We start from the raw sequence: 55562 nt of genomic DNA on the forward strand, positions 1-55562 counted from the left end.
ACGCCCTACGAAAAAACACACCAGCCACAAGCCCTGAAAGGGCGGAACTGTATACAATTATGCCCTTTCAGGGCGCAAATTCAGATTGCCGTTTTTACGTAGGGCGTTGCCCTACGCTATATAATTAAGCCCTTTCAGGGCACTCCGCAAAATTATCATTTAGCTTATTCTTGAATCTGTTAAAACTGAAATTATGAAAAAGATATTGTTTGTCTGCCTTGGAAATATCTGCCGTAGCTCTACGGCTGAAGGCGTGATGCTTCATTTGATAAAAGAAGCGGGATTGGAAAAAGAGTTTGTGATAGATTCCGCCGGAATCTTGTCTTATCATCAGGGCGAACTGCCGGACAGCCGGATGCGTGCTCACGCGGCTCGTCGCGGTTATCAACTGGTGCATCGTTCGCGCCCCGTCCGTATAGAAGATTTCTATCATTTTGATTTGATAATCGGTATGGACGACCGGAATATAGATGATCTGAAAGACAAAGCACCTTCTCCCGAAGAATGGAAAAAGATTCATCGCATGACAGAGTACTGCACCCGTATTCCTGCAGATCATGTCCCCGACCCCTATTATGGAGGGGCTGAAGGATTTGAATATGTACTCGATGTGTTGGAAGACGCTTGTGCCGGCCTGCTTACTTCTTTAACTCCGGATAGCTGATCCGGGTATGATAAGCAATCTTTAGTTTTTCCTTGAATACAGCTTTCACAGTTGCTATATCCTTGAAAGTGATAGGACATTCTTTAAAGTAACCTTCAGTAACCTGTGAGTCGATAATCTTGTCGACCAGGTTGCTGATTGTTTCTTCCGTATATTCCGGAAGACTGCGCGAGGCAGCTTCCACAGCATCCGCCATCATCAGGATAGCCTGCTCTTTGGTAAACGGATTCGGTCCGGGATAAGTGAACAATTCTTCATTCGGCTCTTCGTCCGGATGCTCGTTCTTCCAGGAAATATAGAAATATTTTGTTTTTCCCCGTCCGTGATGGGTGCTGATAAAATCTTTGACCGCTTTAGGCAGATTGTGTTTATCCGCCAGTTTCAATCCATCCGTCACATGGCTGATAACGACCTGTGCACTTTGTTCGTAATTCAAATTCTTATGCGGATTAACCCCTCCCGACTGATTCTCCGTAAAGAAAGCCGGATTTTCCATCTTCCCGATATCGTGATACAAAGCCCCCGTACGTACTAACTGGCTTTTTGCTCCAATGCGGATAGCGGCTTCTGCTGCCAGATTAGCCACCTGCATGGAATGTTGGAAGGTTCCGGGAACCGTTTCAGACATCTGCCGCAAAAGATCGTTATTGATATTCGAAAGTTCCACCAAAGTAACATTGGAAGTAAATCCGAAAGTCTTTTCCAATAAGAATAATAAAGGATAAGTGAATAATAACAGGATTCCGTTAATGATAAAGTAAGTATACATACGTATGTTCAACTTCGAGAAGTCGGTGGAAAGACCATTCTCCGTCATCAGTTCGAAAGCAAAATAAATGGCTGCATAAGTCAGTATCACTAATAAGGCCGTTCGGAAAAGCTGGGATCTCTGCGATAGTTCCCTTAGGCTGAATATCGCCACTAATCCCGCTGCCAACTGCGTCAGAATAAACTCATGAGGGAAGCGCAAGGAGATGGAGCATATCAATATAGTGATGACATGCGTCAGAAAAGCGGTTCTCGAATCAAGAAAGACACGGATGATAATCGGCAGCATCGCGTAGGGGATGATGTACACATTAAATATATTATGTGTCACCATGAAAGCCGTTATGACGCTGTAGAACACAATCAGGGTGAATAGTAACGACAGACTGCCTTTCCGTTGATAATAGTCTTTCCGGAATAAATCGAGATAAAGCATGAAACAAAGCATCAGCATACCCACAAACAGAACCTGACCTCCGAGAATCAAACGGTTTTGTCCCATAGACTCGTTGCGTTTGATGGATTCTTTGCGCAATGATTCGAGGATATTATAGGTATGCGGACTAACGATCTCTCCACGGTCGATAATCTTCTGCCCGCTGACTACCAGTCCGTTTGCCCAGGAATAATTATTTAATATCTCCTCTTTGGCGGCCTGGGTGCGCTCCTCGTCAAAAGTGAGGTTGGGAGTAATGTATTCGTTCAGCGCGCATTGCCTTAATACTTCCCGGTTGAAATGGGTCGAGTCTGCTGTCAGCAGGTGTTCATACGCTTTCTTTACCGTGTAAATGTTTTCGGTAGCCTGCGGGTTGGCAAGTTTATCGTCAATCACCATGACGGATGAAGTGCTGTCTTTTTGAAGCTGTTGTATATTCTCTGTCGATACGATACCTGCCTGATAGATTTCTTTTAAGGTACGCTCGATATACCGTAAATAATCAATGGAAGGAAGAATACCTTTCAGATTGGTATGATAATTCTCTTTCAACTTGGCGATTGCGTCTTTCTCGATGTTTTTATCCAATTGGTAATAAGGCTGGAAGAAAGCCATCAGACTGTCCTGCTCTCTTTTTACTACCGCATCCTCTTTATAAATAGGAAAGTCGAAAGTAGCGATCAGCTGCCCATATTTCCAGGGCTTATTGATGTCAAACTGGTAATTGAATTTTCCGTCACGTGGCAGGAAATAGACAATCAGCGTCACAGTGCCCACAAATAGCAGTGATTTATATAGTAAATCTCTCCATGAAAAACTTTTTTTCTTCTTCAAATGTTCCATATCCACTGAAATTTTTGCGAAAAGTACAAAAAAAAACAATAGTGTGGAAAAAAAGGTTTAATTTTGCCACGATTTACCTATACTAACCCAAATTATGGCAGAAAGAAAAGTAAGAGTTCGTTTTGCTCCAAGTCCTACGGGAGCACTGCACATCGGTGGTGTGCGTACAGCTTTGTATAATTATCTATTTGCGCGTCAACACGGCGGAGACTTGATATTTCGTATTGAAGATACTGATTCTAACCGGTTCGTTCCGGGAGCGGAAGAGTATATACTCGAATCTTTTAAGTGGTTGGGTATCCACTTTGATGAAGGAGTGAGCTTCGGTGGCGAATGTGGTCCGTACCGCCAGTCGGAGCGCCGCGAAATCTACAAGAAATATGTGCAGGTTTTGCTGGAAAATGGAAAAGCATACATCGCTTTTGATACTCCGGAGGAACTGGACGCTAAGCGTGCCGAAATTGCTAACTTCCAATATGACGCATCTACTCGCGGAATGATGCGCAACTCATTAACCATGCCGAAGGAAGAAGTGGATGCACTGATTGCTGAAGGCAAACAATACGTCGTTCGTTTCAAAATCGAACCGAATGAAGATGTACATGTGAATGACCTGATTCGTGGCGAAGTAATTATCAACTCATCCATTCTGGATGATAAAGTGCTTTATAAATCGGCTGATGAACTGCCGACTTACCATCTGGCAAATATCGTGGACGACCATTTGATGGGAGTTTCCCACGTGATTCGTGGTGAAGAATGGCTGCCTTCCGCTCCTTTGCATGTGTTGTTGTACCGTGCTTTCGGCTGGGAAGATACAATGCCGGAATTTGCCCACCTGCCTTTATTGCTGAAACCGGAAGGTAATGGAAAATTAAGTAAACGTGACGGTGACCGTCTCGGATTCCCTGTATTCCCACTGGAATGGCACGATCCGAAATCGGGAGAAATCTCTTCAGGTTATCGTGAATCGGGGTATCTGCCGGAAGCAGTGATTAATTTCCTTGCTTTATTGGGATGGAACCCGGGCAATGACCAGGAAGTGATGTCAATGGACGAATTGATTAAATTGTTTGATCTTCACCGTTGCAGCAAGTCGGGTGCCAAGTTCGACTATAAAAAGGGAATATGGTTCAACCATCAATATATACAGCAGAAACCTAACGAAGAAATTGCGGAACTGTTCTTGCCTTTCCTGAAAGAACATGGCGTAGAAGCTCCTTTCGAAAAGGTGGTGACTGTGGTTGGTATGATGAAAGATCGGGTAAGTTTCATTAAAGAACTGTGGGACGTATGTAGCTTCTTCTTCGTTGCTCCTACCGAATATGATGAAAAGACGGTGAAGAAACGTTGGAAAGAAGACTCTGCAAAATGTATGACCGAATTGGCAGAAGTGATTGCCGGCATTGAAGACTTTAGTATTGAAGGACAGGAAAAAGTCGTTATGGACTGGATTGCGGAGAAAGGTTATCATACAGGTAATATCATGAATGCTTTCCGTCTGACATTAGTGGGTGAAGGAAAAGGCCCGCACATGTTCGATATTTCCTGGGTATTGGGCAAAGAGGAGACGATAGCTCGCATGAAACGTGCGGTAGAGGTTTTGAAGTAATCGACACAGTACTATGCTTTACGACCTGGCAATAGTCATTTATGACTTTATCGTCCATTTGGCTGCTCCGTTTAGCCGTAAGCCCCGAAAGATGATGAAAGGGCATTGGGTAGTGTATGAACTCCTGCGGCAGCAAGTGGAGAAAGGGGAACAGTATATTTGGTTTCACGCTGCTTCACTGGGAGAGTTTGAACAAGGGCGTCCTCTGATAGAAATGATTCGTGCGAAGTATCCTAACTATAAGATATTGCTGACATTTTTCTCTCCTTCCGGTTACGAGGTGCGTAAGCATTACCGGGGGGCGGATATTGTCTGCTATCTGCCGTTTGATAAACCGCGGAATGTGAAAAAGTTCCTGGATATTGCAAATCCTTGCATGGCGTTCTTTATCAAATATGAGTTTTGGAAGAATTATCTGGATGAGCTTCACAAACGCCGTATTCCGGTATATAGTGTATCGTCTATCTTCCGTCGCGAACAAATATTCTTTAAATGGTACGGTGGAACTTATCGCAATGTATTGAAAGATTTCGATCATCTGTTTGTTCAGAATGAGGCATCCAAACGTTACTTGTCGAAAATTGGTATCAGCCGTGTGACAGTAGTGGGAGATACCCGTTTTGACCGCGTGTTGCAAATCCGTGAGGAGGCTAAAGAACTCCCGTTGGTAGAGAAATTTAAAGGAACCAATTCCTTTACTTTTGTTGCCGGAAGCTCATGGGGACCTGACGAAGATTTATTCCTCGAATATTTCAATAACCATCCGGAAATGAAACTGATTATTGCTCCGCATGTGATCGACGAGAATCACCTGGTTGAAATCATCAGTAAATTGAAACGTCCGTATGTGCGCTATACCCGTGCTGACGAAAGGAATGTATTGAAAGCGGATTGTCTCATAATAGACTGCTTCGGACTGCTGTCCTCTATTTACCGTTATGGCGAAATTGCTTATATCGGTGGTGGTTTCGGAGTCGGTATTCATAACACATTGGAAGCGGCTGTATATGGTATTCCGGTGATTTTCGGACCGAAGTATCAGAAATTTATGGAAGCCGTTCAATTGATCGAAGCAAAAGGCGCTTATTCCATCAAAGATTATGATGAACTGAAAACTTTGCTGGATCGTTTCCTGACGGATGAATTGTTCTTGCGTGAAACCGGAACAAATGCAGGTTATTATGTGACTAGTAATGCCGGAGCTACAGAAAAGATTATGCACATGATTAATTTTTGATTAGAGGAAATAGTGTCGAAAAGAGATGAATCCAATGAATTCGCTTTTTGTAAAAAAACGGCTTTATAAAAAATCTTATAAAAACAGCGGGATGTTCTTTCATTAGAATGTCCCGCTGTTTTTATTAACTTGTTAGAGTCTGCTATTTATCTTCCTTATACCATTGCGAATACATCAAATAATTGTGAGCAATCTTCTGATTCAGTTCTTTGGCTTGTTCAGGATCTACCTTTTTAATGAATTTCGCGGGTACCCCTCCCCAAATGCTTCCCGGCTCAATGATGGTATTGCTTAATACCAGAGAACCGGCGGCAACGATTGCTCCTTCGCCAACTACGACGTGATCTAGGACGGTTGACCCCATGCCCACCAAGGCGTAATCTTTGATGGTTGCCCCATGAATGGTAACATTATGCCCTACGGATACATGATCGCCAATTTCAATAGTCGATTTTTGATATAATGTATGCAAGACACTTCCATCCTGAATGTTGACACCATTGCCGATTCGTATGGAGTTGACGTCACCTCTTAATACCGTATTAAACCAAATGCTACAATCATTTCCTATTTTTACATCTCCTATAATAGTTGCATTATCTGCGAGGAAGCAGTTTTCCCCGATTTCGGGAGTAAAACCTCGTACTGATTTAATTAAAGCCATATAATATTTGTTTCTAATAAAGTTTTTTATTTAATGCAGTTCTATGTTGTACGACACCCGGGTGTCGTGATGGCTGAGACCCGGGTCTCAGTATGCTTGACACCCGGGTGTCAGACAAGTTCTTTTTAAAGGGAAGCAGTTGCCTCTTGTAACCAAACTTTTTCTTCTTCGTTAAGATCCGGTGACAACTTCTCGTAGACAGTCTGATGGTAATTGTTTAACCATTCAATTTCTTCATTTGTCAGCATCTCCTTGATGATCCCTTTTTTGCAGATTGGGCATAAAGTGATAGTTTCAAACTTAAGATATTCTCCAAACATTCCCTCTCCATCTTTGCAAACCAACGTCAGGTTCTCCGTACGTATCCCGTGACTGCCTGCTTTATAAACACCAGGCTCATTGGAAGTAACCATGCCGGGCTGCAAAATGACAGGATTCTCATTCATACGAATGCTTTGCGGACCTTCGTGTACACTCAGGAAATGTCCGACGCCATGTCCTGTGCCATGAAGAAAATTCATTCTGTAGTTCCAGATAGGCATACGAGCTAGTACATCGAGCTGGGCTCCACGGGTTCCGGTAGGGAATTTGGCCATAGCCAACGCGATGTGTCCTTTTAATATAAGGGTATAATCCGTTTTTTCTTCCTCTGTAAGTTCGCCTAAGGCAATGGTTCGGGTGATGTCAGTGGTTCCGTCCAGATATTGGGCTCCTGAATCTAAGAGTAAGAACCCTCTGGGCTGAAGAGTCACGTCACTTTCCGGGGTAGCCGAATAATGTACGATTGCCCCATGTTCTTTATACCCTGCAATCGTGTCGAAACTTTCCCCCATGTAGAGAGGCTGTGCAGCCCTAAACTCATGCAATTTTTTATCTATACTTAATTCTGTCTCTTTTCCGGTAGATACGGATTCTTCCAGCCATTTGAGGAATTTGACGAGTGCTACTCCATCCCGTCGCATGGCAGCGTGGATGCCGGCGATCTCCTGCTCATTGCGAATCGCTTTTAATAATGCGACGGGCGACTCGCCACGAAGAATAGAACATTGCGGATTAATAGATGAATAGATAGAATAATTCGTTTTCCGTGGGTCAATCAAAATGTTTTTTCCTGGAAAAGAATTCAGGAATGTCTCTACCTCATCATACTTCTGTATTCCAATCTGCCGTTCCTTTAGATAAGTCTCTACCTCTGCCGTCACTTTCTCCGGTGAAATAAAATAAGTCACTTCATCCTGTGTGATTAACAGGTAACTTACTATGACCGGATTGCAATGTACATCGTTTCCTCGCAAATTGAGAGTCCATGCGATCTCGTCGAGCGCGGATATGAATAAAGCATAGACACCTTTCTTTTTCAACTCCGTACGGATGGCGGATATTTTCTCTTCACAGCTTTTTCCTGCATATTTGATATCATAAATAAAGGCAGGAGAATCAGGCATGGCGGGCCGGTCTTTCCAAATGCTACTCAATGGATCTCCAAATATGTCAACCTGTAACTGATGTGCCGCCAGTTCTTCTTTCATCTGTTCGACCTGTTGCACAGAAAACATTTTCCCGTCGATACTTACAGATTCTCCAGGTTTTAAGTGTTGGCAGAGAAATTCTGTAATACTGGGAGTCTCCGGCAACATCTCTTTATATAAGGTAATGCCGCTGCCCTCCAATTCCTTCGTAGCTTGCAGAAAATAACGCGAGTCGGTCCATAATCCTGCTTTATCCATCAGGATAACCGCTGTTCCGGCAGAACCAGTAAAACCGGAAATCCACTCCCGTGACATCCAGTGGGGAGCCACATATTCACTAAGATGAGGGTCGGTGCTGGGAATAATGAACGCTTTGATAGAATTGGGATGAAAGGTCATGCGCAGTGCATGCACTCGCTCTTTTATGCTCTGTTTCATACTTTATTATATTATTATAGACATGTAAGTGTTTCAAAGGTACTAACTTTCTGCATTTAATAACTTGTTTATGAATAGTTTTTGAGAAATATTTGCCGAAAGTTTTGTGAATAAAGAAAGTATGTGTAATTTTGCGGCGCAATTTGACTGCGGAATTTTTTAATCATAACATATTAATAGTAACAAAATGATTGTAGTACCTGTAAAAGAAGGCGAAAACATTGAAAAAGCGCTGAAGAAGTTCAAAAGAAAATTTGAAAAGACTGGCATTGTAAAAGAGTTGAGAAGCAGACAACAGTTTGATAAACCGTCTGTAACTAAAAGACTTAAGAAAGAACGCGCAGTTTACGTACAACAACTTCAGCAAGTAGAAGATTAATAATTCGTAATTTCCTTTGAATTATTGAATTCTTTTCATACATTCGTTGCACGATTTTAGATGTAGCGATATTATGTTGATAGAATCTTTTCTTGATTATCTCCAGTATGAGCGGAACTATTCTGAAAAAACCGTTCTTGCGTACGGTGAAGATATAAAGCAACTGCAGGAGTTTGCTCAGGAAGAGTATGGAAAATTTAATCCGTTAGAGGTCGAGGCGGAGCTGATTCGTGAATGGATTGTTTCATTGATGGATAAAGGGTATACCTCAACTTCTGTAAATCGTAAGCTAAGTTCGCTCCGAACGTTTTACAAGTATCTCTTGAGGCAGGGAGAAACGACTATAGATCCTTTGCGTAAAATAAAAGGACCTAAAAACAAAAAACCGTTGCCTGTGTTCTTAAAAGAGAACGAAATGAATCGGTTATTGGATGAAACGGATTTTGGCGAAGGATTTAAAGGCTGTCGGGATCGGTTGATTATTGAAATGTTTTATGCTACCGGCATGAGGCTTTCGGAATTGATAGGTCTGGATAATAAGGATGTGGATTTTTCGGCTTCTCTTCTGAAAGTGACCGGGAAAAGAAACAAGCAACGGCTGATTCCGTTCGGTGACGAACTGCAGGAGTTGATGCTTGAATATATTAATGTAAGAAACGAAACGATTCCGGAAAGGTCGGAAGCTTTCTTTATTAGAGAGAATGGTGAACGGCTTTACAAGAATCTAGTCTATAATTTAGTGAAACGGAACCTGTCAAAGGTGGCGACGTTGAAGAAAAAGAGCCCTCACGTGTTGAGGCATACTTTTGCTACCACAATGCTGAACAATGAAGCAGAACTGGGAGCGGTAAAAGAACTTTTGGGTCACGAGAGCATAACAACTACCGAGATCTACACACATGCCACATTTGAAGAACTTAAAAAAGTGTATAAACAAGCTCATCCAAGAGCTTAAAAAAAGGAGGTAAGTATGGATGTTAGAATTCAATCAATTCACTTTGATGCGTCAGAGCAATTGCAGGCATTTATTCAGAAGAAAGTGTCCAAGTTGGAAAAATATTACGAAGATATAAAGAAAGTAGAGGTGTCATTAAAGGTAGTTAAACCAGAGGTTGCTGAAAACAAGGAAGCGGGCATTAAAATATTGATCCCAAATGGAGAGTTTTATGCAAGCAAAGTATGCGATACATTTGAAGAAGCAATTGATTTAGATGTGGAAGCACTCGGAAAACAGCTGGTTAAATACAAGGAAAAGCAACGTAGCAAATAAAAAAATCCCAAATATTTTGCGGGAAAGAAATAAATAACTAAATTTGCAGCCGTTTCGCTCGCGTTAGAACGTGACGGTTGCATTTTTTAGTAAGTTTGCCTCTTTAGCTCAGTTGGCCAGAGCACGTGATTTGTAATCTCGGGGTCGTTGGTTCGAATCCGACAAGAGGCTCAAAAAGAAACCGAAGAACAAAGATAGAACATCTGTCTTTATCATATTGTTTGAAAATAGTTCTTTTATTTCTTGATTTGAAAAGGGCAAATACCAGAGTGGCCAAATGGGGCAGACTGTAAATCTGCTGGCTTACGCCTTCGGTGGTTCGAATCCATCTTTGCCCACAATCAGAGTGACAACTTTGGCAAGAATGCGGAAGTAGCTCAGTTGATAGAGCATTAGCCTTCCAAGCTGAGGGTCGCGGGTTTGAGCCCCGTCTTCCGCTCTCTTTTCTTGCTGTTATAGCTCAGTGGTAGAGCACTTCCTTGGTAAGGAAGAGGTCCCGGGTTCAAATCCCGGTAACAGCTCATAAAGGATGTAAATGCTGATTATTAATCAAATAAATAACAAGTAAAGCTATGGCTAAAGAGAAATTTGAACGTACCAAACCGCACGTAAACATTGGTACAATCGGTCACGTAGACCACGGTAAGACAACGTTGACAGCTGCTATCACTACTGTGTTGGCAAAGAAAGGTCTTTCAGAATTGCGTTCTTTCGATTCTATCGACAACGCTCCTGAAGAAAAAGAAAGAGGTATTACTATCAATACTTCTCACGTTGAATATCAAACAGCTAACCGTCACTATGCACACGTAGACTGTCCGGGTCACGCCGACTACGTAAAGAACATGGTAACTGGTGCTGCTCAGATGGACGGTGCTATCATCGTTTGTGCTGCAACTGATGGTCCGATGCCTCAAACTCGCGAACACATCCTGTTGGCTCGTCAGGTAAACGTACCTCGTCTGGTTGTATTCTTGAACAAGTGCGATATGGTAGACGACGAAGAAATGTTGGAACTCGTTGAAATGGAAATGAGAGAACTTCTTTCATTCTATGATTTCGATGGTGACAATACTCCTATCATCCGTGGTTCTGCTCTTGGCGCATTGAACGGTGTTGAAAAATGGGAAGACAAAGTTATGGAACTGATGGATGCAGTTGATAACTGGATTCCACTGCCTCCGCGCGATGTTGATAAACCATTCTTGATGCCGGTTGAAGACGTGTTCTCTATCACAGGTCGTGGTACTGTAGCAACAGGTCGTATCGAAACTGGTGTTATCCACGTTGGTGATGAAATCGAAATCCTTGGTTTAGGTGAAGATAAGAAATCAGTTGTAACTGGTGTTGAAATGTTCCGTAAACTGTTGGATCAAGGTGAAGCTGGTGACAACGTAGGTCTTTTGCTTCGTGGTATTGACAAGAACGAAATCAAACGTGGTATGGTTCTTTGTAAACCAGGTCAGATTAAACCGCACTCTAAATTCAAAGCTGAGGTTTATATCTTGAAGAAAGAAGAAGGTGGTCGTCACACTCCGTTCCACAACAAATACCGTCCTCAGTTCTACTTGCGTACTATGGACTGTACAGGTGAAATCACTTTGCCGGAAGGAACAGAAATGGTAATGCCGGGTGATAACGTAACTATTACAGTTGAGTTGATCTACCCAGTAGCATTGAACCCGGGTCTTCGTTTCGCTATCCGCGAAGGTGGACGTACGGTAGGTGCTGGTCAGATTACTGAAATTATCGACTAATACACAATAATTAATCAGTTCCCGGTTTTCCATCGGGAACTGATTATGTACACACGGGAGTAGCTCAGTTGGTAGAGCACCGGTCTCCAAAACCGGGTGTCGGGAGTTCGAGCCTCTCCTCCCGTGCTAATATTATTGAAATGAAAAAGGTAATAGCTTATATTAAAGAATCTTACGACGAACTTGTACATAAAGTATCGTGGCCTACGTATTCTGAACTTGCTAACAGTGCAGTAGTTGTTTTATATGCTTCCCTGCTTATTGCATTGGTAGTATGGGGTATGGATGTCTGTTTCCAGAACTTCATGGAAAAAATCGTTTATCCACATTAAAAAATTAGGAATTGAAAATGGCTGAGATTGAAAAGAAATGGTACGTTCTACGTGCTATTAGCGGTAAAGAAGCTAAGGTAAAGGAATATCTTGAAGCTGATCTTAAGAACAGCGACCTTGGTGAATATGTATCTCAGGTATTGATTCCTACTGAAAAAGTTTACCAGGTTCGCAATGGTAAAAAAATTGTGAAGGAAAGAAGTTATCTTCCTGGCTACGTTTTAGTGGAGGCTGCTTTGGTTGGTGAGGTCGCTCATCACCTGCGCAATACTCCGAATGTGATAGGCTTTTTAGGCGGCTCCGAAAAACCGGTGCCTCTCAGACAATCAGAAGTGAATCGTATACTTGGTACAGTGGACGAACTGCAGGAAACGGGTGAAGAACTCAATATTCCGTACGTAGTGGGAGAAACTGTAAAAGTTACTTTTGGACCTTTCAGCGGATTCAGTGGCATCATTGAAGAAGTGAATAGTGAAAAAAAGAAACTAAAGGTCATGGTGAAGATATTCGGGCGCAAAACGCCGCTTGAATTGGGCTTTATGCAAGTGGAAAAGGAATAACGCGGAATTGTTACGCTGTTGTTGTTCTTCGTTTAATGTTTATATATAAATCAATAAAAAAATGGCTAAAGAAGTTGCTGGACTAATCAAGTTACAGATTAAAGGAGGCGCTGCAAATCCATCACCTCCCGTTGGACCTGCTTTGGGTTCTAAGGGTATCAATATCATGGAATTTTGCAAGCAATTCAATGCCAGAACCCAAGACAAAGCAGGTAAGATTTTACCTGTTATCATTACTTACTACGCAGATAAGTCTTTCGATTTTGTAATCAAGACTCCTCCCGTTGCTATTCAATTACTTGAAGTAGCTAAGGTAAAGAGTGGTTCTGCTGAGCCTAACCGTAAGAAAGTTGCCGAGCTTACTTGGGAACAGGTTCGTACGATTGCTCAGGACAAAATGGTTGACTTAAACTGTTTTACTGTGGAAGCTGCCATGAGAATGGTTGCAGGTACAGCTAGAAGTATGGGTATCGCTGTAAAAGGGGAGTTCCCGGTTAATAATTAATAAACTTCAATTGTAATGGGTAAACTGACAAAAAATCAAAAGTTAGCTGCAGAAAAGATTGAAGCAGGGAAAGCATACTCACTGAAAGAAGCTGCATCTTTGGTAAAAGAAATCACTTTTACTAAGTTTGATGCTTCACTGGATATTGATGTACGTTTAGGTGTTGATCCACGTAAAGCTAACCAGATGGTGAGAGGTGTTGTTTCACTTCCTCATGGTACTGGTAAAGAAGTACGTGTATTGGTACTTTGTACACCGGATGCTGAAGCTGCTGCAAAAGAAGCTGGTGCTGACTACGTTGGTCTTGACGAATATATTGAAAAGATCAAAGGTGGATGGACTGATATTGATGTAATCATCACTATGCCATCTATCATGGGTAAAATTGGTGCGCTCGGTCGTGTACTCGGTCCTCGTGGATTGATGCCGAACCCTAAGAGTGGTACTGTAACTATGGATGTTGCTAAGGCTGTAAAAGAAGTAAAACAAGGTAAGATTGACTTTAAAGTTGATAAGAGCGGTATCGTTCACACTTCTATCGGTAAGGTATCATTCAGTCCTGATCAGATTCGCGACAACGCGAAAGAGTTCATCTCTACTCTGAACAAACTGAAACCGACCGCAGCAAAGGGTACATATATTAAGAGTATTTATCTTTCTAGTACAATGAGTGCGGGTATTAAAATCGACCCGAAATCAGTGGATGAAATCTAATAAAACAGAGAAATAATGAGAAAGGAAGATAAAAGTACGATTATAGAGCAAATTGCTGCTACAGTAAAGGAATATGGTCACTTCTACTTGGTAGACGTTACAGCTATGAACGCTGCTGCTACCAGTGCATTGAGAAGAGATTGTTTTAAATCAGACATCAAATTGATGTTGGTTAAAAACACGCTGCTTCACAAAGCACTTGAAAGCTTGGAAGAAGACTTCTCACCTCTTTACGGTTCTTTGAAAGGTACTACTGCTGTTATGTTTAGCAATACTGCAAACGTTCCTGCTAAGTTAATCAAAGACAAAGCGAAAGACGGTATTCCCGGACTGAAAGCTGCATATGCAGAAGAAAGCTTCTACATTGGTGCTGATCAATTGGATGCTCTCGTTTCAATCAAGAGTAAGAATGAAGTTATCGCCGATATCGTTGCCCTGTTGCAATCTCCGGCCAAGAATGTTATTTCTGCTCTTCAATCAGGTGGTAACACCCTTCACGGAGTTCTCAAGACTCTTGGTGAACGTCCCGAATAATTTTCAAAAATCAACAAAGTATTTAAACAATTAAAATCATACAAAAAATGGCAGATTTGAAAGCTTTTGCAGAACAATTAGTTAACTTGACAGTAAAAGAAGTTAATGAACTTGCAACTATCCTTAAAGAAGAATACGGTATTGAACCTGCTGCTGCAGCTGTAGCTGTTGCTGCTGGTCCTGCAGCTGGTGCTGCTGCCGCAGAAGAAAAAACTTCTTTCGACGTAGTATTGAAGAGCGCTGGTGCAGCTAAACTTCAAGTAGTTAAGGCCGTTAAGGAAGCTTGTGGTCTTGGTTTGAAAGAAGCTAAAGACTTGGTAGACGGTGCTCCTAGCACAGTAAAAGAAGGTTTGGCTAAAGACGAAGCAGAATCATTGAAGAAAACATTGGAAGAAGCTGGAGCTGAAGTTGAACTTAAATAACATTGGCCTGGTAATCAGGTAATTCGGTTAGGAATCCTTCACAAGAGGATTCTTAACCTTTTTGTGTATATATTTCAAATTAAGTTCTCCAAATTCATTGACAGATGTCTTCAAATACTGTAAATCAAAGAGTTAATTTTGCTTCGACTAAGAATCCGCTAGAATACCCGGATTTCCTGGAAGTACAATTGAAGTCATTCCAAGACTTTCTACAATTAGATACCCCACCTGAAAAGCGTAAGAATGAGGGATTGTATAAAGTATTTGCTGAAAACTTCCCTATTGCCGATACAAGAAACAATTTTGTTCTTGAGTTTCTGGACTATTATATTGATCCGCCGCGTTATACCATTGATGATTGTATAGAGCGTGGGCTTACTTATAGTGTTCCCTTAAAAGCGAAACTTAAGCTTTACTGTACGGACCCCGATCATGAGGATTTTGATACAGTGATTCAGGACGTATTCCTCGGCCCGATTCCTTATATGACTGATAAGGCTACTTTCGTCATTAACGGTGCCGAACGCGTAGTTGTGTCACAGCTTCACCGTTCTCCGGGTGTGTTCTTCGGTCAGAGTGTACATGCCAATGGTACGAAACTTTATTCGGCTCGTATTATTCCGTTTAAGGGTTCGTGGATTGAGTTTGCTACTGACATCAATAATGTGATGTACGCATACATCGACCGTAAGAAGAAATTGCCGGTGACTACATTGTTGCGTGCAATTGGCTTCGAGAATGACAAAGATATTCTTGAGATTTTCGATCTTGCAGAAGATGTGAAGGTAAACAAGACAAATCTGAAGAAGGTGTTAGGCCGTAAACTGGCTGCACGTGTCTTGAAAACATGGATTGAAGATTTCGTTGATGAAGATACCGGTGAAGTGGTTTCTATTGAACGTAACGAAGTTATTATCGACCGTGAAACCGTACTGGAAGAGGAGCATATTGATGAAATTTTGGAGTCGGGAGTTCAGAACATCCTTTTGCATAAGGATGAACCGAATCAGTCCGATTTCTCTATCATATATAATACGTTGCAGAAGGACCCGAGTAACTCGGAAAAAGAAGCTGTGTTGTATATCTACCGTCAGTTGCGTAATGCCGATCCGGCTGATGACGCAAGTGCAAGGGAGGTTATCAACAACTTGTTCTTCTCAGAAAAACGATATGACCTTGGTGACGTAGGCCGTTACAGAATCAACAAAAAGTTGAATCTGACGACTGATATGGACGTGCGTGTCCTCACGAAGGAAGATATTATTGAAATCATCAAATATCTGATTGAGTTGATTAACTCAAAAGCAGATGTGGATGATATTGACCACTTGAGTAACCGTCGTGTACGTACTGTTGGTGAACAGCTTTCTAATCAGTTTGCTGTGGGGCTGGCTCGTATGTCTCGTACGATTCGTGAACGTATGAACGTTCGTGACAATGAAGTGTTTACTCCGATTGATTTGATTAATGCGAAGACTATTTCTTCAGTAATCAACTCATTCTTCGGAACGAACGCGTTGTCGCAGTTCATGGACCAGACAAACCCGCTGGCTGAAATTACGCACAAACGTCGTATGTCTGCCCTTGGTCCTGGTGGTCTTTCCCGTGAACGTGCCGGATTTGAGGTTCGTGACGTTCACTATACACACTATGGTCGTCTTTGTCCGATTGAGACTCCTGAAGGTCCGAACATCGGTTTGATTTCTTCATTGTGTGTATTTGCTAAGATTAATGAGCTAGGATTCATTGAAACCCCCTACCGCAAGGTGGAAAATGGGAAAGTGGATCTTTCTGATAACGGTCTGATTTATCTGACTGCTGAAGAAGAGGAAGAAAAGGTTATTGCGCAGGGAAATGCTCCGTTGAATGACGATGGTACATTCGTACTTAATAGAGTTAAGTCTCGTCAAGATGCAGATTTCCCGGTTGTTGAACCATCTGAAGTTGACTTGATGGACGTTGCTCCTCAGCAGATTGCATCTATTGCAGCTTCTTTGATTCCATTCTTGGAACATGATGATGCTAACCGTGCATTGATGGGATCGAACATGATGCGCCAGGCGGTTCCTTTGTTGAGAAGTGAAGCTCCAATCGTAGGTACAGGTATCGAACGTCAGCTGGTAAGAGACTCTCGTACCCAGATTACCGCAGAAGGCGATGGTGTGGTTGACTATGTGGATGCTACTACTATCCGTATTTTGTATGACCGTACGGAAGACGAAGAATTTGTAAGTTTCGAACCTGCTTTGAAGGAATATAGAATACCTAAGTTCCGTAAGACTAACCAGAACATGACGATTGACTTGCGTCCGATTTGTGACAAGGGCCAGCGTGTGAAGAAAGGTGATATCTTGACTGAAGGTTATTCTACTGAAAAGGGTGAATTGGCATTGGGTAAGAACCTGTTGGTAGCTTATATGCCTTGGAAGGGTTACAACTATGAGGATGCTATCGTATTGAACGAACGTGTGGTACGCGAAGACTTGTTGACTTCAGTTCACGTAGAGGAATATTCTCTGGAAGTTCGTGAAACAAAACGTGGTATGGAAGAGTTGACTTCTGATATCCCGAATGTAAGTGAAGAAGCTACCAAAGACTTGGATGAAAACGGTATCGTAAGAATCGGTGCTCGTATTGAGCCGGGTGATATCATGATTGGTAAGATTACGCCGAAGGGTGAATCTGATCCTTCTCCGGAAGAAAAACTGCTTCGGGCTATCTTCGGTGATAAGGCAGGTGACGTGAAAGATGCTTCTTTGAAAGCTTCTCCTTCTTTGAAAGGTGTGGTGATTGATAAGAAACTTTTCTCACGTGTGATTAAGAATCGTAGCTCTAAACTGGCCGATAAAGCATTGTTGCCTAAGATTGATGATGAATTTGAATCTAAGGTAGCTGACTTGAAACGTATCCTGGTTAAGAAACTGATGACTTTGACTGAAGGTAAGGTTTCTCAAGGTGTGAAAGACTATTTGGGTGCGGAAGTTATAGCGAAAGGTTCTAAGTTCAGTGCTTCTGATTTTGATTCACTTGACTTTACTTCTATTCAATTGAGCAACTGGACAAGTGACGATCATATTAACGGTATGATTCGTGATCTGGTGATGAATTTCATTAAGAAATATAAAGAGCTGGATGCTGAATTGAAACGTAAGAAGTTTGCTATTACAATTGGTGATGAACTTCCTGCTGGTATTATCCAGATGGCAAAAGTATATATTGCTAAGAAACGTAAGATTGGTGTGGGTGATAAGATGGCTGGTCGCCACGGTAACAAAGGTATTGTATCCCGTGTTGTTCGTCAGGAAGATATGCCGTTCTTGGCTGATGGTACTCCGGTTGACATCGTGTTGAATCCGTTGGGTGTGCCTTCTCGTATGAACATTGGTCAGATTTTTGAAGCTGTACTCGGACGTGCCGGAAAAACGTTGGGCGTGAAATTCGCGACTCCTATTTTCGACGGTGCTACCATGGAAGATCTGGATCAGTGGACAGACAAGGCAGGATTGCCTCGCTACTGTAAGACTTATCTTTGTGATGGTGGTACAGGTGAGCAATTTGACCAGGCAGCTACTGTGGGCGTAACTTACATGTTGAAGTTGGGTCACATGGTTGAAGACAAGATGCATGCTCGTTCTATCGGTCCGTACTCATTGATTACTCAGCAACCTCTTGGTGGTAAAGCTCAATTCGGTGGTCAGCGTTTCGGAGAAATGGAGGTTTGGGCACTCGAAGGTTTCGGTGCTGCCCATATCTTGCAGGAAATCCTGACTATCAAATCTGATGACGTGGTAGGACGTTCGAAGGCTTATGAAGCAATTGTGAAAGGTGAACCGATGCCACAACCTGGTATTCCGGAATCCTTGAACGTATTGTTGCACGAGTTGAGAGGTTTAGGTTTGAGTATCAACCTAGAATAAAATAATGAAAGAATGTGAGATGTCAATGTACCGATGAAGGTTTGTTGGCATCCGCACTTTTTTCAATTTCCAATGATTCAATTATCAAATCTCAATTATATAGAGTATGGCTTTTAGAAAAGAAAATAAGACGAAAAGTAATTTCTCGAAGATCTCAATTGGTCTGGCTTCTCCGGAAGAAATCCTTGAGAATTCGAGTGGTGAAGTTTTGAAGCCTGAAACCATTAATTACCGTACGTACAAACCCGAACGTGACGGTTTGTTCTGCGAGCGCATTTTTGGTCCTATCAAGGATTATGAATGTCATTGCGGTAAATACAAGCGTATCCGTTATAAAGGTATCGTCTGCGACCGTTGTGGGGTGGAAGTTACTGAAAAGAAAGTGCGCCGTGAACGTATGGGACATATCCAGCTGGTTGTGCCGGTGGCTCACATCTGGTATTTCCGTTCGCTTCCTAATAAAATCGGTTATTTGCTCGGATTGCCGACAAAGAAACTGGATTCGATTATATACTACGAACGTTATGTTGTTATTCAGCCGGGTGTGAAAGCTGAAGATGGCGTAGCTGAATATGATTTGCTTTCTGAAGAAGAATATCTGGATATTCTGGATACGCTTCCGAAAGACAATCAGTATCTTGAAGATAATGATCCGAATAAATTTGTTGCAAAGATGGGAGCCGAAGCTATTTATGATTTGCTGGCTCGTTTGGATCTGGATGCTTTGTCTTACGAACTGCGTCACCGCGCCGGAAACGATGCGTCTCAGCAACGTAAGAATGAAGCTTTGAAACGTCTTCAGGTAGTAGAATCGTTCCGCGCATCACGTGGACGTAACAAACCGGAATGGATGATCGTACGTATCGTACCGGTTATTCCGCCCGAACTTCGTCCGTTGGTTCCGCTGGATGGTGGCCGTTTTGCTACATCTGACTTGAACGACCTTTATCGTCGTGTGATTATCCGTAACAACCGTTTGAAACGACTGATTGAAATCAAGGCTCCGGAAGTAATCTTGCGTAATGAAAAACGTATGCTTCAGGAATCTGTCGATTCTTTGTTTGATAACTCACGTAAGTCAAGTGCTGTGAAGACAGACGCCAACCGTCCGTTGAAGTCATTGTCTGACAGTTTGAAAGGTAAACAGGGACGCTTCCGTCAGAACTTGCTGGGTAAACGTGTTGACTACTCTGCTCGTTCCGTAATCGTTGTTGGTCCGGAATTAAAGATGGGTGAATGCGGTATTCCTAAATTGATGGCTGCCGAATTATACAAGCCGTTTATTATTCGCAAGCTCATCGAACGTGGTATCGTTAAGACTGTTAAGTCTGCAAAGAAAATCGTAGACCGCAAAGAGCCGGTGATTTGGGATATCTTGGAACATGTAATGAAGGGACACCCGGTACTGTTGAACCGTGCTCCGACCTTGCACCGTTTGGGTATTCAGGCTTTCCAGCCTAAAATGATCGAAGGTAAAGCTATTCAGTTGCACCCGTTGGCATGTACGGCATTCAACGCCGACTTTGACGGTGACCAGATGGCTGTTCACTTGCCTTTGAGTAATGAAGCAATTCTTGAAGCACAAATGTTGATGCTTCAATCACATAATATCTTGAATCCGGCAAACGGTGCGCCTATTACTGTACCTGCACAGGATATGGTTCTTGGTTTGTACTATATTACTAAGTTGCGTGCCGGTGCAAAAGGTGAAGGTTTGACATTCTACGGACCGGAAGAAGCGTTGATCGCTTACAATGAAGGTAAGGTAGATATTCATGCTCCGGTGAAGGTTATCGTGAAAGACGTTGATGAAAATGGTAACATTGTAGACGTAATGCGCGAAACTTCAGTAGGACGTGTGATTGTGAATGAAATCGTTCCACCTGAAGCTGGTTATATCAATACAATTATCTCTAAGAAATCTCTTCGTGATATTATTAGTGATGTAATTAAGGTATGTGGTGTGGCTAAGGCTGCCGACTTCCTGGATGGAATCAAGAATTTAGGTTATCAGATGGCGTTCAAGGGTGGTTTGTCATTCAACTTGGGTGATATTATCATTCCGAAGGAAAAAGAAACTTTGGTACAGAAAGGTTACGACGAAGTTGAACAAGTCGTAAACAACTATAACATGGGTTTCATTACCAATAACGAACGTTACAATCAGGTAATTGATATTTGGACACATGTGAACTCCGAGTTGTCTAATATCCTGATGAAGACTATTTCTTCGGACGATCAGGGTTTCAACTCTGTATATATGATGCTTGACTCTGGTGCCCGTGGTTCTAAAGAGCAGATTCGTCAGTTGTCAGGTATGCGTGGTTTGATGGCAAAACCGCAGAAAGCAGGTGCTGAAGGTGGTCAGATCATCGAGAACCCGATTTTGTCGAACTTTAAAGAAGGACTTTCGGTGTTGGAGTACTTTATCTCTACCCACGGTGCTCGTAAAGGTTTGGCGGATACCGCTTTGAAGACTGCCGATGCTGGTTATTTGACTCGTCGTCTGGTGGACGTATCACACGATGTGATTATTACAGAAGAAGACTGCGGTACACTCCGCGGATTGGTTTGTACGGACCTTAAGAATAACGATGAGGTTATTGCTACTCTGTACGAACGTATCTTAGGCCGTGTTTCCGTACATGATATTATTCATCCTACCACAGGTGAATTGCTTGTTGCCGGTGGTGAAGAAATCACAGAAGAAGTAGCCAAGAAGATTCAGGAGTCTCCGATCGAGAGTGTTGAAATCCGTTCGGTATTGACTTGTGAAGCTAAGAAGGGTGTTTGTGCTAAATGTTACGGACGTAACCTGGCAACGAGCCGCATGGTTCAGAAGGGTGAAGCTGTTGGTGTAATCGCTGCTCAGTCTATTGGTGAGCCGGGTACACAGTTGACATTGCGTACATTCCACGCCGGTGGTACTGCTGCAAATATTGCAGCTAACGCCAGTATCGTTGCTAAAAATAATGCACGTCTTGAATTTGAAGAGTTGCGTACAGTAGATATCGTTGACGAGATGGGTGAATCTGCAAAAGTGGTAGTAGGTCGTTTGGCCGAAGTGCGTTTTGTGGATGTGAATACCGGTATCGTTCTTTCTACTCATAACGTACCTTATGGTTCAACACTGTATGTAAGCGACGGCGACTTGGTAGAAAAAGGCAAACTGATTGCTAAGTGGGACCCGTTCAATGCTGTTATTATCACAGAAGCAACCGGTAAGATCGAATTTGAGGGCGTGATTGAAAACGTTACTTATAAGGTTGAATCGGATGAAGCAACAGGTCTTCGTGAAATTATTATTATTGAATCCAAGGATAAAACCAAAGTTCCTACCGCTCATATCTTAACAGAGGACGGTGATTTGATCCGTACTTATAACTTACCGGTAGGTGGTCACGTTATCATCGAGAATGGTCAGAAGGTAAAAGCCGGTGAAGTAATCGTGAAGATTCCGCGTGCCGTAGGTAAGGCGGGTGATATCACGGGTGGTCTTCCTCGTGTTACTGAATTGTTTGAAGCTCGTAACCCGTCAAATCCGGCTGTCGTTTCTGAAATCGACGGTGAGGTGACAATGGGTAAGATCAAACGTGGTAACCGTGAAATCATCGTAACTTCCAAGACGGGTGAGGTTAAGAAGTATCTGGTTGCACTGTCTAAGCAGATTCTGGTACAGGAAAATGACTATGTACGTGCTGGTACTCCGTTGTCTGACGGTGCTACTACTCCGGCAGATATCTTGGCAATCAAGGGTCCTACAGCTGTACAGGAATATATCGTGAATGAAGTTCAGGATGTATACCGCTTGCAGGGTGTGAAGATCAATGATAAGCACTTTGAGATTATCGTTCGTCAGATGATGCGCAAAGTACAAATTGATGAACCGGGAGATACTCGCTTCCTCGAACAGCAAGTCGTAGACAAACTGGAATTCATGGAAGAAAATGATCGTATCTGGGGCAAGAAAGTCGTAGTGGATGCTGGTGATTCTCAAAATATGCAAGCTGGACAGATTGTAACTGCCCGCAAGTTGCGTGATGAGAATAGTATGTTGAAACGTCGTGACTTGAAGCCGGTTGAAGTTCGTGACGCTGTTGCTGCTACCTCTACTCAGATCCTTCAAGGTATCACGCGTGCTGCTTTGCAAACATCAAGCTTTATGTCGGCTGCTTCCTTCCAGGAAACAACGAAAGTATTGAATGAAGCTGCTATCAATGGTAAGATCGATAAGCTTGAAGGTATGAAGGAAAATGTGATCTGTGGTCACTTGATTCCTGCCGGTACCGGACAGCGCGAGTTCGAAAAGCTCATCGTTGGATCAAAAGAAGAGTATGACCGTATCTTGGCTAACAAGAAAACAGTACTTGACTACAATGAAGTAGAATAAATACAATTCAATTGACTATATGAAAAGGAGCAGTTGCCTGATTGGGCAATTGCTCCTTTTTTTATTTCTTTTTTACTCGCGTGTATTATCATTAGTTTCAGGAAAAATGTGTTATTTTGCAGGATAACTTTTTAATCATATTAAATATGGAAGAACAAAATAACAACGGACAATTACAGATTGAATTGAGAGAAGAGGTTGCACAGGGAACTTATGCAAATCTTGCTATTATTACTCATTCGAGTTCTGAATTCATCCTTGACTTCGTGCGCGTAATGCCGGGCATACCGAAGGCTGGTGTGCAATCTCGTATTATTGTGGCTCCGGAGCACGCAAAACGCCTGCTGCGGGCATTAGAAGATAATATAGCAAAGTATGAGCGCGTATTCGGTCCGATTCGTACTTCGGATGAACCCCCTATTTCTCCTTTGACGGGTGTAAAAGGCGAAGCGTGAGGATGATATAAAAACATTAAAAAAGAAAAAAAAGTTGTAGCGCATTGAATATTCAAATATTATTCGTATTTTTGCAGCCCAAAATGTATAGTTACGAAATTAATATAACAATAATATAAATCAAAAAACAATTAAAATGCCTACAATTCAGCAATTAGTAAGAAAAGGACGCGAAGTGCTGGTGGAGAAAAGTAAATCTCCAGCCTTGGATTCATGTCCTCAAAGACGTGGCGTTTGCGTGAGAGTATACACTACTACTCCGAAGAAGCCGAACTCTGCAATGCGTAAAGTAGCTCGTGTACGTTTGACTAACCAAAAAGAGGTGAACTCATACATTCCGGGAGAAGGACACAACTTGCAGGAACACTCAATCGTTTTGGTACGTGGTGGTCGTGTAAAAGACCTTCCGGGTGTGCGTTATCACATTGTACGTGGTACACTTGATACAGCAGGTGTTGCTGGTCGTACTCAAAGACGTTCTAAATATGGTGCTAAGCGTCCGAAACCAGGACAAGCTGCTGCTCCTGCTAAGGGTAAGAAAAAATAAGGATTAAGACCTAATTAAAATTAAAGTAATAACTTACGTTTTAGTTTGTTGGAAATGCTAAAGGTTGAGTAAATTCTCCGGAGGGAGAGTTGAAGAAGTCAAGAAGTAGACAACCAAGAACAAAAACATTATTTTTCAAACAAATGAGAAAAGCAAAACCAAAAAAACGCCTGATTCTTCCGGATCCTGTGTTTAATGACCAAAAGGTTTCCAAGTTCGTGAACCACTTGATGTATGATGGAAAGAAAAATACATCTTATGAAATCTTTTATGCCGCTTTGGAAACAGTGAAAGCAAAACTTCCTAACGAAGAAAAATCAGCTCTCGAAATCTGGAAAAAGGCTTTGGATAATGTAACTCCGCAAGTGGAAGTAAAGTCTCGCCGTGTAGGTGGTGCTACTTTCCAAGTTCCTACTGAAATCCGTCCGGATCGTAAAGAATCAATCTCTATGAAGAATTTGATTCTGTTTGCTCGCAAAAGAGGTGGTAAATCAATGGCTGACAAGTTGGCTGCTGAAATTATGGATGCCTTCAATGAACAAGGCGGTGCATACAAACGTAAAGAAGATATGCACAGAATGGCAGAAGCTAACCGTGCATTTGCTCATTTTAGATTCTAATACTGTAAGAAACCTAATATAAACTTAAAGTAAAGGAATTAGAAGATGGCTAAACATGATTTACATTTAACTCGTAATATCGGTATCATGGCTCACATTGATGCCGGAAAAACAACTACTTCTGAACGTATCCTGTTCTACACTGGATTGACTCACAAAATTGGTGAAGTTCATGATGGTGCTGCTACTATGGACTGGATGGAACAGGAGCAAGAACGTGGTATCACTATTACATCCGCTGCTACAACAACAAGGTGGAAATATGCTGGTGATACTTATAAAATTAACTTGATTGACACTCCGGGACACGTTGACTTTACCGCAGAGGTAGAACGTTCATTGCGTATCCTTGATGGGGCTGTAGCTGCTTACTGTGCTGTTGGTGGTGTTGAGCCTCAATCAGAAACTGTATGGCGTCAGGCTGATAAATATAACGTTCCTCGTATTGCTTATGTTAATAAGATGGACCGTTCTGGTGCTGACTTCTTTGAAGTAGTTCGTCAGATGAAGGATGTTCTTGGAGCTAATCCGTGTCCGATTGTTGTTCCTATCGGTGCTGAAGAATCTTTCAAAGGTCTTGTTGACCTTATCAAAATGAAAGCTATCTATTGGCATGATGAAACAATGGGGGCTGACTACAGTATTGAGGAAATCCCTGCAGAACTTATCGATGAAGCTAACGAGTGGAGAGATAAGATGCTTGAAAAAGTAGCAGAATTTGATGATGCTTTGATGGAGAAATATTTCGATGATCCTTCTACTATTACTGAAGAAGAAGTATTGAGAGCTCTTCGTAATGCAACAGTTCAGATGGCTGTAGTTCCTATGCTTTGCGGATCTTCTTTTAAGAACAAAGGTGTTCAGACATTGCTTGATTATGTTTGTGCTTTCTTGCCTTCTCCACTTGATACAGAGAACGTAATAGGTACAAATCCTAATACGGGAGCTGAAGAGGATCGTAAACCAAGTGATGATGAAAAAACATCTGCTTTGGCGTTTAAGATCGCAACTGACCCATATGTAGGTCGTTTGACTTTCTTCCGTGTTTATTCTGGTAAAATTGAAGCAGGTTCTTATATCTACAACTCTCGTTCTGGTAAGAAAGAACGCGTTTCTCGTCTGTTCCAGATGCACTCCAACAAACAGAACCCGGTTGAAGTAATCGGTGCTGGTGATATTGGTGCAGGTGTAGGCTTTAAAGATATTCGTACTGGGGATACTTTGTGTGATGAAACAGCTCCGATAGTACTTGAGTCTATGGACTTTCCGGAACCGGTTATTGGTATCGCTGTAGAACCTAAGACTCAGAAAGATATGGATAAACTGTCTAACGGTTTGGCTAAATTGGCTGAAGAAGACCCGACATTTACTGTGAAAACAGACGAACAGACAGGTCAGACAGTTATTTCTGGTATGGGTGAGCTTCACTTGGATATTATCATTGACCGTTTGAAACGTGAATTCAAGGTAGAATGTAATCAAGGTAAGCCTCAGGTTAACTATAAGGAAGCTATCACGAAGACAGTTGACTTGCGTGAAGTGTACAAGAAGCAGTCTGGTGGACGTGGTAAGTTTGCTGATATCATTGTGAACATTGGTCCGGCTGATGCGGATTTCACTTTAGGTGGTTTGCAGTTTGTTGATGAAGTGAAGGGTGGTAATATTCCTAAGGAATTTATCCCAGCAGTTCAGAAAGGCTTTACAAATGCTATGAAGAGTGGTGTTTTGGCAGGCTACCCATTGGATTCATTGAAAGTGACTTTGGTTGATGGTTCATTCCACCCGGTTGACTCTGACCAGTTGTCATTTGAAATCTGTGCAATGCAGGCTTATAAAAATGCATGTGCTAAGGCAGGTCCTGTTTTGATGGAACCTATCATGAAACTGGAAGTTGTAACTCCGGAAGAAAACATGGGTGATGTTATCGGTGACTTGAACAAACGTCGTGGACAGGTTGAAGGTATGGAATCTAGCCGCTCTGGCGCTCGTATCGTGAAAGCGATGGTTCCACTGGCGGAAATGTTTGGTTACGTAACAGCTTTACGTACTATTACTTCTGGTCGTGCAACCTCGTCAATGACCTACTCTCATCACGCTCAGCTTTCTTCTTCTATTGCTAAGGCTGTATTGGAAGAAGTAAAAGGACGCGCTGATTTACTCTAAAATATCTAAAGTAGCAGGCTAGCGAATGACTCTTAGCCTGCCGCTTTATCTTATTATAAATGTATTAATTAAAAAAAATAATGAGTCAGAAAATTAGAATTAAATTGAAATCTTACGACCACAACTTGGTTGACAAGTCAGCTGAGAAAATTGTAAGAACTGTAAAAGCTACAGGTGCTATCGTTAGCGGTCCAATACCTCTGCCTACGCACAAACGTATCTTTACTGTGAACCGTTCGACTTTCGTAAATAAAAAGTCTCGTGAGCAATTTGAACTCTCTTCTTATAAGAGATTAATCGACATCTATAGCTCAACAGCTAAGACAGTAGATGCTTTGATGAAGTTGGAATTGCCAAGTGGTGTGGAAGTAGAAATTAAAGTTTGATAATTAAAAATTAGTGAAATGCCAGGATTATTAGGAAAAAAAATCGGAATGACATCCGTTTTCAGTGCCGATGGTAAAAATGTACCATGCACTGTTATCGAAGCAGGTCCTTGTGTTGTTACTCAAGTTAAAACTGTAGAAAAAGATGGCTATGCAGCTGTTCAGTTGGGTTTCCAGGACAAAAAGGAAAAACATACAACTAAACCGTTGATGGGACATTTTAAAAGAGCAGGAGTAACACCGAAGAGACACTTGGCTGAGTTCAAAGAATTTGAAACAGAGTTGAATTTGGGTGATACCATTACTGTAGAAATGTTTAACGACGCTAGCTTTGTTGACGTTGTTGGTACTTCTAAGGGTAAGGGTTTTCAGGGTGTAGTAAAAAGACATGGTTTTGGTGGTGTGGGTCAAGCTACTCACGGTCAGCATAATCGCGCTCGTAAACCGGGTTCTATCGGTGCTTGTTCTTACCCTGCAAAAGTATTCAAAGGAATGCGCATGGGTGGACAACTTGGTGGTGACAGAGTCACTGTACAAAACTTGCAGGTATTAAAAGTAATCGCGGATCATAACCTTCTTTTGGTTAAAGGTTCTATCCCGGGTTGCAAAGGTTCAATCGTATTAATTGAGAAATAATGGAAGTTAACGTATATAACATTAAAGGTGAAGACACTGGGAGAAAGGTTTCGTTAAACGAATCTATCTTCGGAATTGAGCCCAACGACCACGCTATTTATTTGGACGTAAAACAATTTATGGCTAATCAGCGTCAGGGTACTCATAAGTCAAAAGAAAGAAGTGAAATCAGTGGTTCAACTCGTAAGATCGGTCGTCAGAAAGGTGGCGGTGGAGCACGTCGTGGTGATATGAACTCGCCTGTTCTTGTAGGTGGTGCTCGTGTTTTCGGTCCGAAACCAAGAGACTACTTCTTCAAATTGAATAAAAAAGTTAAGACATTGGCTCGTAAGTCAGCTTTGTCTTATAAAGCTCAAAACGATGCAATCATTGTCGTTGAGGATTTCACATTTGAAGCTCCTAAGACAAAAGATTTCGTTGCAATGACAAAAAATCTTAAAGTTTCCGATAAAAAGCTACTTGTAATTTTACCGGAAGCAAATAAAAACGTATATTTGTCAGCTCGTAACATCGAGGGTGCTAATGTGCAGACTATCTCAGGATTAAATACTTACAGAGTATTGAATGCTGGGGTTGTTGTGCTTACAGAAAACTCTCTGAAGGCTATTGACAATATCTTAATTTAAAAAGGAGGCTTAAATAATGGGAATTATTATTAAACCGTTGGTAACAGAGAAAATGACTGCAATCACAGATAAGCTGAATCGTTTCGGCTTTGTTGTACGTCCTGAAGCTAACAAACTGGAAATTAAGAAGGAAATTGAAGCTCTTTATAATGTTACTGTAGTTGATGTGAATACTGTGAAGTATGCTGGCAAGAATAAGAGCCGTTATACCAAAGCAGGTATCATCAATGGTCGTACGAATGCTTTCAAAAAAGCAATCGTGACATTGAAAGAAGGAGATACTATTGATTTTTATAGCAATATTTAATAAAAATGGCAGTACGTAAATTTAAGCCCACAACACCGGGGCAAAGACATAAAATTATTGGTACTTTCGAAGAAATTACTGCATCAGTACCAGAAAAGTCTCTTGTATATGGTAAGAAATCATCTGGTGGTCGTAACAGCGAAGGTAAGATGACTATGCGCTACATTGGTGGCGGTCATAGAAAGGTGATTAGAGTTGTTGATTTCAAGAGAAATAAGGACGGTGTTCCAGCAGTAGTTAAAACAATCGAATACGACCCGAATCGTTCGGCTCGTATCGCTCTGTTATTTTATGCTGATGGAGAAAAAAGATATATTATTGCTCCCAATGGATTGCAAGTTGGTGCGACTCTGATGTCAGGTGAAACAGCAGCGCCAGAGATTGGTAATGCTCTTCCTCTTCAAAACATTCCGGTGGGTACTGTGATTCACAATATCGAATTACGTCCGGGACAGGGTGCTGCTCTGGTTCGTTCAGCTGGTAACTTTGCTCAGTTGACTTCTCGTGAGGGTAAGTATTGTGTAATTAAGTTGCCTTCAGGTGAGGTTAGACAGATTCTTAGCACTTGTAAAGCTACTATCGGTAGTGTAGGTAACTCTGATCATGGATTGGAAAGTTCAGGTAAAGCAGGACGTTCTCGTTGGCAAGGACGTCGTCCTCGTAACCGTGGTGTTGTAATGAACCCGGTTGATCACCCGATGGGTGGTGGTGAAGGACGTGCTTCCGGAGGTCACCCAAGATCACGTAAGGGATTGTATGCTAAGGGACTTAAGACTAGAGCTCCTAAGAAACAATCGTCTAAGTACATTATTGAGAGAAGAAAAAAGTAATCTGATTAATTGAGTAAACTATGAGTCGTTCATTAAAAAAAGGTCCATATATTAACGTTAAGCTTGAAAAGAGAATTCTTGCCATGAATGAATCAGGTAAGAAAGTCGTAGTAAAGACTTGGGCCAGAGCTTCAATGATTTCGCCTGATTTTGTAGGCCATACAGTTGCAGTTCACAATGGAAATAAATTTATTCCTGTTTATGTTACCGAGAATATGGTAGGACACAAGTTGGGCGAATTTGCTCCAACTCGTACATTCAGAGGACACGCTGGTAACAAGAAAAGATAACAGGATTTATTTGAAATAATAAAGTAATAAATAATAATGGGAGCAAGAAAAAAAATATCGGCTGAAAAAAGAAAAGAAGCCCTTAAGACCATGTATTTTGCAAAATTGCAAAATGTTCCTACTTCTCCACGTAAGATGCGTCTGGTTGCAGACATGATCCGTGGTATGGAAGTGAACAGAGCACTTGGTGTTTTGAAATTTTCTTCAAAAGAAGCTGCTGCAAGAGTGGAAAAATTGCTTCGCTCTGCAATTGCTAACTGGGAACAGAAAAACGAACGTAAAGCAGAAAGTGGCGAATTGTTCGTAACACAGATTTTTGTTGATGGTGGAGCTACACTCAAAAGAATGAGACCGGCACCACAGGGTAGAGGTTATAGAATTCGCAAACGTTCAAATCACGTAACATTGTTCGTTGGTGCTAAAAGTAATAACGAAGATCAAAATTAAGGTAGATGGGACAAAAAGTTAATCCAATAAGCAACCGTTTAGGAATTATCAGAGGATGGGATTCTAACTGGTATGGTGGAAATGATTACGGTGATTCTTTGCTGGAAGATAGCAAAATCCGTAAATATCTTAATGCAAGACTTGCAAAAGCAAGTGTATCAAGAATCGTAATTGAACGTACGCTGAAGCTCGTTACTATTACTGTTTGCACTGCTCGCCCGGGTATTATTATCGGTAAAGGTGGCCAAGAAGTTGATAAGTTAAAAGAGGAGTTGAAGAAGGTTACCGACAAAGATATTCAAATCAATATCTTTGAAGTGAAGAGACCGGAACTGGATGCTGTGATTGTTGCTAACAACATCGCTCGCCAGGTTGAAGGTAAAATTGCCTATCGCCGTGCCATCAAGATGGCTATCGCAAACACAATGCGTATGGGTGCTGAAGGTATCAAAATTCAGATTTCAGGACGTTTGAATGGAGCTGAAATGGCTCGTTCTGAAATGTATAAAGAAGGAAGAACTCCGTTGCACACTTTCAGAGCTGATATCGACTACTGTCATGCAGAAGCATTGACTAAAGTAGGTCTTCTTGGTATCAAAGTTTGGATTTGTAGAGGTGAAGTGTTTGGTAAGAAAGAATTGGCTCCGAACTTTACACAAAGCAAAGAAAGTGGTCGTGGAAACAATAGTGGAAACAACGGCGGAAAGAACTTCAAAAGAAAGAAAAATAATCGCTAAACGAATTTGAATTTTAGGAAACTATGTTACAACCGAAAAAGACAAAATTCAGAAGACAACAAAAAGGCCGTCAGAAAGGTAATGCCCAGAGAGGCAACCAGCTGGCCTTTGGTTCTTTTGGCATAAAGGCTTTGGAGACTAAGTGGATTACAGGCCGTCAGATCGAAGCTGCTCGTATTGCAGTAACAAGATATATGCAACGTCAAGGACAGATCTGGATCCGTATATTCCCGGATAAACCGATCACTAGAAAACCTGCCGATGTACGTATGGGTAAAGGTAAAGGTGCTCCAGAGGGATTTGTGGCTCCTGTAACTCCAGGTAGAATCATTATTGAAGCTGAAGGAGTATCTTACGAAATCGCGAAAGAAGCATTGCGCTTAGCTGCTCAAAAGCTTCCTATTACAACGAAGTTTGTCGTAAGACGTGATTATGATATTCAAAATCAAAATGCGTAAGTGTTATGAAAATTGCAGAAATTAAAGAAATGACTACTAATGATTTAGTAGAAAGAGTAGAGGCGGAAACAGCTAATTATAACCAAATGGTTATTAATCATTCTATTTCTCCTTTGGAAAATCCTGCTCAAATCAAACAATTACGCAGGACTATTGCGCGTATGAAAACAGAATTGCGCGAAAGAGAACTTAACAATAAATGATCAGCTTGATGGAAGCAAGAAATTTAAGAAAAGAAAGAACAGGGGTTGTGTTGAGCAATAAGATGGACAAGACCATCACAGTTGCTGCCAAATTTAAGGAAAAACACCCTATATATGGTAAGTTCGTTAGCAAAACGAAGAAGTACCATGCTCACGATGAAAAGAATGAATGCAATATCGGTGATACTGTAAGCATCATGGAAACTCGTCCTTTGAGCAAGACTAAAAGATGGAGATTAGTAGAAATAATTGAAAGAGCTAAGTAATTATGATACAAGTAGAATCCAGACTTACAGTATGTGATAACAGTGGAGCGAAAGAGGCGTTGTGTATCCGCGTTTTGGGGGGGACAGGTCGTCGTTATGCTTCAGTGGGGGATGTCATTGTAGTTTCAGTGAAGAGCGTTATCCCTTCTAGTGATGTTAAAAAAGGTGCAGTATCAAAGGCTTTGATTGTACGTACAAAGAAAGAAATCCGTCGTCCTGATGGTTCTTATATACGTTTTGATGATAATGCTTGCGTGTTGTTGAATAATGCAGGTGAAATTAGAGGTAGTCGTATTTTCGGTCCTGTAGCAAGAGAACTTCGTGCTACAAACATGAAAGTTGTGTCACTTGCGCCTGAGGTACTTTAATTTGTAAAAGATTTAAGTAATGAGTAAATTACATATTAAAAAAGGCGATACAGTTTACGTAAATGCTGGTGAAGATAAGGGCAAAACTGGTCGTGTATTGAAGGTTCTTGTTAAAGAAGGACGTGCATTTGTTGAAGGTATCAATATGGTATCTAAAAGCACAAAGCCGAATGCAAAGAATCCACAAGGTGGTATTGTGAAGCAAGAAGCTTCTATCCACATTTCAAACTTGAACCCGGTTGATCCAAAAACTGGTAAAGCAACGCGTATTGGGAGAAAAAAGAGTTCGGAAGGAACTTTAGTGCGTTATTCTAAAAAATCAGGAGAGGAGATTAAGTAATGAGTAATACTGCTAGTCTTAAGAAAGAATATGCAGAGCGTATAGCACCTGCATTGAAATCACAGTTCCAGTATTCTTCTACAATGCAGATACCCGTACTTAAGAAGATTGTAATCAATCAGGGATTAGGTATGGCTGTTGCTGATAAGAAGATTATCGAAGTAGCAATCAATGAAATGACAGCTATTACAGGTCAAAAAGCTGTAGCTACCATTTCTCGTAAAGATATCGCAAACTTTAAGTTGCGTAAAAAAATGCCGATTGGTGTTATGGTAACTTTACGTCGTGAAAGAATGTACGAATTCCTTGAAAAATTGGTTCGTGTAGCTCTTCCTCGTATTCGTGACTTCAAAGGTATCGAAAGTAAGTTTGATGGTAAAGGTAACTATACCCTTGGTATTCAGGAACAAATCATTTTCCCTGAAATAAATATCGATAGTATTACAAGAATTCTCGGAATGAATATTACCTTTGTAACCTCTGCGGAAACAGATGAAGAAGGTTATGCTTTGCTGAAGGAATTCGGTTTACCTTTTAAAAACGCTAAAAAAGACTAATAGATATGGCAAAGGAATCAATGAAAGCACGTGAAGTAAAGCGTGCTAAATTAGTAGCCAAATACGCCGAGAAAAGAGCTGCTTTGAAGCAAATCGTAAGAACAGGTGATCCTGCTGATGCTTTCGAAGCTGCACAGAAGTTGCAAGAGTTGCCAAAGAATTCTAATCCAATTCGTATGCACAACCGTTGCAAACTGACTGGTCGTCCTAAAGGTTATATTCGTCAGTTCGGAATTTCGAGAATTCAATTCCGTGAGATGGCATCTAACGGACTGATCCCAGGCGTAAAAAAAGCAAGCTGGTAATTATTGTTTAAATATTGTCAGGGTAGTCCTGATTAATTTAATTTATTTTTATATGACTGATCCAATAGCAGATTATTTAACGAGGTTGCGGAACGCGATTGGTGCAAAGCACAGAGTTGTTGAAGTTCCCGCTTCGAATTTGAAAAAAGAAATCACTAAGATTCTTTTTGAAAAAGGCTACATCCTTAATTATAAGTTTGTAGAAGATGGTCCTCAAGGAACTATTAAGGTTGCCTTGAAGTATGATTCTGTTAACAAAGTTAACGCAATCAAAAAGTTAGAAAGAATATCTTCTCCGGGTATGCGTAAGTATACTGGTTACAAAGATATGCCGCGTGTTATTAATGGGCTGGGTATTGCTATAATATCTACTTCCAAAGGTGTAATGACTAACAAAGAGGCTGCAGAACTGAAAATCGGTGGTGAAGTCTTGTGTTATGTATATTAATTAGGAGGAATTAGAATGTCAAGAATAGGAAAATTACCCATTAGTATCCCTGCTGGAGTGACAATCACTCTGAAGGATAATGTGGTTACCGTAAAGGGACCCAAAGGCGAAATGAGCCAATATGTGAATCCTGCTATCAATGTTACTATTGAAGACGGACACGTAACTTTAACAGAAAACGATAAAGAAATGCTTGATAACCCGAAGCAGAAACATGCTTTCCACGGTTTGTATCGTTCATTGGTTCACAACATGGTTGTGGGCGTATCTGAAGGTTACAAGAAAGAACTGGAACTTGTAGGTGTAGGTTATCGTGCTTCAAACCAAGGTAACATCATTGAGCTGGCTTTAGGTTATACACACAATATTTTCATTCAATTACCTGCTGAGGTAAAAGTTGAAACGAAGTCTGAAAGAAATAAGAATCCTCTTATTATATTGGAATCGTGTGACAAACAATTGCTTGGTCAAGTTTGCTCTAAAATACGTTCTTTCCGTAAGCCTGAACCATACAAGGGTAAAGGTATTAAGTTTGTTGGCGAAGTAATTCGTAGAAAGTCTGGTAAATCAGCCGGCGCTAAGTAATTCATATAAAATTAGATTATTATGACAACAAAAATAGAAAGACGAGTTAAGATCAAATATAGAGTACGCAACAAAATTTCAGGTACTACTGAATGTCCGCGTATGAGTGTATTTAGAAGTAACAAGCAAATTTATGTCCAGATTATCGATGATCTTTCTGGTAAGACACTGGCTGCTGCTTCTTCTTTAGGTTTGACTGAGAAAGTCGCTAAAAAAGAACAAGCTGCTAAAGTTGGTGAAATGATTGCTAAAAAGGCTCAGGAAGCAGGTATAACTACTGTTGTTTTCGACCGTAATGGTTACTTGTATCATGGGAGAGTAAAAGAAGTAGCTGATGCTGCTCGTAACGGTGGACTTAAATTTTAATCATTATGGCAGGAGTTAATAATAGAGTTAAGATTACTAACGATATAGAACTGAAAGATAGATTAGTTGCTATTAATCGTGTTACTAAAGTTACCAAAGGTGGTAGAACTTTTAGTTTCTCTGCAATCGTTGTTGTAGGTAACGAAGAAGGTATCATTGGTTGGGGACTTGGTAAAGCAGGTGAAGTAACAGCTGCTATCGCTAAAGGTGTTGAGTCAGCTAAAAAGAACCTGGTGAAAGTACCTATTTTAAAAGGTACTGTTCCTCATGAACAATCAGCTAGATTTGGTGGTGCTGAAGTATTCATCAAACCTGCATCTCACGGAACCGGTGTTGTAGCTGGTGGTGCTATGCGTGCTGTATTGGAAAGTGTTGGTGTTACTGACGTTTTGGCTAAATCTAAAGGTTCTTCGAATCCGCATAATCTTGTTAAAGCTACAATTGAAGCTTTGAGTGAAATGCGTGATGCAAGAATGGTTGCTCAGAACAGAGGTATTAGTGTTGAAAAAGTATTTAGAGGATAAGGAGGAGATATGTCAACTATAAAGATTAAACAAGTTAAAAGTAGAATTGGTGCTCCAGCTGATCAGAAAAGAACTCTTGACGCACTGGGACTTCGTAAACTGAACCGTGTGGTTGAACACGAAAGCACTCCTTCAATTCTTGGAATGGTAGATAAAGTAAAACACTTGGTTGCCATTGTTAAGTAATTATTTGTTGAATAATAAAACGAAATTACAATATGAACTTAAGTAATTTAAAACCTGCTGAGGGATCTACTAAGACAAGAAAAAGAATTGGACGTGGTGCTGGTTCTGGCTTAGGTGGTACTTCTACAAGAGGTCATAAAGGAGCTAAATCAAGATCTGGATACTCTAAGAAAATCGGTTTTGAAGGTGGTCAGATGCCTCTTCAACGTCGAGTTCCTAAATTTGGTTTCAAGAATATTAATCGTGTTGAATATAAAGCTATCAACTTGGATACTATCCAGAAACTTGCTGAAGCTAAAAGCTTGGCAAAAGTTGGTGTAAACGACTTTATCGAAGCAGGATTTATTTCTTCAAATCAGTTGGTAAAAGTATTGGGTAACGGAACTCTGACTAACAAGCTGGAAGTAGAAGCTCATGCATTCTCTAAGACTGCAACTGCTGCTATCGAAGCTGCTGGTGGAACTGTAGTAAAACTCTGATTCAATGAGAAAAGCTATTGAAACATTAAAGAATATATGGAAGATTGAGGATCTGAGACAGCGGATCCTCATCACCATATTGTTTGTGGCAATTTACCGTTTCGGATCGTATGTCGTATTACCGGGTATCAATCCGGCGATGCTGGCAAAATTGCACGAACAAACAAGTGAAGGCCTTTTAGCCTTGTTAAATATGTTCTCTGGAGGAGCATTTTCTAATGCCTCTATTTTTGCATTAGGAATCATGCCTTATATCTCTGCATCTATCGTAATCCAGTTATTGGGAATCGCTGTACCGTATTTCCAGAAGTTGCAACGCGAAGGTGAGAGCGGCAGAAGAAAAATGAATCAATATACTCGTTACTTGACGATTGCTATATTGTTAGTTCAGGCCCCTTCTTATTTGCTCAATCTTAAAATGCAGGCTGGCCCTTCCTTAAATGCTTCATTAGATTGGACTCTGTTTATGGTTACCTCTACCATTATTTTGGCAGCAGGTAGTATGTTTATTTTGTGGCTTGGTGAAAGAATTACTGATAAAGGTATTGGTAACGGTATTTCATTTATCATCTTGATTGGTATTATCGCTCGTTTCCCTGATGCTTTGTTGCAAGAAGTTGTATCCAGAGTAGCAAATAAGAGCGGTGGTCTGATTATGTTTATAATTGAAATCGTATTCTTATTATTAGTGATTGGCGCTGCTATTCTTTTGGTGCAAGGTACAAGAAAGATTCCTGTACAGTATGCAAAAAGAATTGTTGGTAACAAGCAATATGGTGGTGCTAGACAGTATATCCCTTTAAAGGTGAATGCTGCCGGTGTTATGCCTATCATTTTTGCTCAGGCAATCATGTTTATTCCAATTACATTTATCGGCTTTTCAAATGTAAATGATGCAGGCGGTTTCTTGCATGCGTTTACAGATCATACAAGTTTCTGGTATAATTTTGTCTTTGCGGTAATGATTATATTATTTACGTATTTCTATACTGCAATTACAATTAATCCGACTCAGATGGCTGAGGATATGAAGAGAAATAATGGTTTCATCCCTGGTATTAAACCGGGAAAGAAAACAGCAGAGTATATTGATGATATAATGTCTCGTATCACTTTGCCGGGTTCTTTCTTCTTGGCTTTAGTTGCTATTATGCCTGCTTTTGCCGGTGTATTCGGAGTGCAAGCAGGATTCGCTCAATTCTTCGGCGGTACATCTTTGTTAATTCTTGTAGGTGTTGTTCTTGATACCCTGCAACAGGTTGAAAGTCATTTGTTGATGAGACACTATGATGGTCTGTTGAAATCTGGTCGTATTAAAGGACGCGCTGGTGTAGCGGCATATTAATTCTTTAGATTAGAAATGATATTTCTTAAAACAGAAGATGAAATAGAATTGCTCCGTCAGAGTAACCTGCTTGTTGGTAAAACTCTTGCAGAGGTTGCCAAACTGGTGAAGCCTGGTGTAACTACACGTGAGTTGGATAAAGTTGCTGAAGAGTTCATTAGAGATCATGGGGCAACTCCAACTTTCAAAGGATTTCCGAATCAATATGGAGAACCGTTTCCCGCATCTCTCTGTACTTCTGTCAATGAACAGGTGGTACATGGAATCCCAGGGGATATCGTACTGAAAGATGGTGATATCGTATCAGTGGATTGCGGAACTTACATGAATGGTTTCTGTGGTGATTCTGCTTATACTTTTTGTGTAGGAGAGGTAGACGAAGAGATTCGTAACTTGTTGAAGGTAACTAAAGAAGCGTTATATATTGGCATCCAGAACGCAGTGCAAGGTAAAAGAATTGGTGATATCGGATATGCTATTCAGCAATATTGTGAGTCTCATTCTTATGGTGTAGTGCGTGAGTTTGTTGGCCATGGCATCGGTAAAGAGATGCACGAAGATCCTCAGGTTCCTAACTATGGTAAAAGAGGATATGGACCATTGATGAAAAGAGGCCTTTGCATAGCGATAGAGCCGATGATAACATTGGGAGACCGACAAGTGATAATGGAAAGTGACGGATGGACTGTGAGGACCAGAGATCGTAAATGTGCTGCACATTTTGAGCATACGATAGCTGTTGGAGCTGGTGAAGCTGATATTTTGTCTTCATTCAAATTCATAGAAGAAGTTTTAGGAGATAAAGCAATATAATATGGCAAAGCAATCTGCAATAGAACAAGATGGAGTTATAGTTGAAGCATTGTCAAATGCAATGTTTCGTGTTGAATTAGAAAACGGACATGAGATTACCGCACATATTTCAGGCAAGATGAGGATGCATTACATCAAGATCCTGCCGGGAGATAAAGTGAGAGTCGAAATGTCTCCTTACGACTTATCGAAAGGAAGAATTGTGTTTAGATATAAATAAAATAAGATATGAAAGTAAGAGCATCATTAAAGAAACGCACGCCAGAATGTAAGATCGTTAGACGTAATGGCCGTTTGTATGTTATTAACAAGAAAAATCCTAAGTATAAACAACGTCAAGGATAATTTGTTATTTTTGCAAAAAAAATAATTTAGTATATGGCTATAAGAATAGTTGGTGTAGATTTACCTCAGAACAAAAGAGGTGAAATTGCGTTGACCTATGTATATGGAATAGGTCGCAGTAGTTCAGCAAAAATTTTAGATAAAGCTGGTGTAGATAAAGATCTGAAGGTTAAAGACTGGACAGATGATCAAGCTGCTAAGATTCGTGAGATTATCGGTGCAGAGTATAAAGTAGAAGGTGATCTTCGTTCTGAAATCCAATTGAACATTAAGCGATTAATGGATATTGGTTGCTATCGTGGTGTACGTCACCGTATTGGTCTGCCTGTTAGAGGTCAGAGCACTAAGAACAATGCACGTACTCGTAAGGGTAGAAAGAAAACCGTTGCTAATAAGAAAAAAGCTACTAAATAATAATTGTTGATATGGCAAAAAAAACAGTTGCAGCTAAAAAGAGAAATGTGAAAGTAGACGCTAATGGACAGTTGCATGTTCATTCATCTTTCAACAATATTATTGTTTCTCTTGCAAATAGTGAAGGGCAGATTATCTCTTGGTCATCTGCTGGTAAAATGGGATTTAGAGGTTCTAAAAAGAATACTCCTTATGCAGCTCAGATGGCTGCCCAGGATTGTGCAAAGATTGCATTCGATCTTGGCCTGAGAAAGGTAAAAGCATATGTGAAGGGTCCAGGTAACGGACGTGAGTCTGCTATTAGAACTATCCACGGTGCTGGTATCGAAGTTACTGAAATCATTGACGTGACTCCGCTTCCACATAATGGTTGTCGTCCTCCGAAAAGACGTAGAGTTTAATTTACCTTTAACTTACACAATGATCTTGATTTTGTTTTTGGATTACATTAATTTCTCTCTGTAATCGCGGCTGCAACAAATTGAGTTCATGAATAAACAATTAAATATTTAAAAGAAATGGCTAGATATACTGGACCAAAATCGAGAATCGCCCGTAAATTCGGTGAAGGAATCTTTGGAGCTGACAAAGTTTTGTCAAAGAAGAACTATCCCCCCGGACAACATGGTAATTCAAGAAAAAGAAAAACTTCTGAATACGGTGTGCAACTTCGTGAAAAACAGAAAGCTAAATACACTTATGGAGTTTTAGAAAAACAATTCCGTAATTTGTTTGAAAAAGCAGCTACTGCTAAAGGTATTACCGGTGAGGTACTTCTTCAATTGCTGGAAGGCCGTCTTGACAACGTAGTATTCCGTTTGGGTATTGCTCCTACACGTGCTGCTGCTCGTCAGTTGGTTAGTCACAAGCACATCACTGTAGATGGTGAAGTAGTAAACATTCCTTCATTTGCAGTAAAACCAGGACAATTGATTGGTGTTCGTGAAAGATCTAAGTCTTTGGAAGTAATTGCTAATTCTCTTGCAGGTTTCAATCACAGCAAGTATGCTTGGTTGGAATGGGACGAGGCTTCAAAGGTTGGTAAAATGTTGCACATACCTGAAAGAGCAGACATTCCTGAGAACATTAAAGAACATTTGATCGTTGAATTGTATTCTAAATAATAATTAATTTCATGGCGATATTAGCATTTCAAAAACCTGATAAAGTATTAATGTTGGAGGCGGACTCCAGATTCGGAAAATTCGAATTCCGTCCGTTGGAACCGGGTTTTGGTATTACTGTAGGTAATGCATTACGCCGTATCCTTCTTTCTTCATTAGAGGGTTTTGCTATCACTACTATCAGAATCGATGGTGTGGAGCATGAATTTTCTAGTGTACCTGGAGTAAAAGAGGATGTTACCAACATTATCTTGAATCTGAAACAAGTGAGATTCAAGCAAGTAGTTGAAGAGTTCGAGAGCGAAAAAGTGAGCATCACTGTCGAGAATTCCAGTGAATTTAAAGCAGGTGACATAGGTAAGTATTTGACTGGATTTGAAGTGTTAAATCCGGAATTAGTTATTTGTCATTTAGATTCTAAGTCAACTATGCAGATTGATATTACTATTAACAAGGGTCGTGGTTATGTACCTGCTGATGAAAATCGCGAGTATTGCACGGATGTTAATGTAATTCCAATCGACTCTATTTATACACCGATACGTAATGTCAAGTATGCTGTAGAAAACTTCCGTGTAGAGCAGAAGACTGACTACGAAAAGCTAGTGCTTGAAATTAGTACCGACGGTTCTATACACCCGAAAGAAGCGCTGAAAGAAGCTGCAAAAATTCTGATTTATCACTTCATGTTGTTCTCTGACGAGAAGATCACGCTTGAAAGTAATGATACTGATGGCAATGAAGAGTTTGATGAAGAAGTATTGCACATGCGTCAGCTGTTGAAAACTAAACTCGTTGATATGGACTTGTCAGTTCGTGCCCTCAATTGCTTGAAGGCTGCTGACGTAGAAACTCTCGGCGACTTGGTACAATTCAACAAAACTGACCTGCTGAAATTCAGAAACTTCGGAAAGAAATCGCTTACCGAGCTTGATGATTTGCTGGAAAGTCTGAATCTGTCGTTTGGAACCGACATTTCTAAATATAAATTAGATAAAGAATAAAAAATGAGACATAATAAAAAATTCAATCATTTAGGTCGTACTGCTTCTCATAGAAGCGCTATGTTATCTAACATGGCTTGCTCTTTGATCAAGCACAAAAGAATCACTACGACTGTTGCAAAGGCGAAAGCTTTGAAGAAGTTTGTTGAGCCTTTGATTACTAAGTCTAAAGAAGATACTACGAACTCTCGTCGTGTTGTATTTAGCAACTTGCAAGATAAGATTGCAGTAACAGAGTTGTTCAAAGAAATCTCTGTTAAGATTGCTGATCGTCCGGGTGGTTATACTCGTATTATCAAGACTGGTAACCGTTTGGGTGACAACGCAGAAATGTGCTTTATTGAGTTGGTTGACTACAATGAAAACATGGCTAAGGAAAAAGTTGCTAAGAAAGCTACTCGTACTCGTCGTTCGAAGAAAGCTGCTGAAGCTGCTCCTGCTGCTGTTGAAGCTCCTGCAACTGAAGCTCCTAAGGCTGAAGAACCAAAAGCTGAATCGGCTGAATAATTTTACAGTTATTCTTATAGATATAAAAAAGGCTACCTTCAAAGGTAGCCTTTTTTGTTTGTCTGCCGTTTATTAATACTAAGATACATTAAAATATATCCTAATTAAACTTTTCATAGAGAGAATCTGTTATATTTGCAGGTGAATATGGCAAAATTTGTAAAGGTAATATTGTTTCTGTTGCTGACAGTTGCTTTTCATAGCATAGCAGGCAATGTCTCTACCGAAAAAATGGTGGATAAGCAGGGGTGTGATATTACATATGCTATGGGGCAGCGTGGGGAAATCTGTGCACCCGATCTTCCGGGTAAGCCTGTGGCTGAATTGACCAATTTGCAGAGCCATCAAATATCTGTGACACGTATTCAACGTGTACAGCTTGGAGAATATTTCTTTTCTTTAAAGAATGCGCTACAAGGTTGTGCTGATCGTGAGAGCTCACTATCACAACACTGGGGGCGGATTTATGATACAACAACTTCCTATTATTGCCAGCCATCGAGTGAATACTATGTATACACCTTGAGGCGTATAATTATTTAGCAGTATATTTATTGGTATTGTTTATTTTGTGGTTACTGGTATCTTCTGTATACTGGTGATACTACTTCTTTTTATCTTTATATTTTTACTAATAAATTAAACTTTAAATATTATGGCAACTACTCAAACGATTGATGCTACTATATTCGCATCTACACACCCCGATATCGCTAAACGCATAAGTGTTTCAGGAGTTTTAATCTCTTCTGTTATGTTATTGATTGGTATTTTAGCTTTTGCTTCAACATTCGAATTGGATGACAAGTCTTCTACAACCAGTATGGCTTTGATGGTTTTGGGGACAGGTTTATTCCTTATCGGAATTTTCCGTCTTTTCTGGAAATCAAAGGAGGTTGTTTATTTACCAACAAAAAGTGTGGCTAAAGAGCATAGTGTATTCTTTGATTTGAAGCATATGGATGCTTTGAAAAATCTTGTAAATTCGGGTTCATTCTCCGCTGATTCGAAAATAAAAAGCGAGGCTAGTGGTAATATACGTATGGATGTGATACTTTCTGCTGATAAAAAGTTTGCAGCTGTACAGTTATTCCAATTTGTACCTTACACGTATCAGCCAATAACATCGGTGCAGTATTTCACTAATGAAAAAGCTTCTGCGATAGTCGCTTTTTTGTCGAAAAGTAAAATACAATAAGTATATATCTATAACACCTGTTTGACTTTGTTTTTTCCGACACATTAAAACTATGCAGTTTGAAACTTTATATTGAGTTTGCTGCTACTAAATAAAACAGGTTTTAGATGTTACTGTAAAAGATAACTTTGATTTTCATACGAAGATGGGGATTAGTCGTTAATGACGGCGATCCCCATTTTTTTCATTAAGAAGCAGGCGTTCATGTTTTGAGCAACTCCGTTTCTCATTTGATATGAGAAGGTGAGTTCATTGTTGGTAATGTCGGCTTCGAAACAGTAATTTCGGATATTTTGTGGGAAGGACTCTATTAAAGTCCCTAATAACAAGTCATGGGTGGCGATGATACCGTTGGCGTTCATGTGCATGAATTGTTTGATAAGGGCGAAAGAGCCTTTCTGTTTGTCCATGGAGTTGGTGCCTTTCAGTATTTCATCAAGGATGATGAAAAGCTCTTCCCCGGCTTCAAGTTTGTCTATGATTAATTTAAGTCGCTTGAGTTCTGCAAAGAAATAAGATTCGTTGTCAGCTAGGGAATCACTGGTTCGAAGGCTGGTAACGAGACGGGCCGGATATATTTTCATTTGCTTTGCCCAAACGGGAGCTCCTATACATGCCAGTAGATAGTTTACTCCTACAGTACGTAAATAAGTACTCTTGCCTGCCATATTGGCGCCTGTGATTATAATAAAGAAAGGACGTTTTTCAATGTCTATTCCGTTACGCACACATTGGTTGCGATCCATTAGGGGATGCCCCAAGGCTTCAGCTTGTAGGTGGAAAGATTGAGCAGCGATAGTGGGGTAAATATAATCCGGATGGTTATATGCGAATGTTGCCAGGGAACAATAGGCATCTATTTCTCCGATTGTTTCTATCCATCGGGGTAGGTCGGATGCATGAATCTCTTTCCACTTCTCGATTCGCATCACCTGTCGTAGCTCCCAAAATATCAGTCCGTTGAGTATAGTACTCATGAGCAGATTGCTTCGTTGGTCGAGTGCGTTCATCAGTTTAGAAAGCTGGCGGACTGCTTGAGAAGCGGTTTGATTTTGACTTGTAAGGTCCGTTTTTAACTCTTGCAGTATATGACTGTGCATTTCTTTTTGTTCAGTGAGCAGAATTTGGTCAGCGTATGTCGAAAGAATCTGCAGCTTTTCTCCGTAGGTTGTTTGCAGTTTAGTGATTCCTTTAGAGAAAATAGTACTGAATAATACAAAGCTGACAAATACTCCTCCTGCGATGTTAGCCGAGATAATGCCTAAAATGGCTAGACTTATACATAAGAAATTAATGACGGTAACTGCTATTGGGAGGATACGCAGGAGCGTACGTTTTCGATAATAACTCGGACTGGCTGCCCATTCTTTGATTTCGGTGGTATCGGTAGGTTTTCCTTTATAGAGTAATCCGAGTAAGCGGATTTGTTGGCGATATTCCAAATCGGTGGAGAGTTCCCGGATGGCTTCCTGGCGGTGGTCAATAGCTTCTTTATTCTCCAGATGTGCATTGAACCAATTTGCGAGATGTTGCTTGCCGATAGGGGTTGCGGTGCGGTTGATATATTGGAAAAGAGAGTGTTCGCCAAATACATCCAGATCAAGAGTGTAGAGGTGAGACGGGTTAATGAATTCTTTTCCATCGTCAAAATCGGAAAAATCATATTGTATGGCACGTAGTTCCTGCTCGTTGATTTCTATTTTCTTTTTCAGAAAGTCTTTTCGGTAGAACCAGAAATTATGGCGTTTTACTAACCAAATGAATAAGATAAAGGGTAGGACAGCGAATGCAGAGAGGCATAGCCAACCGTCAGACCAAAAAATAATGGCATTTGCTACGGCTCCTACGAATAAGATAAGTCGAAGAAGACTTATATAATAGATACGTTTTCGTGCATTCTGTAACTCCAGTTCTGTTTTCTGAATGATTTGCTGATATGTGGTAATGATCTGTTCTAGTTTTTCCATGACAAATTTAAATCTTTTGCGCAAAGGTAATATAATTCATAACGGTCGGGATAGGAGCTTGTTTTTGTCAAGAGTAGATTTACTGTTTATTAACGGAAGTAGGAAGATGTGTGGGCTTGGATTATAACTCGTCTTGATAATGTTGTTGTTAGCTGGAAGAAATTTTCAATATTTCTTTTCTCATTCTTGCATTTATCCGCTAAAATTTATAACTTTCCACTCGAAAAGGCGTTAGACAGGAAAGGAGGATGCTTATGAAGAAAGGATGTATCTTATGTTTGCTGATAAGCGTGATTAGCCTTCCGTTAATTGCGCAGAATATTATTTATTCCAACCTGAAAGAGTTACTGACTCAACATGGCGATACCACTGCTGTGTTGCGTGTAGAAAAACGTTCCAGAAATCAGATTGTATTAACAGGAGGGGCTGATTACCGGATAACGGCCGGTGATGACGAGTCGTTGTGCCGGCGTTTGAAGAAGCGTTGTTTTGCTGTGCGTGACGAAAAAGGAAATTTATATTTGAACTGTCGTAAGTTGCGCTATAAGAAATTGCGTTTTGGAGCATGGTATGCTCCTGCTGTTCAGTTAGGTAAAAACATCTATTTTTGTGCGATGCCTTTAGGATCAGTCATCGGAGGCAACTTTGTGGAAGAAGATGATGTAAAACTAGGAGGAAATATAGGCGATGCTCTTGCCGCTTCAAGTCTGGTTACAAAACGTGTTTGCTATGAATTGAATGGTGAAACAGGGAAAGTCGACTTTCTGGGGAAAGATAGAATGCTGCAATTATTGAAGAATTATCCGGAACTGAAACAAGCATATTTGAAAGATGATAGTCAAGAAGCGAAGCATACTTTTAAATATCTGTTAGAGTTGCAGAATAAACAAAAGAAATAATTCCATTAATTTTGGTTGGCATCGTATGAAAAGCCCTATCAATAATACAATCACCTGTATAATGATATTATTGAGATGTGGGTTACACTAGTTATGTAAATTCCACCGATTCCATAGTGTTGAAAAGGGCTGCTATTTGCTTTACTAAAGATTCTCTTTTATTTTAATGAAAGGGTTCTTACCAATGATCCTTCCATTCATTTTAATGAAAAGTTTTAGTGAAGCTCCGCCATTCGTTTTAATGATAGCTTTGCTATTTACCGTAATGCCAACCCTGCTATCTACTTCAATGAAAGATCTATCTATCTGTTTTGACAAAACGGCCTGTATTCGTGCCTGTATAAAAGTATAAGAGAGTTTTGACATCGCTTGTGTCTTGTTCTTCTATCAAACTGTAAATGTAATAATACCTTTCTGATAATAAATCTGCCAAATCTCTTGTCTTTTATCTTCTTTTTTTCTATCTTGCGAAGAGTTATAAGACTGTATTGCTTACAGTTTGTAATCCTTAATTCTGTTTATTATGAGAATAACTCTTGGCAACACACTACCTCCTTATCCGGATTTTGTAGAAGGTATCCGGAGAGCTCCCGACCGTGGTTATACACTTACCCCGGCGCAGACAATCACTGCATTAAAAAACGCTTTGCGTTATATTCCTACCGAGTGGCACGAACAATTGGCTCCTGAATTGATGGAAGAGCTACGCACTCGCGGGCGGATTTACGGATACCGTTTCCGTCCTGCCGGCGACCTGAAAGCCAAACCGATTGACGAATATCGGGGACAATGCATTGAAGGCAAAGCTTTTCAGGTAATGATTGACAATAACCTTTGCTTCGATATAGCATTATATCCCTACGAACTAGTCACTTACGGTGAAACCGGACAAGTCTGCCAAAACTGGATGCAATATCGACTGATAAAACAATACCTCGAAGAACTTACCCAAGAACAGACGCTGGTTATTGAGTCCGGACATCCATTAGGGCTTTTCCGCTCCCGTCCCGATGCTCCCCGCGTTATAATAACCAATTCGATGATGATCGGGCAATTCGACAATCAACATGATTGGCATATTGCTGCCCAGATGGGAGTTGCCAATTACGGGCAAATGACTGCCGGCGGCTGGATGTATATCGGTCCTCAAGGAATTGTGCATGGCACTTTCAATACCCTCCTCAATGCCGGGCGATTGAAACTGGGGATTCCCCAAGATCAGGATCTGCGGGGACATTTATTTGTATCTTCCGGCTTGGGAGGAATGAGCGGCGCACAACCCAAAGCGGCGGAGATAGCAGGAGCAGTCTCCATCATAGCCGAAGTAGATAGTTCGCGCATTGAAACCCGCCACCGCCAGGGATGGGTGGGACACGTGACTGCGGATATAGCCGAAGCATACCGGATGGCATCTCAAGCAATGCAACATCGTGAACCCTGCTCGATAGCCTATCACGGCAATGTCGTAGACCTGCTCGAATATGCCGAACGCGAAAGAATTCCTATTGAATTATTATCCGATCAAACCTCCTGTCATGCCGTTTACGAAGGCGGTTACTGCCCTGCCGGACTAACTTTTGAAGAACGCACACGCCTTCTTCACGAATCTCCGGAACAATTCCGTCACTTGGTAGATATATCCTTGCATCGTCATTTCGAAGTTATCAAGAAACTCGTAGCCCGCGGAACTTATTTCTTTGATTATGGAAACTCCTTTATGAAAGCCATATACGATGCCGGAGTAAAAGAAATCTCCCGTAATGGTGTTGATGAAAAGGACGGATTTATCTGGCCAAGCTATGTTGAAGATATTATGGGACCCCAACTCTTTGATTATGGCTACGGTCCGTTCAGATGGGTTTGCTTGAGTGGCAAACACGAAGATCTGATAAAAACAGACCACGCAGCTATGGAATGTATCGACGTCAATCGGCGCGGTCAGGATCTTGACAATTACAACTGGATACGGGATGCAGAAAAGAATCAGCTCGTGGTGGGTACACAGGCACGTATTCTGTATCAGGATGCAGTTGGGAGAATGAACATAGCCCTCCGTTTCAATGAGATGGTCCGCCGGGGAGAAGTAGGTCCTATCATGCTGGGGCGAGACCATCACGATGTAAGCGGAACGGATTCCCCTTTCCGGGAGACATCGAATATCAAAGACGGAAGCAATGTGATGGCAGATATGGCAGTGCAATGTTTTGCCGGAAATTGTGCCCGTGGGATGAGCTTGGTAGCTTTGCACAATGGTGGGGGAGTCGGTATTGGCAAAGCAGTCAATGGCGGCTTCGGTATGGTATGCGACGGTAGCGAACGGGTAGATGAAATACTCCGTTCGGCAATGCTCTGGGATGTGATGGGCGGAGTAGCCCGTCGCTCATGGGCGCGTAATCCGCATGCGATGGAGACAAGCGAAGCATTTAATGACTCCCATGCAAGAGACTATCAGATAACAATGCCGTATGTAGCAGACGAAGAACTTATAAAGAAGATAGTCCCATATATTGTGGGAAAATAGTATCACATATTATGGGAATTTATTCTCTTAATATGAGAGAATAAATTCCCATAATATATGGAACTGTTTAAACATATAGCTGTTTAGTATAAAACATGCGGTGATTCGGTATGAAACTCGTGTGAACCGTGCCTGATTATATAAGGACTATTGGGAAAGAGCACTTGTTTAATGTAAAACATATAGTTATCCAGTTGAATATAACCTCTATAATAGTAGATATTTGATATGAGTTGGAATAAAATTATTGAATGCGTCCCCAATTTTAGCGAGGGACGTGATTTAGAGAAAATAGATCAGATAGTAGCCCCTTTCCGTATTAAGGCTGGGGTAAAACTGCTTGATTACAGTAATGATGAAGACCATAACCGTCTGGTTGTAACTCTTGTCGGCGAGCCGGAAGCTCTGTACGAAGCAATCGTTGAAGCCGTCGGTGTTGCTGTCCGTTTGATAGACCTGAATCAGCATACCGGGCAACATCCCCGTATGGGAGCAGTAGATGTCATCCCTTTCATCCCGATTAAGAATACCAGCATGGAAGAAGCCATCGAACTATCCAAGAAAGTAGCCGCAAAAGTAGCCGAGATCTATCATCTTCCTGTCTTCCTGTATGAGAAGTCCGCAACTGCGTCGCATCGGGAAAATCTCGCTTCCGTTCGTAAAGGAGAATTTGAAGGCATGGCCGAAAAAATCAAACTACCCGAATGGCAACCAGATTTCGGACCTGCCGAACGTCATCCAACCGCAGGTGCAGTCGCCATCGGAGCCCGTATGCCGCTCGTAGCCTACAATATCAATCTTAGTACGGACAATCTGGAAATAGCTACCAAGATAGCAAAGAATATCCGCCATATCAATGGAGGGCTCCGTTATGTGAAAGCAATGGGAGTGGAGCTAAAGGAGAGAAACATCACCCAGGTATCCATAAACATGACCGACTATACCCGTACTGCCCTTTACCGCGCCTTCGAATTGGTACGTATCGAAGCTCGCCGCTATGGTGTTACGATTGTCGGTAGTGAAATCATTGGCCTCGTACCGATGGAAGCCCTGATTGATACAGCTTCTTACTATCTCGGACTCGAAAACTTTTCCATGCAGCAAGTCTTGGAAGCCCGTATCATGGAATAGCCGGTAAAGAAATATGTTAGCGAATATTCAATCCAAATCAGAACGGATGTTTACAGGGGGAACCTGCCCTGATAAAAAACAACGGATCAAGAAGCAGGATGAATGAAACAAGAATAAACCAAGATAATTCGGATAATTTATGAGTGAAAACCTAATCATATTCAATGCCCGTATTGTAACTCCCATCGGCTTTTCCGCCCGTAAAGGCGAAGAAATGTCCCAACTGAAAGTCATAGAGAACGGAACCGTGGAAGTCACCAAAGGAGTCATCACCTACGTTGGTGAAAACCGTGGCGAAGACCGCGACGGTTACTATCAACACTACTGGCATTATAACGCTCGCGGACACTGCCTCTTGCCCGGCTTCGTTGATTCCCATACCCATTTCGTGTTTGGTGGAGAACGTTCCGAAGAATTCTCCTGGCGTCTGAACGGCGAAAGCTATATGTCGATTATGGAGCGGGGAGGCGGAATTGCAAGCACCGTAAAAGCCACCCGGCAAATGAACTTCCTGAAACTACGTTCAGCAGCCGAAGGCTTTCTGAAAAGAATGAACACAATGGGCGTAACCACCGTAGAAGGTAAAAGCGGCTACGGACTGGATCGGGAGACCGAACTATTACAGCTAAAGGTAATGCGTAGCCTGAACAACACCGAGCATAAACGTGTCGATATAGTCTCCACCTTTCTCGGCGCCCATGCCCTTCCCGAAGAATATGCAGGAAGAAGCGACGAATACATCGACTTCCTGATTCGTGAAATGCTTCCCCTTGTCCGTGGCGGCGAACTGGCAGAATGTTGTGATGTCTTTTGCGAACAAGGCGTTTTCTCTATCGAACAGTCCCGCCGCCTGCTTCAGGCAGCCAAGGAACACGGCTTTCTGTTGAAACTCCACGCTGACGAAATCGTCTCCCTCGGTGGAGCTGAACTGGCAGCCGAACTGGGAGCACTGTCTGCCGATCACCTCCTGCACGCTTCCGATGCCGGCATCCGTGCAATGGCCGATGCCGGAGTAGTAGCCACCCTGTTACCTTTGACAGCTTTTGCTCTGAAAGAACCCTACGCACGCGGTCGTGAAATGATTGACTCCGGCTGTGCAGTAGCACTCGCCACCGACTTGAATCCCGGCAGTTGTTTCTCCGGTTCTATCCCGCTGACCATTGCTCTGGCCTGCATCTATATGAAAATGAGCATCGAAGAAACCATCACCGCCCTAACCCTGAACGGAGCTGCCGCCCTTCAGCGAGCCGACCGGATCGGAAGCATCGAAGTAGGCAAACAAGGCGATTTTATCGTCCTCAATTCCAACAACTATCATATTCTACCTTATTATATAGGCATGAACTGTGTAATCATGACTATTAAAGGTGGCATGTTATATCCCGTCGCTTAATAGTTGACCAACTCATTCATTAATCACTTAAAACAAAATACCATGTTAGCAGATTTAACCGTAAAAGATTTCTTAGATAAAGTAGCTTGCAGCGATCCTGTACCCGGTGGAGGTAGTATTGCCGCTTTGGATGGAGCACTGGCTTCCGCCCTTTCCACAATGGTAGCACGGCTCACCGTAGGAAAAAAGGGATACGAAGCCAGTGAAGAAGTAATGCAGCACGCACAAACTATCACCCTCCGTCTGCTGGACGAATTTATTGCACTTATCGATAAAGATTCCGCTGCCTACAACGAAGTCTTTGCCTGCTTCAAACTTCCTAAAACAACCGACGAAGAGAAAGCCGCGCGAAGTGCCGCCATTCAGGAAGCAACCAAACAAGCCGCCCTCGTTCCGTTGGAAGTAGCCCGCAAAGCCCTGGATATGATGTCCGTCATAGCAGATGTTGCCCGCTTGGGCAACCGCAATGCCGTCACAGATGCCTGTGTAGCCATGATGGCCGCCCGTTCTGCCGTATTGGGAGCCTTGCTGAACGTCCGTATCAACCTCGGTTCGCTCAAAGACAGAGATTTTGTCTTCCAACTGCAAACCGAAGCCGATACAATCGAGCAAACCGCCTGCTGGAGAGAAAAAGAATTGTTGGATGCCGTAAATCAAGACTTGCGCGTATGAGTAAGAATGTATATCATATCGGTTCCGGAGCATTGACCTTCGAAATCATCGAACGAATTATCAACGAAAACCTAAAACTGGAACTAGCTCCCGAAGCCAAGTTGCGCATCCAGAAATGTCGTGACTATCTCGACCACAAAATAGCTTCTTCCGAAGAACCGCTGTACGGTATAACAACCGGTTTCGGCTCTTTATGTACCAAAAATATTTCTCCCGACGAACTCGGTACGCTTCAGGAGAACCTGATAAAAAGCCATGCTTGCAGCGTAGGCGAAGAAATCCGCCCCGTCATCATCAAACTGATGATGCTTCTCAAAGCCCACGCCCTCTCATTGGGACATAGCGGCGTACAAGTAATCACCGTGCAGCGCATCCTCGACTTCTTCAACAATGACGTCATGCCTATCGTCTATGACCGTGGCTCCCTTGGAGCCTCCGGCGACCTTGCTCCGCTCGCCAATCTTTTCCTCCCCCTGATTGGTGTCGGCGATGTCTACTATAAAGGGAAAAAGTGCGAAGCCATCAGTGTACTTGACGAATTCGGCTGGGAACCCGTCAAACTAATGAGTAAAGAAGGACTGGCCCTGCTCAACGGCACCCAATTTATGAGCGCCAACGGTGTATTCGCTATGCTCAAAGCCTTCCGCCTCTCAAAAAAAGCCGACCTCATAGCCGCCCTTTCCCTCGAAGCCTTTGATGGTCGTATCGACCCGTTTATGGACTGCATCCAGCAAATCCGCCCCCATCAGGGACAAATCGAGACAGGCGAAGCCTTCCGCAAACTACTGGCCGGTAGCGAACTGATCGAACGTCACAAAGAACACGTTCAAGATCCCTACTCCTTCCGCTGCATCCCGCAAGTACACGGTGCCACGAAAGACGCCATCCGCTACGTTGCCTCCGTATTGCTGACCGAAATCAATTCCGTCACGGACAACCCCACCATCTTCCCCGATGAAGACCGGATCATCTCCGGCGGAAACTTCCACGGGCAACCGCTTGCCATTTCTTATGACTTCCTTGCCATCGCTTTGGCCGAATTGGGAAATATCTCCGAACGCCGTGTCTCTCAACTGATTATGGGACTCCGCGGACTACCTGAATTCCTGGTTGCCAACCCCGGTCTGAACTCCGGCTTCATGATTCCGCAATATGCCGCCGCTTCGATGGTCAGCCAGAATAAAATGTACTGCTATGCGGCTTCGAGCGACTCCATCGTCTCCTCCAACGGACAGGAAGACCACGTAAGCATGGGCGCCAACGCCGCTACCAAACTCTATAAAGTGATGGACAACCTGGAACATATCCTTGCCATCGAACTGATGAATGCTGCACAAGGTATTGACTTCCGTCGTCCGCTGAAAACTTCTCCCGTTCTTGAACGTTTCCTTCATGCCTATCGGAAAGAAGTGCCTTTTGTGAAAGATGATATCGTGATGTACAAGGAGATACATAAAACAGTCGCCTTCCTGAAGAGGACACAAATTGACTATTGACCATAAACCAACCCTTTTTCGCTTTTCGTTAATAATGGTGACTGTTGTTGCCGGGTAAGTGTTGATTCTATCGACATTTATCCGGCATTGGTCGATTATAATCCCTCTGCCGGCGATAAAACTTTACTTCGCATTCCCCTCATTCCTACCTTTGCCCTATGTTTGTTCCGTATTTCCTATTAACACTTGTTTTCATTTTACTCTATTGAATGATAATAATTCCCAAATGCATTATAAATAGAAGGAAACTTGATTTGTTAATTGAGTTTTCTATATATCTTTGTTCCGTTTTTCCTTTGGAAATGAAAAGAAAACGAAAACTGCATTTTAATAAAATAGAAAAACGGATGATGGCAGAGCATGGAAAAGACGCTTCCCAACGGGTAGAGTTAAGAGAACGGATCATAACGGCAGCAACAGAAGCTTTTACTTCAAAAGGCATCAAGAGTATTACGATGGACGACATTGCAGCAGCATTAGGAATATCCAAACGTACCCTCTATGAAGTCTTTTCGGATAAAGAATCGTTGTTGAAAGAATGTATACTGAAGGCACAGGCCGACAGAGATAAGTACTTACAGAAAATCTTTGAACAGTCGCATAATGTGTTAGAGGTAATACTTGCAGTCTTTCAGAAAAGTATTGAGGTGTTCCATCAGACGAATAAACGCTTTTTTGAAGACATCAAGAAATATCCGAAGGTATATGAGATGATGAAGAACCGGCAGGACAGCGATTCGCAGAAAACGATGTCCTTCTTCAAGACGGGAGTAGAGCAGGGCATCTTTCGTCCGGATGTGAACTTCGCTATCGTTAATTTGCTGGTACGAGAGCAGTTTGACGTACTTCTGAATACGGATATCTGCAATGAATATCCTTTTATTGAAGTGTACGAATCCATCATGTTTACTTATATACGCGGCATCTCCACCGAAAAAGGAGCAAAGGTACTGGAAGACTTTATACAAGAATATCGTAAGAACCGCATCGCAGATTAGAGCAAAAGTGAGGTTTTATTGACAAACAAGTAAGATTAAATTAGAAATTCAGTTTATGAACAAGATGAAAAGATTGGCAGGTAAGAAGATTCTTCTGGTAGCTGTGGCACTCTGTGCATTTGGTTTTGCAAAGGCGCAGGACACACAGGCGGAGAAGAATATACTAACCTTAACCTTAGACAAAGCCCTGGAAATTGCATTGGATGAGAATCCGACAATAAAAGTGGCAGAAGAAGAAGTTGCATTAAAGAAAGTTGCCAGTAAAGAAGCCTGGCAAAGTCTGTTGCCGGAGGCTAGTATTGCCGGTTCAGTAGACCATACCATTAAAGCGGCTGAAATGAAATTGAACGATAACGTGTTCAAGATGGGGCAAGACGGTTCGAACACCGTTAATGCGGGGTTGAGTATTAATCTGCCACTCTTTGTGCCGGGCGTTTATCGTGCCATGTCGATGACAAAGACGGATATTGAACTGGCAGTAGAGAAGTCACGCGCTTCCAAACTGGATCTCGTGAATCAGGTGAGCAAGGCTTATTATCAGTTGATGCTTGCGCAGGACAGCTATGAAGTGCTTCAAGGCAGTTATAAACTGGCAGAAGATAACTACAATGTAGTGAATGCCAAATATCAGCAGGGAACCGTGAGCGAATATGACAAGATCAGTGCGGAGGTGCAGATGCGCAGTATTAAACCGAACTTGATTTCGGCAGCTAATGCGGTGACTTTGGCTAAGTTGCAGTTGAAAGTCCTGATGGGGATCACAGCCGATGTGGAGATAAAGATTAACGATAGTCTGACCAACTATGAGACGGCCATGTTTGCCAACCAGTTGAGAGAAGAAAATGTAAATCTGGACAACAATACCACCATGAAGCAGTTGGACTTGAACATGAAGTTGCTTGAAAAGAACGTAAAGTCTTTAAAGACAAACTTTATGCCGACTCTTTCAATGAGTTTCTCCTACCAATATCAATCACTGTATAATCCGAATATCAATTTTTTCAATTACAACTGGAGCAACAGTTCCAGCCTGATGTTCAATCTTAGTATACCTTTATATAAGGCAAGTAACTTTACGAAAGTGAAATCCGCCCGTATACAGATGCGCCAGCTCGATTGGAACCGTATCGATACGGAAAGACAATTGAATATGCAGATTGTCAGTTGTCGCAATAACATGAGTGCCAGCACAGAGCAGGTAGTCAGCAACAAGGAAAATGTGATGCAGGCAAAGAAAGCGGTAGTGATTGCCGAAAAACGTTATGATGTAGGTAAGGGCACGGTGCTCGAACTGAACAGTTCCCAAGTGTCGCTGACACAGGCGCAACTCACCTATAATCAGTCCATATACGATTACCTGGTTGCTAAGGCAGACCTCGATCAGGTTCTGGGAAAAGAATAAAGATAGACAACTAAAAAATTACAATTAAGGAATATGAAAAGAAGTATCCAATTGGTAGCCCTGCTGTTAACTGTGTTTATGGGCTCATGTACAGGTGGAAAAGACAAAGCGGCTGCGGAACATGTGGACGCGAAGCCCATTGTGAAGCTGGCAGACGTAAAAGCCCGTCCCGTAGATCAAATACAAGATTACACAGCGACGGTGGAAGCTGAAGTAAAGAATAATATAGCCCCTTCGTCTCCCGTACGTATCGACCAGATTTTTGTGGAAGTAGGCGACCGCGTATCCAAAGG

64 protein-coding genes and 5 tRNA genes (1 of these 69 only partly in view) are annotated in these 55562 nt (G+C 41.6%); 65 read left to right on the top strand and 4 right to left on the bottom strand.

Annotated elements, in window-relative coordinates:
- Nucleotides 1–193 precede the first annotated feature (193 nt).
- On the top strand, nt 194–664 hold the full coding sequence (locus HMPREF0106_RS07230) for a low molecular weight protein-tyrosine-phosphatase (RefSeq protein ID WP_004313447.1): 471 nt from the start codon (nt 194–196) through the stop codon (nt 662–664).
- On the opposite strand, the gene HMPREF0106_RS07225 is transcribed toward HMPREF0106_RS07230, so the two are convergent.
- Nucleotides 639–2711: an HD family phosphohydrolase gene (locus tag HMPREF0106_RS07225; protein ID WP_009040594.1), complete on the bottom strand. Its 2073-nt coding sequence runs from the start codon at nt 2709–2711 to the stop codon at nt 639–641. The genes HMPREF0106_RS07230 and HMPREF0106_RS07225 overlap by 26 nt on opposite strands.
- Nucleotides 2712–2805: 94 nt before the next feature.
- On the opposite strand from HMPREF0106_RS07225, the gene gltX reads away from it, so the two are divergent.
- Nucleotides 2806–4323: a glutamate--tRNA ligase gene (gene gltX, locus HMPREF0106_RS07220; RefSeq protein WP_008645735.1), complete on the top strand. Its 1518-nt coding sequence runs from the start codon at nt 2806–2808 to the stop codon at nt 4321–4323.
- A gap of 13 nt (nt 4324–4336) precedes the next feature.
- Nucleotides 4337–5560 (top strand): 3-deoxy-D-manno-octulosonic acid transferase, encoded by a 1224-nt coding sequence (locus HMPREF0106_RS07215; protein WP_009040595.1) that lies wholly within the window; start codon nt 4337–4339, stop codon nt 5558–5560.
- Nucleotides 5561–5702: 142 nt separating this feature from the next.
- On the opposite strand, the gene HMPREF0106_RS07210 is transcribed toward HMPREF0106_RS07215, so the two are convergent.
- Together HMPREF0106_RS07210 and HMPREF0106_RS07205 are read right to left on the bottom strand one after the other, a co-directional pair.
- A complete protein-coding gene (locus HMPREF0106_RS07210) occupies nt 5703–6224 on the bottom strand; it encodes a gamma carbonic anhydrase family protein (protein WP_004313451.1) in 522 nt (173 codons plus the stop codon).
- Nucleotides 6225–6349: 125 nt separating this feature from the next.
- Nucleotides 6350–8131: an aminopeptidase P family protein gene (locus HMPREF0106_RS07205; RefSeq protein ID WP_009040596.1), complete on the bottom strand. Its 1782-nt coding sequence runs from the start codon at nt 8129–8131 to the stop codon at nt 6350–6352.
- A 187-nt stretch (nt 8132–8318) separates the two neighbouring features.
- Between HMPREF0106_RS07205 and rpsU the strand changes: the two genes are divergently transcribed.
- From rpsU to HMPREF0106_RS06945, 53 genes are all read left to right on the top strand, one after another.
- Entirely contained in the window at nt 8319–8510 is a 192-nt protein-coding gene (rpsU, locus tag HMPREF0106_RS07200; protein ID WP_002558090.1) for a 30S ribosomal protein S21, read from the top strand.
- Nucleotides 8511–8583: 73 nt separating this feature from the next.
- Nucleotides 8584–9465, top strand: a complete 882-nt coding sequence (gene xerC, locus HMPREF0106_RS07195; RefSeq protein WP_004313453.1) for a tyrosine recombinase XerC — start codon at nt 8584–8586, stop codon at nt 9463–9465.
- 15 nt (nt 9466–9480) lie between these two features.
- The gene (hpf, locus tag HMPREF0106_RS07190) at nt 9481–9780 is read left to right on the top strand and encodes a ribosome hibernation-promoting factor, HPF/YfiA family (RefSeq protein WP_004310895.1); all 300 of its coding nucleotides are present in this window, start codon (nt 9481–9483) and stop codon (nt 9778–9780) included.
- 97 nt (nt 9781–9877) lie between these two features.
- Nucleotides 9878–9951: transfer RNA gene (locus tag HMPREF0106_RS07185), tRNA-Thr, on the top strand.
- Between the two features lie 84 nt (nt 9952–10035).
- Nucleotides 10036–10118, top strand: a tRNA-Tyr gene (locus tag HMPREF0106_RS07180).
- A 28-nt stretch (nt 10119–10146) separates the two neighbouring features.
- Nucleotides 10147–10219 (top strand) — tRNA-Gly (locus HMPREF0106_RS07175).
- Between the two features lie 10 nt (nt 10220–10229).
- Nucleotides 10230–10301, top strand: a tRNA-Thr gene (locus tag HMPREF0106_RS07170).
- A gap of 51 nt (nt 10302–10352) precedes the next feature.
- Nucleotides 10353–11537 carry an elongation factor Tu gene (gene tuf / locus HMPREF0106_RS07165; protein ID WP_004307553.1) on the top strand — a complete coding sequence of 395 codons (1185 nt, stop codon included), beginning with the start codon at nt 10353–10355 and terminating at the stop codon, nt 11535–11537.
- 53 nt (nt 11538–11590) lie between these two features.
- Nucleotides 11591–11663 (top strand) — tRNA-Trp (locus tag HMPREF0106_RS07160).
- A gap of 14 nt (nt 11664–11677) precedes the next feature.
- Nucleotides 11678–11869: a preprotein translocase subunit SecE gene (gene secE, locus HMPREF0106_RS07155; RefSeq protein ID WP_004296363.1), complete on the top strand. Its 192-nt coding sequence runs from the start codon at nt 11678–11680 to the stop codon at nt 11867–11869.
- 17 nt (nt 11870–11886) lie between these two features.
- Nucleotides 11887–12429, top strand: coding sequence for a transcription termination/antitermination protein NusG (gene nusG, locus HMPREF0106_RS07150; RefSeq protein WP_004296362.1), 543 nt, complete (start codon nt 11887–11889; stop codon nt 12427–12429).
- A gap of 61 nt (nt 12430–12490) precedes the next feature.
- A complete protein-coding gene (gene rplK / locus HMPREF0106_RS07145; protein WP_004296361.1) occupies nt 12491–12934 on the top strand; it encodes a 50S ribosomal protein L11 in 444 nt (147 codons plus the stop codon).
- Between the two features lie 15 nt (nt 12935–12949).
- Nucleotides 12950–13648 carry a 50S ribosomal protein L1 gene (gene rplA, locus HMPREF0106_RS07140; protein ID WP_004310894.1) on the top strand — a complete coding sequence of 233 codons (699 nt, stop codon included), beginning with the start codon at nt 12950–12952 and terminating at the stop codon, nt 13646–13648.
- A 15-nt stretch (nt 13649–13663) separates the two neighbouring features.
- Nucleotides 13664–14182, top strand: a complete 519-nt coding sequence (gene rplJ / locus HMPREF0106_RS07135; protein WP_004310893.1) for a 50S ribosomal protein L10 — start codon at nt 13664–13666, stop codon at nt 14180–14182.
- A gap of 47 nt (nt 14183–14229) precedes the next feature.
- Nucleotides 14230–14604, top strand: coding sequence for a 50S ribosomal protein L7/L12 (gene rplL / locus HMPREF0106_RS07130; RefSeq protein WP_004296358.1), 375 nt, complete (start codon nt 14230–14232; stop codon nt 14602–14604).
- Nucleotides 14605–14708: 104 nt separating this feature from the next.
- On the top strand, nt 14709–18521 hold the full coding sequence (gene rpoB, locus HMPREF0106_RS07125) for a DNA-directed RNA polymerase subunit beta (RefSeq protein ID WP_004310892.1): 3813 nt from the start codon (nt 14709–14711) through the stop codon (nt 18519–18521).
- 106 nt (nt 18522–18627) lie between these two features.
- Nucleotides 18628–22911, top strand: a complete 4284-nt coding sequence (rpoC, locus tag HMPREF0106_RS07120) for a DNA-directed RNA polymerase subunit beta' (protein WP_004310891.1) — start codon at nt 18628–18630, stop codon at nt 22909–22911.
- A 146-nt stretch (nt 22912–23057) separates the two neighbouring features.
- A complete protein-coding gene (locus HMPREF0106_RS07115; protein ID WP_004296354.1) occupies nt 23058–23366 on the top strand; it encodes a DUF3467 domain-containing protein in 309 nt (102 codons plus the stop codon).
- A 136-nt stretch (nt 23367–23502) separates the two neighbouring features.
- Nucleotides 23503–23913: a 30S ribosomal protein S12 gene (gene rpsL / locus HMPREF0106_RS07110; protein WP_002558078.1), complete on the top strand. Its 411-nt coding sequence runs from the start codon at nt 23503–23505 to the stop codon at nt 23911–23913.
- A 143-nt stretch (nt 23914–24056) separates the two neighbouring features.
- Entirely contained in the window at nt 24057–24533 is a 477-nt protein-coding gene (rpsG, locus tag HMPREF0106_RS07105; RefSeq protein ID WP_004296352.1) for a 30S ribosomal protein S7, read from the top strand.
- Between the two features lie 45 nt (nt 24534–24578).
- Entirely contained in the window at nt 24579–26696 is a 2118-nt protein-coding gene (gene fusA, locus HMPREF0106_RS07100; protein ID WP_009040597.1) for an elongation factor G, read from the top strand.
- 80 nt (nt 26697–26776) lie between these two features.
- Nucleotides 26777–27082, top strand: coding sequence for a 30S ribosomal protein S10 (rpsJ, locus tag HMPREF0106_RS07095; protein ID WP_002558075.1), 306 nt, complete (start codon nt 26777–26779; stop codon nt 27080–27082).
- An 18-nt stretch (nt 27083–27100) separates the two neighbouring features.
- Nucleotides 27101–27718, top strand: coding sequence for a 50S ribosomal protein L3 (gene rplC, locus HMPREF0106_RS07090; RefSeq protein WP_004313455.1), 618 nt, complete (start codon nt 27101–27103; stop codon nt 27716–27718).
- A complete protein-coding gene (gene rplD / locus HMPREF0106_RS07085) occupies nt 27718–28344 on the top strand; it encodes a 50S ribosomal protein L4 (RefSeq protein ID WP_009040598.1) in 627 nt (208 codons plus the stop codon). Before rplC ends, rplD begins: the two co-directional genes overlap by 1 nt.
- A 16-nt stretch (nt 28345–28360) precedes the next feature.
- Nucleotides 28361–28651, top strand: a complete 291-nt coding sequence (rplW, locus tag HMPREF0106_RS07080; protein ID WP_004296347.1) for a 50S ribosomal protein L23 — start codon at nt 28361–28363, stop codon at nt 28649–28651.
- Between the two features lie 5 nt (nt 28652–28656).
- Nucleotides 28657–29481: a 50S ribosomal protein L2 gene (gene rplB / locus HMPREF0106_RS07075; protein ID WP_009040599.1), complete on the top strand. Its 825-nt coding sequence runs from the start codon at nt 28657–28659 to the stop codon at nt 29479–29481.
- 20 nt (nt 29482–29501) lie between these two features.
- Nucleotides 29502–29771, top strand: coding sequence for a 30S ribosomal protein S19 (gene rpsS / locus HMPREF0106_RS07070; protein WP_004296345.1), 270 nt, complete (start codon nt 29502–29504; stop codon nt 29769–29771).
- Between the two features lie 36 nt (nt 29772–29807).
- The gene (rplV, locus tag HMPREF0106_RS07065) at nt 29808–30218 is read left to right on the top strand and encodes a 50S ribosomal protein L22 (protein WP_004296344.1); all 411 of its coding nucleotides are present in this window, start codon (nt 29808–29810) and stop codon (nt 30216–30218) included.
- Between the two features lie 5 nt (nt 30219–30223).
- Entirely contained in the window at nt 30224–30955 is a 732-nt protein-coding gene (gene rpsC, locus HMPREF0106_RS07060) for a 30S ribosomal protein S3 (RefSeq protein ID WP_004296343.1), read from the top strand.
- A gap of 23 nt (nt 30956–30978) precedes the next feature.
- On the top strand, nt 30979–31413 hold the full coding sequence (gene rplP, locus HMPREF0106_RS07055; protein WP_004291234.1) for a 50S ribosomal protein L16: 435 nt from the start codon (nt 30979–30981) through the stop codon (nt 31411–31413).
- A gap of 5 nt (nt 31414–31418) precedes the next feature.
- Nucleotides 31419–31616, top strand: coding sequence for a 50S ribosomal protein L29 (rpmC, locus tag HMPREF0106_RS07050; protein WP_004296342.1), 198 nt, complete (start codon nt 31419–31421; stop codon nt 31614–31616).
- The gene (gene rpsQ, locus HMPREF0106_RS07045) at nt 31613–31882 is read left to right on the top strand and encodes a 30S ribosomal protein S17 (protein WP_004296341.1); all 270 of its coding nucleotides are present in this window, start codon (nt 31613–31615) and stop codon (nt 31880–31882) included. Before rpmC ends, rpsQ begins: the two co-directional genes overlap by 4 nt.
- Before the next feature lie 2 nt (nt 31883–31884).
- A complete protein-coding gene (gene rplN, locus HMPREF0106_RS07040; protein ID WP_004296340.1) occupies nt 31885–32250 on the top strand; it encodes a 50S ribosomal protein L14 in 366 nt (121 codons plus the stop codon).
- A gap of 19 nt (nt 32251–32269) precedes the next feature.
- The gene (gene rplX, locus HMPREF0106_RS07035) at nt 32270–32590 is read left to right on the top strand and encodes a 50S ribosomal protein L24 (protein WP_004296339.1); all 321 of its coding nucleotides are present in this window, start codon (nt 32270–32272) and stop codon (nt 32588–32590) included.
- The gene (gene rplE / locus HMPREF0106_RS07030; RefSeq protein WP_004310886.1) at nt 32590–33147 is read left to right on the top strand and encodes a 50S ribosomal protein L5; all 558 of its coding nucleotides are present in this window, start codon (nt 32590–32592) and stop codon (nt 33145–33147) included. The genes rplX and rplE overlap by 1 nt, the downstream gene beginning before the upstream one ends.
- A 5-nt stretch (nt 33148–33152) precedes the next feature.
- Complete coding sequence (rpsN, locus tag HMPREF0106_RS07025; RefSeq protein WP_004310885.1) at nt 33153–33452, top strand: 30S ribosomal protein S14; 300 nt, start codon at nt 33153–33155, stop codon at nt 33450–33452.
- Nucleotides 33453–33504: 52 nt separating this feature from the next.
- Complete coding sequence (gene rpsH / locus HMPREF0106_RS07020; protein ID WP_004296336.1) at nt 33505–33900, top strand: 30S ribosomal protein S8; 396 nt, start codon at nt 33505–33507, stop codon at nt 33898–33900.
- 15 nt (nt 33901–33915) lie between these two features.
- Nucleotides 33916–34485, top strand: a complete 570-nt coding sequence (rplF, locus tag HMPREF0106_RS07015; protein ID WP_004310884.1) for a 50S ribosomal protein L6 — start codon at nt 33916–33918, stop codon at nt 34483–34485.
- Nucleotides 34486–34506: 21 nt separating this feature from the next.
- Entirely contained in the window at nt 34507–34851 is a 345-nt protein-coding gene (gene rplR / locus HMPREF0106_RS07010; protein ID WP_004310883.1) for a 50S ribosomal protein L18, read from the top strand.
- Between the two features lie 5 nt (nt 34852–34856).
- Nucleotides 34857–35375 (top strand): 30S ribosomal protein S5, encoded by a 519-nt coding sequence (gene rpsE, locus HMPREF0106_RS07005; RefSeq protein WP_004296333.1) that lies wholly within the window; start codon nt 34857–34859, stop codon nt 35373–35375.
- Nucleotides 35376–35384: 9 nt separating this feature from the next.
- Nucleotides 35385–35561: a 50S ribosomal protein L30 gene (rpmD, locus tag HMPREF0106_RS07000; RefSeq protein ID WP_004296332.1), complete on the top strand. Its 177-nt coding sequence runs from the start codon at nt 35385–35387 to the stop codon at nt 35559–35561.
- Between the two features lie 32 nt (nt 35562–35593).
- The gene (gene rplO, locus HMPREF0106_RS06995; protein WP_008023042.1) at nt 35594–36040 is read left to right on the top strand and encodes a 50S ribosomal protein L15; all 447 of its coding nucleotides are present in this window, start codon (nt 35594–35596) and stop codon (nt 36038–36040) included.
- 4 nt (nt 36041–36044) lie between these two features.
- Nucleotides 36045–37385, top strand: coding sequence for a preprotein translocase subunit SecY (secY, locus tag HMPREF0106_RS06990; RefSeq protein ID WP_004310881.1), 1341 nt, complete (start codon nt 36045–36047; stop codon nt 37383–37385).
- Nucleotides 37386–37400: 15 nt separating this feature from the next.
- Nucleotides 37401–38198 carry a type I methionyl aminopeptidase gene (map, locus tag HMPREF0106_RS06985; protein ID WP_008023041.1) on the top strand — a complete coding sequence of 266 codons (798 nt, stop codon included), beginning with the start codon at nt 37401–37403 and terminating at the stop codon, nt 38196–38198.
- Nucleotide 38199: 1 nt separating this feature from the next.
- Entirely contained in the window at nt 38200–38418 is a 219-nt protein-coding gene (infA, locus tag HMPREF0106_RS06980) for a translation initiation factor IF-1 (RefSeq protein ID WP_002558052.1), read from the top strand.
- A gap of 8 nt (nt 38419–38426) precedes the next feature.
- Nucleotides 38427–38543 carry a type B 50S ribosomal protein L36 gene (gene ykgO / locus HMPREF0106_RS26220; RefSeq protein WP_002558051.1) on the top strand — a complete coding sequence of 39 codons (117 nt, stop codon included), beginning with the start codon at nt 38427–38429 and terminating at the stop codon, nt 38541–38543.
- Nucleotides 38544–38576: 33 nt separating this feature from the next.
- Nucleotides 38577–38957, top strand: a complete 381-nt coding sequence (gene rpsM, locus HMPREF0106_RS06975) for a 30S ribosomal protein S13 (RefSeq protein ID WP_004296328.1) — start codon at nt 38577–38579, stop codon at nt 38955–38957.
- Nucleotides 38958–38968: 11 nt separating this feature from the next.
- The gene (rpsK, locus tag HMPREF0106_RS06970) at nt 38969–39358 is read left to right on the top strand and encodes a 30S ribosomal protein S11 (protein ID WP_004296327.1); all 390 of its coding nucleotides are present in this window, start codon (nt 38969–38971) and stop codon (nt 39356–39358) included.
- A 117-nt stretch (nt 39359–39475) separates the two neighbouring features.
- Entirely contained in the window at nt 39476–40081 is a 606-nt protein-coding gene (gene rpsD / locus HMPREF0106_RS06965; protein WP_004296326.1) for a 30S ribosomal protein S4, read from the top strand.
- 11 nt (nt 40082–40092) lie between these two features.
- Nucleotides 40093–41085 carry a DNA-directed RNA polymerase subunit alpha gene (locus tag HMPREF0106_RS06960; RefSeq protein ID WP_004296325.1) on the top strand — a complete coding sequence of 331 codons (993 nt, stop codon included), beginning with the start codon at nt 40093–40095 and terminating at the stop codon, nt 41083–41085.
- A 3-nt stretch (nt 41086–41088) separates the two neighbouring features.
- Nucleotides 41089–41592 (top strand): 50S ribosomal protein L17, encoded by a 504-nt coding sequence (rplQ, locus tag HMPREF0106_RS06955; protein WP_004313458.1) that lies wholly within the window; start codon nt 41089–41091, stop codon nt 41590–41592.
- A gap of 147 nt (nt 41593–41739) precedes the next feature.
- Nucleotides 41740–42135, top strand: a complete 396-nt coding sequence (locus tag HMPREF0106_RS06950) for a hypothetical protein (RefSeq protein ID WP_009040600.1) — start codon at nt 41740–41742, stop codon at nt 42133–42135.
- Between the two features lie 112 nt (nt 42136–42247).
- Nucleotides 42248–42790, top strand: coding sequence for a hypothetical protein (locus tag HMPREF0106_RS06945; protein ID WP_004313460.1), 543 nt, complete (start codon nt 42248–42250; stop codon nt 42788–42790).
- Nucleotides 42791–42942: 152 nt separating this feature from the next.
- Here HMPREF0106_RS06945 and HMPREF0106_RS06940 read toward each other — a convergent pair whose 3' ends face one another.
- On the bottom strand, nt 42943–44757 hold the full coding sequence (locus HMPREF0106_RS06940) for a MutS family DNA mismatch repair protein (RefSeq protein ID WP_009040601.1): 1815 nt from the start codon (nt 44755–44757) through the stop codon (nt 42943–42945).
- 254 nt (nt 44758–45011) lie between these two features.
- On the opposite strand from HMPREF0106_RS06940, the gene HMPREF0106_RS06935 reads away from it, so the two are divergent.
- The 9 genes from HMPREF0106_RS06935 to HMPREF0106_RS06895 form a co-directional block, all read left to right on the top strand.
- Entirely contained in the window at nt 45012–45656 is a 645-nt protein-coding gene (locus tag HMPREF0106_RS06935) for a DUF6563 family protein (protein WP_032851540.1), read from the top strand.
- Nucleotides 45657–46179: 523 nt separating this feature from the next.
- The gene (locus tag HMPREF0106_RS06930) at nt 46180–48177 is read left to right on the top strand and encodes a urocanate hydratase (RefSeq protein WP_009040603.1); all 1998 of its coding nucleotides are present in this window, start codon (nt 46180–46182) and stop codon (nt 48175–48177) included.
- A 228-nt stretch (nt 48178–48405) separates the two neighbouring features.
- The gene (gene ftcD / locus HMPREF0106_RS06925; protein ID WP_009040604.1) at nt 48406–49308 is read left to right on the top strand and encodes a glutamate formimidoyltransferase; all 903 of its coding nucleotides are present in this window, start codon (nt 48406–48408) and stop codon (nt 49306–49308) included.
- Nucleotides 49309–49447: 139 nt separating this feature from the next.
- Complete coding sequence (gene hutI, locus HMPREF0106_RS06920) at nt 49448–50701, top strand: imidazolonepropionase (protein WP_009040605.1); 1254 nt, start codon at nt 49448–49450, stop codon at nt 50699–50701.
- Nucleotides 50702–50743: 42 nt separating this feature from the next.
- Nucleotides 50744–51373 (top strand): cyclodeaminase/cyclohydrolase family protein, encoded by a 630-nt coding sequence (locus HMPREF0106_RS06915; RefSeq protein WP_009040606.1) that lies wholly within the window; start codon nt 50744–50746, stop codon nt 51371–51373.
- Nucleotides 51370–52869, top strand: coding sequence for a histidine ammonia-lyase (gene hutH, locus HMPREF0106_RS06910; protein WP_004313467.1), 1500 nt, complete (start codon nt 51370–51372; stop codon nt 52867–52869). Before HMPREF0106_RS06915 ends, hutH begins: the two co-directional genes overlap by 4 nt.
- Before the next feature lie 347 nt (nt 52870–53216).
- Nucleotides 53217–53867, top strand: coding sequence for a TetR/AcrR family transcriptional regulator (locus HMPREF0106_RS06905; RefSeq protein WP_008023025.1), 651 nt, complete (start codon nt 53217–53219; stop codon nt 53865–53867).
- Nucleotides 53868–53922: 55 nt separating this feature from the next.
- Nucleotides 53923–55269 carry a TolC family protein gene (locus HMPREF0106_RS06900; RefSeq protein ID WP_004313469.1) on the top strand — a complete coding sequence of 449 codons (1347 nt, stop codon included), beginning with the start codon at nt 53923–53925 and terminating at the stop codon, nt 55267–55269.
- Between the two features lie 33 nt (nt 55270–55302).
- On the top strand, nt 55303–55562 hold the beginning of the coding sequence (locus HMPREF0106_RS06895; RefSeq protein WP_008645763.1) for an efflux RND transporter periplasmic adaptor subunit. 778 nt of this gene lie beyond the right edge of the window; only the first 260 of its 1038 coding nucleotides appear in the window; it begins with the start codon at nt 55303–55305; its stop codon lies beyond the right edge, outside the window.

The organism is Bacteroides sp. D22 (assembly GCF_000163675.1).
In the GTDB taxonomy this organism is placed as follows: domain Bacteria; phylum Bacteroidota; class Bacteroidia; order Bacteroidales; family Bacteroidaceae; genus Bacteroides; species Bacteroides xylanisolvens.

What these genes read in the sequence shown, in the direction of transcription:
- HMPREF0106_RS07230 (WP_004313447.1), top strand. Translation starts at nt 194, where the DNA reads ATGAAAAAGATATTGTTTGTCTGCCTTGGAAATATCTGCCGTAGCTCT.
- HMPREF0106_RS07225 (WP_009040594.1), bottom strand. Translation starts at nt 2,711, where the DNA reads ATGGAACATTTGAAGAAGAAAAAAAGTTTTTCATGGAGAGATTTACTA.
- gltX (WP_008645735.1), top strand. Translation starts at nt 2,806, where the DNA reads ATGGCAGAAAGAAAAGTAAGAGTTCGTTTTGCTCCAAGTCCTACGGGA.
- HMPREF0106_RS07215 (WP_009040595.1), top strand. Translation starts at nt 4,337, where the DNA reads ATGCTTTACGACCTGGCAATAGTCATTTATGACTTTATCGTCCATTTG.
- HMPREF0106_RS07210 (WP_004313451.1), bottom strand. Translation starts at nt 6,224, where the DNA reads ATGGCTTTAATTAAATCAGTACGAGGTTTTACTCCCGAAATCGGGGAA.
- HMPREF0106_RS07205 (WP_009040596.1), bottom strand. Translation starts at nt 8,131, where the DNA reads ATGAAACAGAGCATAAAAGAGCGAGTGCATGCACTGCGCATGACCTTT.
- rpsU (WP_002558090.1), top strand. Translation starts at nt 8,319, where the DNA reads ATGATTGTAGTACCTGTAAAAGAAGGCGAAAACATTGAAAAAGCGCTG.
- xerC (WP_004313453.1), top strand. Translation starts at nt 8,584, where the DNA reads ATGTTGATAGAATCTTTTCTTGATTATCTCCAGTATGAGCGGAACTAT.
- hpf (WP_004310895.1), top strand. Translation starts at nt 9,481, where the DNA reads ATGGATGTTAGAATTCAATCAATTCACTTTGATGCGTCAGAGCAATTG.
- tuf (WP_004307553.1), top strand. Translation starts at nt 10,353, where the DNA reads ATGGCTAAAGAGAAATTTGAACGTACCAAACCGCACGTAAACATTGGT.
- secE (WP_004296363.1), top strand. Translation starts at nt 11,678, where the DNA reads ATGAAAAAGGTAATAGCTTATATTAAAGAATCTTACGACGAACTTGTA.
- nusG (WP_004296362.1), top strand. Translation starts at nt 11,887, where the DNA reads ATGGCTGAGATTGAAAAGAAATGGTACGTTCTACGTGCTATTAGCGGT.
- rplK (WP_004296361.1), top strand. Translation starts at nt 12,491, where the DNA reads ATGGCTAAAGAAGTTGCTGGACTAATCAAGTTACAGATTAAAGGAGGC.
- rplA (WP_004310894.1), top strand. Translation starts at nt 12,950, where the DNA reads ATGGGTAAACTGACAAAAAATCAAAAGTTAGCTGCAGAAAAGATTGAA.
- rplJ (WP_004310893.1), top strand. Translation starts at nt 13,664, where the DNA reads ATGAGAAAGGAAGATAAAAGTACGATTATAGAGCAAATTGCTGCTACA.
- rplL (WP_004296358.1), top strand. Translation starts at nt 14,230, where the DNA reads ATGGCAGATTTGAAAGCTTTTGCAGAACAATTAGTTAACTTGACAGTA.
- rpoB (WP_004310892.1), top strand. Translation starts at nt 14,709, where the DNA reads ATGTCTTCAAATACTGTAAATCAAAGAGTTAATTTTGCTTCGACTAAG.
- rpoC (WP_004310891.1), top strand. Translation starts at nt 18,628, where the DNA reads ATGGCTTTTAGAAAAGAAAATAAGACGAAAAGTAATTTCTCGAAGATC.
- HMPREF0106_RS07115 (WP_004296354.1), top strand. Translation starts at nt 23,058, where the DNA reads ATGGAAGAACAAAATAACAACGGACAATTACAGATTGAATTGAGAGAA.
- rpsL (WP_002558078.1), top strand. Translation starts at nt 23,503, where the DNA reads ATGCCTACAATTCAGCAATTAGTAAGAAAAGGACGCGAAGTGCTGGTG.
- rpsG (WP_004296352.1), top strand. Translation starts at nt 24,057, where the DNA reads ATGAGAAAAGCAAAACCAAAAAAACGCCTGATTCTTCCGGATCCTGTG.
- fusA (WP_009040597.1), top strand. Translation starts at nt 24,579, where the DNA reads ATGGCTAAACATGATTTACATTTAACTCGTAATATCGGTATCATGGCT.
- rpsJ (WP_002558075.1), top strand. Translation starts at nt 26,777, where the DNA reads ATGAGTCAGAAAATTAGAATTAAATTGAAATCTTACGACCACAACTTG.
- rplC (WP_004313455.1), top strand. Translation starts at nt 27,101, where the DNA reads ATGCCAGGATTATTAGGAAAAAAAATCGGAATGACATCCGTTTTCAGT.
- rplD (WP_009040598.1), top strand. Translation starts at nt 27,718, where the DNA reads ATGGAAGTTAACGTATATAACATTAAAGGTGAAGACACTGGGAGAAAG.
- rplW (WP_004296347.1), top strand. Translation starts at nt 28,361, where the DNA reads ATGGGAATTATTATTAAACCGTTGGTAACAGAGAAAATGACTGCAATC.
- rplB (WP_009040599.1), top strand. Translation starts at nt 28,657, where the DNA reads ATGGCAGTACGTAAATTTAAGCCCACAACACCGGGGCAAAGACATAAA.
- rpsS (WP_004296345.1), top strand. Translation starts at nt 29,502, where the DNA reads ATGAGTCGTTCATTAAAAAAAGGTCCATATATTAACGTTAAGCTTGAA.
- rplV (WP_004296344.1), top strand. Translation starts at nt 29,808, where the DNA reads ATGGGAGCAAGAAAAAAAATATCGGCTGAAAAAAGAAAAGAAGCCCTT.
- rpsC (WP_004296343.1), top strand. Translation starts at nt 30,224, where the DNA reads ATGGGACAAAAAGTTAATCCAATAAGCAACCGTTTAGGAATTATCAGA.
- rplP (WP_004291234.1), top strand. Translation starts at nt 30,979, where the DNA reads ATGTTACAACCGAAAAAGACAAAATTCAGAAGACAACAAAAAGGCCGT.
- rpmC (WP_004296342.1), top strand. Translation starts at nt 31,419, where the DNA reads ATGAAAATTGCAGAAATTAAAGAAATGACTACTAATGATTTAGTAGAA.
- rpsQ (WP_004296341.1), top strand. Translation starts at nt 31,613, where the DNA reads ATGATCAGCTTGATGGAAGCAAGAAATTTAAGAAAAGAAAGAACAGGG.
- rplN (WP_004296340.1), top strand. Translation starts at nt 31,885, where the DNA reads ATGATACAAGTAGAATCCAGACTTACAGTATGTGATAACAGTGGAGCG.
- rplX (WP_004296339.1), top strand. Translation starts at nt 32,270, where the DNA reads ATGAGTAAATTACATATTAAAAAAGGCGATACAGTTTACGTAAATGCT.
- rplE (WP_004310886.1), top strand. Translation starts at nt 32,590, where the DNA reads ATGAGTAATACTGCTAGTCTTAAGAAAGAATATGCAGAGCGTATAGCA.
- rpsN (WP_004310885.1), top strand. Translation starts at nt 33,153, where the DNA reads ATGGCAAAGGAATCAATGAAAGCACGTGAAGTAAAGCGTGCTAAATTA.
- rpsH (WP_004296336.1), top strand. Translation starts at nt 33,505, where the DNA reads ATGACTGATCCAATAGCAGATTATTTAACGAGGTTGCGGAACGCGATT.
- rplF (WP_004310884.1), top strand. Translation starts at nt 33,916, where the DNA reads ATGTCAAGAATAGGAAAATTACCCATTAGTATCCCTGCTGGAGTGACA.
- rplR (WP_004310883.1), top strand. Translation starts at nt 34,507, where the DNA reads ATGACAACAAAAATAGAAAGACGAGTTAAGATCAAATATAGAGTACGC.
- rpsE (WP_004296333.1), top strand. Translation starts at nt 34,857, where the DNA reads ATGGCAGGAGTTAATAATAGAGTTAAGATTACTAACGATATAGAACTG.
- rpmD (WP_004296332.1), top strand. Translation starts at nt 35,385, where the DNA reads ATGTCAACTATAAAGATTAAACAAGTTAAAAGTAGAATTGGTGCTCCA.
- rplO (WP_008023042.1), top strand. Translation starts at nt 35,594, where the DNA reads ATGAACTTAAGTAATTTAAAACCTGCTGAGGGATCTACTAAGACAAGA.
- secY (WP_004310881.1), top strand. Translation starts at nt 36,045, where the DNA reads ATGAGAAAAGCTATTGAAACATTAAAGAATATATGGAAGATTGAGGAT.
- map (WP_008023041.1), top strand. Translation starts at nt 37,401, where the DNA reads ATGATATTTCTTAAAACAGAAGATGAAATAGAATTGCTCCGTCAGAGT.
- infA (WP_002558052.1), top strand. Translation starts at nt 38,200, where the DNA reads ATGGCAAAGCAATCTGCAATAGAACAAGATGGAGTTATAGTTGAAGCA.
- ykgO (WP_002558051.1), top strand. Translation starts at nt 38,427, where the DNA reads ATGAAAGTAAGAGCATCATTAAAGAAACGCACGCCAGAATGTAAGATC.
- rpsM (WP_004296328.1), top strand. Translation starts at nt 38,577, where the DNA reads ATGGCTATAAGAATAGTTGGTGTAGATTTACCTCAGAACAAAAGAGGT.
- rpsK (WP_004296327.1), top strand. Translation starts at nt 38,969, where the DNA reads ATGGCAAAAAAAACAGTTGCAGCTAAAAAGAGAAATGTGAAAGTAGAC.
- rpsD (WP_004296326.1), top strand. Translation starts at nt 39,476, where the DNA reads ATGGCTAGATATACTGGACCAAAATCGAGAATCGCCCGTAAATTCGGT.
- HMPREF0106_RS06960 (WP_004296325.1), top strand. Translation starts at nt 40,093, where the DNA reads ATGGCGATATTAGCATTTCAAAAACCTGATAAAGTATTAATGTTGGAG.
- rplQ (WP_004313458.1), top strand. Translation starts at nt 41,089, where the DNA reads ATGAGACATAATAAAAAATTCAATCATTTAGGTCGTACTGCTTCTCAT.
- HMPREF0106_RS06950 (WP_009040600.1), top strand. Translation starts at nt 41,740, where the DNA reads ATGGCAAAATTTGTAAAGGTAATATTGTTTCTGTTGCTGACAGTTGCT.
- HMPREF0106_RS06945 (WP_004313460.1), top strand. Translation starts at nt 42,248, where the DNA reads ATGGCAACTACTCAAACGATTGATGCTACTATATTCGCATCTACACAC.
- HMPREF0106_RS06940 (WP_009040601.1), bottom strand. Translation starts at nt 44,757, where the DNA reads ATGGAAAAACTAGAACAGATCATTACCACATATCAGCAAATCATTCAG.
- HMPREF0106_RS06935 (WP_032851540.1), top strand. Translation starts at nt 45,012, where the DNA reads ATGAAGAAAGGATGTATCTTATGTTTGCTGATAAGCGTGATTAGCCTT.
- HMPREF0106_RS06930 (WP_009040603.1), top strand. Translation starts at nt 46,180, where the DNA reads ATGAGAATAACTCTTGGCAACACACTACCTCCTTATCCGGATTTTGTA.
- ftcD (WP_009040604.1), top strand. Translation starts at nt 48,406, where the DNA reads ATGAGTTGGAATAAAATTATTGAATGCGTCCCCAATTTTAGCGAGGGA.
- hutI (WP_009040605.1), top strand. Translation starts at nt 49,448, where the DNA reads ATGAGTGAAAACCTAATCATATTCAATGCCCGTATTGTAACTCCCATC.
- HMPREF0106_RS06915 (WP_009040606.1), top strand. Translation starts at nt 50,744, where the DNA reads ATGTTAGCAGATTTAACCGTAAAAGATTTCTTAGATAAAGTAGCTTGC.
- hutH (WP_004313467.1), top strand. Translation starts at nt 51,370, where the DNA reads ATGAGTAAGAATGTATATCATATCGGTTCCGGAGCATTGACCTTCGAA.
- HMPREF0106_RS06905 (WP_008023025.1), top strand. Translation starts at nt 53,217, where the DNA reads ATGATGGCAGAGCATGGAAAAGACGCTTCCCAACGGGTAGAGTTAAGA.
- HMPREF0106_RS06900 (WP_004313469.1), top strand. Translation starts at nt 53,923, where the DNA reads ATGAACAAGATGAAAAGATTGGCAGGTAAGAAGATTCTTCTGGTAGCT.